This is a genomic window from Aquabacterium sp. OR-4, assembly GCF_025290835.2.
Taxonomy (GTDB): Bacteria; Pseudomonadota; Gammaproteobacteria; order Burkholderiales; family Burkholderiaceae_C; genus Pseudaquabacterium.
In genome coordinates this window covers 394,924-449,920 of record NZ_JAOCQD020000002.1, presented here as the reverse complement: position 1 = coordinate 449,920, position 54,997 = coordinate 394,924, and the positions used below count along the sequence as shown (strand labels likewise).

Genomic DNA, 54,997 nt, shown 5'->3' with positions numbered 1-54,997 from the left:
GCAGGAGCTGGGCGATGCCAGCGTGCTGGGCCGCACCATCGGCCATGCCATCGAGACCCGGCTGCCGGTGCTGGTGGTCACCACCGAACCGTTGGCCGCCGAGGCTGCGTGTTGGGTGGCGCGGCGCGACATCGTGCTGCTGCCCGAGGTGGGCCGGGGCGACGGCCAACCGCTGGGCATGGGCTACTCCATCGCCACCGGCGTGGCCGCCCGGCCCAATGCCGCCGGCTGGCTGGTGCTGCCGGGCGACATGCCGCTGGTGCAGCCGGCCACGCTGCAGGCAGTGGCCGCGGCACTTGAGCACCACCCGGTGGCCTATGCCCAGCACCAAGGGCGGCGTGGGCACCCGGTGGGCTTTGCCGCCGAGCTGTTCTCGGAGCTGGTGGCGCTCACCGGTGACGAAGGCGCCAGGCGGGTGATGGCGCGCTACCCCTCGCTGGGGGTGGAGCTGCCCGACCCCGGCGTGCTGGTGGACGTGGACACCGAGGCCGATCTGGCGGCCGTGCGTGCTGGTGCGCCGGGCGCCACGGTGGCCAAGGGGCGGCGCGCGTCGGCAGGTTGAGCCGCCGCGTGGCAGGCGTGGCGCGCCGCGCTGCCGCGGTTGGCGCTGGATCAGGCCAGACCCTGGCGCCGCACCAGCGCCAGCAGGCGCGCGCTTTCGCGGTCGCACATGCGGTGCTGGTGCAGGGTTTCGGCGGTGTGCACCAGGTAGTCCAGCGTGCTGCCGTAGCGGCCGTGGGCGTGGCGCAGGATGTTCAGCATCTCGCTGTCGGCGATCGGGCCGGTGAAGTTGGGGCTCTTGCGGCTGAGCGTGAAGCCCAGCGCCGCCACCGTTCCGGCCGTGGTGTCACAGCGCAGCCAGCGCGGGTCGTACACGCCGGTGGGCATTTCGCGCAGCCACAGGCGGTCAAGCTCGGCCGAGGCGCGCTCGCGCGGGATGCGGTAGACCATGCCGCGGCACATGCCGCCGGTGACCAGCGCGTACACCAGGCCGGGCCGCTCGGGCGTGCCCCGGTTCACGCGTGAGCGCATGCGAAACGCGCGGTGCCAGCCGCGCACCACGGCCGGGCGGTGCTCGGTCGACTCGAATTCGGGCCGCCAGATCAGCGAGGCATAGCCAAACACCCACAGGTCGCTCTGGCCACCCCATTCGACGCGCGTGCGCTCGAGCAGCGCCGCGCTGTCGCGGCCAGGGCTGGGCAGCGCGCGTGATGGGCTGAGGCTGGGCGGGGCCGGGCGGTCGCCTGCATGCATGGGTGGCAAGCATGCCAGAAGCATGCCCGGCATCCGCATGGCTGGATGTGGCCTGACTGCACCTGGCCTGGCTGCACGTGGCCTTGCGCATCTGGCCTGGTCGCATTCAGCCGGGCCGGTTTTGCCGGCGCAGCCCGCCGGCCACCGCTTTGCCGTCTTGACCATGTAACCCAGTTACTCAATAATTGGAGTGCTTGTTACATGGAGCCGGCATGAAATCCCACCTCGTCGAGGTCACCCAGCGCATCCGCGAACGCAGCGCCGTGCTGCGCGGCGCCTACCTGGCCCGGGTGGACCGGCTCACCGGCCGCGCCCCGGGCGCCCAGCGCATGGGTTGTGCCAATGTGGCCCATGCCTTTGCCGCCATGCCGGGTGACGAGCGCCTGCGCATCGTGGCCGAGCGGGCGCCCAATCTGGCGGTGGTGACGGCCTACAACGACATGCTGTCGGCACACCAGCCCTACGAGGGCTATCCGGCCATCATCCGCGACGAGGCGCAGCGCCGTGGCGCCACGGTGCAGGTGGCCGGCGGCGTGCCGGCCATGTGCGACGGTGTCACCCAGGGCCTGCCGGGCATGGAGCTGAGCCTGTTTTCGCGCGACGCCATTGCCCAGGGCACGGTCATTGCCCTGAGCCACGATGTGTTCGACGGTGCACTGCTGCTGGGCATCTGCGACAAGATCGTGCCCGGCCTGCTGATCGGTGCGCTGCATTTCGGGCACCTGCCGTGCGTGTTCGTGCCGGCCGGGCCGATGGCCTCGGGCCTGTCGAACAACGACAAGGCCAAGGTGCGCGAGCGCGCCGCCCAGGGCCTGGTGGGCCGCGACGAGTTGCTGGCCGCCGAGCAGGCGGCGTACCACGGTGCCGGCACCTGCACCTTCTACGGCACGGCCAACAGCAACCAGATGCTGCTCGAGGCCATGGGCCTGCATGTGCCCGGCGCGGCCTTCGTGCACCCGCATGCGCCCCTGCGCGAGGCGCTCACCCGCGAGGCGGTGGGCGCGCTGCTGGCCATCAGTGAGAAGGGCCCGCGCTTCACGCCCATCGGCCGCCTGGTGGACGAGCGCGTGATCGTCAATGCCATGGTCGCGCTGCTGGCCACCGGCGGCAGCACCAACCACCTGATCCACTGGGTGGCGGTGGCGCGCGCGGCCGGCATCCTGATCGACTGGACCGATTTCTCCGAACTGTCGGCCGCGGTGCCGCTGCTGGCCCGCGTGTACCCCAACGGCAGCGCCGACGTGAACCAGTTCCAGGCCGCCGGCGGCACCGGTTTCGTGCTGCGCGAACTGCTCGACGCCGGCCACCTGCATGGCGACGTGGCCACCGTGGCCCCCGACGCGCTGGGCGGCGGCATGGCGGCCTATGGCCAGGTGCCGCGCCTGGCCGATGCCGGGGGCGTGGCCTGGCACGCCACGCCCGCCACCAGTGGCGACGACGGCGTGGTGCGGCCGGCCGCGGCGCCGTTTTCGCCCAGCGGCGGCCTCAAGCTGCTGGCCGGCAACCTGGGCCGCGCGGTGATCAAGGTCTCGGCCGTGCCCGAAGAGCGCCACATCATCGAGGCCCCGGCGCGGGTGTTCACCAGCCAGGAGGCGATGCAGGCCGCCTTCAAGGCCGGTGAGCTGAACCGCGACGTGGTGGTGGTGGTGCGTTTCCAGGGCCCGCAATCGAACGGCATGCCCGAGTTGCACAAGCTGACGCCGCCGCTGGCCGTGCTGCAGGGGCAGGGCCATCGCGTGGCCCTGGTCACCGACGGCCGCATGAGCGGTGCCAGCGGCAAGGTGCCGGCGGCCATCCATGTGAGCCCCGAGGCGCTGGCCGGCGGCCCGCTGGCCCGGGTGCGCGATGGCGACCTGATCCGCCTGGATGCCGTGGCCGGCACGCTGCAGGCCCTGGTGCCGGCCGACGACTGGGCGGCCCGCGCACTGGCCACCATCAGCCCCGAGCAGGCCGAGGACAACGCCCATGGCCTGGGCCGAGACCTGTTTGGCGGCCTGCGCCGCACCGTGCGCAGCGCCGAAGAAGGCGCGGTCACCTGGCTGTGACGCGCAGCGCCGCCCCATTCCCCCACCGCACCACCCTGACTGGAAGCTGTTCATGAGCACGCCCCTGGATACCCTCAGCCTGGCCAGCCACGGCCCCGTGATCCCCGTCATCGTGCTGCAGCGCGTGCAGGACGCCGTGCCCCTGGCCGAGGCCTTGCTGGCCGGCGGCGTCAAGGTGCTGGAGGTGACGATGCGCACCCCGGTGGCGCTGCAGTGCATCGAGGCCATTGCCAAGGCGCTGCCCGAGGCCATCGTGGGCGCCGGCACCATCCGCTCGGCCGCCGATGCGCAGGCCGCACTGGATGCCGGCAGCCGCTTTGCGGTGAGCCCGGGCTACACCGCCGAGGTGGGCGCCGCCTGTCGCCGCATCGGCCTGCCGCTGCTGCCCGGTGTGGCCACCGCCAGCGAGGTGATGGCGGCCCAGGCCGACGGCCTGAACTTTCTGAAGTTCTTTCCGGCCGTGCAGGCCGGCGGTGTGGCCATGCTCAAGGCCCTGGGCGGGCCCTTTCCCGACGTGGTGTTCTGCCCCACGGGCGGCCTGACGCCCGAGACCGCGCCGCAGTTTCTGGCCTTGCCCAACGTCAAGGTGTGCGGCGGCTCGTGGCTGACCCCGGCCGATGCGGTGGCCGCGGGCGACTGGGGGCGGATCACGGCGCTGGCCCGGGCCACCCACGCCTTGCGCGGCTGACGCGCAGGCCCGGCCGCTGCGGCGCGCCGGGCGCGTGGCTCAGCCGGGTGGCAGCCGGGCCCGCAGCCAGGGCGCCAGCCGGGCCGCCGCGCCCTGCAGTGCAGGGGTGGTGGAGCCGCGCGCCAGCGCCAGGCAGCCGCGGGCATAGGCGCGGTCGTGGCGCAGGCGGTCCAGGTCCACATCGTGACCGTCACCGACCATCAGCCAGCGAAACTCCGACAGCGCCTCGGCCTCGTCGGGCGACAAGGCGGGCAGGGGAGGCGCGTCGAGGGGCATCAGGGCAGGCATGGGATGCACCGGCCATTGCAGGTTCGGTGCCAGGCTGTGGCTGTGCGGGTGGGAGCTCTGGTGGGTGCACTGGTGGGTGCACAGGCGAGTGCTCTGGCGGGTGCGTTGATGAGTGCTTTGGCGCAGGCCGCCGCTAGTGCGTCAGATGAGCGTCCATGCATGGCGGCCATGCGCCTGCTGGGTAGGCCCGCCGGCGCCTGGCAAGGCCGGGTGCCGGGCAGCCGCCGGATGGGGCGCAAGCCGAGACGCCATGCACTGCAATGGGGCGGGTGCCGGCGCGTGCCGGCGCGTGCCGGCGCCTGTTGCCCGCGGTCTGTGCTGTTGGCGTGCCGGTGAGCGGCAGGTGAGCGACCAATGAGCGGCCGGTGAGCCGCGGCCGCCGTGAAGCTGCCGCTATGCTTGCCGCATGCCCGCTCCCCCGCTTGCCATCCAGCCGGCCGATGTCCTGGCCGCCGCCCAACGCCTGCGTGGCGTGGCCCACCGCACACCGGTGCTGCGTTCGCGCACGGCCGACGAACTGAGCGGCGCGCAGCTGTTCTTCAAGGCCGAGAACCTGCAGCGCATGGGCGCGTTCAAGTTTCGCGGCGCCTACAACGCGCTGGTGCAGTTCACGCCCGCGCAGCGCCGCGCCGGCGCGCTGGCCTTCAGCTCGGGCAACCATGCGCAGGCCGTGGCCCTGTCGGGGCGCCTGCTGGGCATGCCCACGGTGATCGCGATGCCGCAGGACGCGCCGGCCGCCAAGCTGGCCGCCACGCGCGAGTACCAGGCCGGCCAGCCCGGCAGCGAGGTGGTGCTGTACGACCGCTACACCGAAGACCGCGACGCCATCGGCGCGCGCCTGGCGGCCGAGCGCGGCATGACCCTGATCCCGCCCTACGATCACCCGCATGTGATGGCCGGCCAGGGCACGGCCGCGCTCGAGCTGATCGACGACGCCGGCCCGCTGGATGCGCTGCTGGTGTGCCTGGGCGGCGGCGGCCTGCTGTCGGGCAGCGCCACCATCGGCCGCGCCATGCTGCCGGGGCTGCGGGTGATCGGCGTCGAGCCCGAGGCCGGCAACGACACCCAGCAAAGCCTGGCGCGCGGCGAGATCGTGCAGATCGCCGTGCCGCAGACCATTGCCGACGGCGCGCAAACCCAGGCCAGCGGCCGGCTCACCTTTCCGGTGATCCAGGCGCTGGTCGAGCGCATCGTCACGGTGAGCGACGCGCAGCTGGTGCAGACGATGCGATTTTTTGCCGAGCGCTTGAAGCAGGTGGTCGAGCCCACCGGCTGCCTGGCCGCGGCTGCCGCGCTGGCGCCCGGCGCGCTGGATGCGCTGGGCCTGCGTGGCGCGCGGGTGGGCGTGATCGTGTCGGGCGGCAATGTCGACCTGGCGCGATATGCCCAGTACCTGGCGCGCTGAGCGCCAAACGCTGCCAGCAAGGCGTTCGAGATGACCGACACCACCCACCCCGACACCACCCACCCCGTGCCCCAGGATGGCGAGGCTGCCCGGCGCCAGCGCGCGCGGGTCGAGGCCCTGCTGGCGCGCCCGGCTGCCACGCGCGACGACCAGTTGACGCTGGCCGACGGCCGCACGCTGGCCTACCAGGTGCACGCCGCGTTCCTGCCGGTGCTGGGCGATGGCCTGGGCCCCGAGGCGGGCGAGCCGCAGGCGGCGGTGCTGGCCACCGCCTACGTGGTGCCGCAGGCCGAGGGCGCGCCGCAGCGGCCGGTGTGCTTTGCGTTCAACGGCGGGCCGGGCTCGTCGTCGATCTGGCTGCAGCTGGGCGCTTTGGGCCCCAAGCGTGTGCCGGTGCAGGACGACGGCAACCTCGGCCCCTCGCCCTGGGCGGTGGAGGACAACCCGCTGAGCTGGCTGGCGCATTTCGACCTGGTGTTTCTGGATCCCCCGCACACCGGCTGGTCGATCAGCGCCAGCGAGACGGCGCGCAAGAAGCTGTTGTCGGTGGACGGCGATGTGGCCGCGCTGGCCGAGGTGATGCGCGGCTGGCTGGCCGCGCACCGGCGCTTTGGCGCGCCGCTGTACCTGGCCGGCGAGAGCTATGGCACCACGCGCGGCGCGGCGCTCACCGACCGCATGCTCGACCTGGGCCTGGCCTTCGATGGCGTGATCCTGGTGTCGTGCGCCATGGATCTGCAAAGCCTGGTGTTCGCCCCCCGCAACGACCTGCCGCATGCACTGTTTCTGCCCGGCTACGCGGTCACCGCGCAGTACCACGGCAGCCTGCGCGGCGCGCCGGGCGCCTCGCCCGAGGCGGCCCGCGCGGCGGCCGAGGCCTTTGTGGCCGACGACTACGTGGCCGCGCTGCACGCCGGCGCGCGGCTCGATGCGCGCCGGCGCAGCCGCATCGCGCGTCGCCTGGCCGAGCTCACCGGCCTGAGCCCGGCGCTGGTGGAAGCCAGCAACCTGCGCATCACCGACAGCCAGTTCTTCGTCGAGGCGCTGCGCGAGCGTGGCCGCGTGGTGGGCCGGCTCGAGTCGCGGGCCACCGCACCGATGGCCGCCAGCCGCGAGCGGCAGATGAGTTTCGACCCCGGCATCGAGGGCATCTCGATCCCGTACACCACGGCGGCCATGGCCTGGTTCGGCCAGCTGGGCCTGCCGCTCGAGCAACGCTACGAGGTGCTCAACGGCGAGGTCAACCGGGCCTGGGAATGGCGTCGCGGCAGCGCTGGCGAGGGCGGTGGCCGCATCGAGGCCAACGGCTTCACCAGCACCGGCGACGACCTGGCGCGCGCGCTGCGGCGCAATCCGCACCTGCGCGTGTTCGTGGCCAGCGGCCGCTACGACCTGGGCACGCCGTACTCGGCCACCGATTGGTCGCTCGCCCAGCTGGACGCGCCCGCCGAGGTGCTGGCGCGTGTCACGCACCGCTACTACGATGCCGGCCACATGATGTACACCCGCCGGGCCGACCTGGCGCTGCTGGCCAGCGATCTGGCGGCCTGGCTGGCCGGCCGAAGCGCGGCTTGATCGGCGGCCCGGCCGGCGCGCCCGGCCACCCGTGCGGGCGGGTGCCGCGCGCCTGACCCCCATCCACTCCAGGGAGACCTCACGTGCATGTCGGCATCCTCACCGGCGGCGGCGACTGCCCGGGCCTGAACGCGGTGATCCGCGCCGTCACGCTGGCGCTGATCAACGAATGCGGCGCCCGCGTCACCGGCATCCGCCGCGGCTTTCTGGGCCTGATCGAACGCGAGGTGCAGCCGCTCGATCGCCCGGCCGTGGCCGGCATCCTGGCCCAGGGCGGCACCATCCTGGCCACGCACAACAAGTGCGATCCGTTCCACTATTTCGGTGCCGGCGGGGCCGATGTGTCGGCCCAGGCCATGGCCTATGTGCGCGAGCTGGGCCTGGATGCGCTGGTGGCCATTGGCGGCGACGGCACCATGACCATCGCGCACCGCTTCCAGGCGCTGGGCCTGCCGGTGGTGGGCGTGCCCAAGACCATCGACAACGACCTGCAGCACACCGACCGCACCTTCGGCTTCGACAGCGCGGTGGCCGTGGTAGCCGAGGCGCTCGACCGGCTGGAAACCACCGCGCGCAGCCACGGCCGCGTGATGGTGCTCGAGACCATGGGCCGCTATGCCGGCTGGATTGCGCTGGAAGGCGGCATGGCCGGCGGCGCCGACGTGATCCTGCTGCCCGAACTGCCCTACCGGCTGCAGGCCGTGGCCGAGGCCTGCCGCGCGCGCGAGGCGCAAGGCCTGTGCACGCTGATCTGCGTTGCCGAGGGCGCCAAGGCCGAGGGTGGCGACCTGGTGGTGGCGCAGACCCTGGCCGACAGCCCCGACCCGCTGCGCCTGGGCGGCGTGGGCGCGGTGCTGGCGCAGCAACTGCAGCCTCTGCTGCACAGCGAGGTGCGCGCCACGTTGCTGGGCCATGTGCAGCGCGGCGGCTCGCCCACGCCTTTTGACCGGGTGCTGGCCACGCGCTTTGGCTATGCCGCGGCGCAGCTGGTGGCACAGCGCCAGTGGGGCCGCATGGTCACGCTGGCGGGCGCCGGCATTGCCAGCGTGCCGCTGGAGGCGGTGGCCGGGCGCAACCGCCCGGTGCCGGTGGATCACCCGCTGCTGGCCGCGGCGCGCGGCCTGGGCGTGTCGCTGGGCACCTGACACGGCCACAGGGCCGGGGCGGTGGCGCCGTGATGCTGGCTGGCCCCCCTAGCTCGAGGGCCCGCCAAACGCGGGTGGGCTGTGGACTCTTGCCGCGCTGGCAAGTTCCCGTGCCGGCCCCCTGCATTTGCCCGGATGCCAGCGGCCCCGCCGCGGCGTAGTCTCTGCTTGTCGTGAGAGCACTGCGCATGCGCGGTTCGGCCGATCCGGACTGTGCCGGCCGTGGGGTCACGGCAGCGATGAGGAGCATTGCCCCCGGGAGCAGGTCAAACCCCCGGGGGCTTTTTTTCGCCCGCCGGGCGCGGTTTTGAGCCAGCGCAAGCGCGGCCCGGGCCGGCCGGCGTCAGATCGGTGCATCTGCCAACCCAGGAGCAAGCGCATGCACGCCCTCAAGGACTTTTTCACCACCGACTACGGCCTGCTCAGTGCCGCGGTGATCGTGATCACGCTGGGCATGGGCGTGTTCTACGCCCGCTTCTTTGCCAGGCACATCAAGGAAGACAGCGAGCGCGCCGAGCGCGAGCGCCTGGCCGGCTGAGCTGCCGCGCGGCAGGCGCCAGCGCGGCGCTGCCGACGCTGCACCGCCTGTGCCGCGCCGCCAGCAGGCAGGCGCGCCGGCCAGCCCGGTCAGCCGCCCCGGTTGCGGGCGCGCACCGCCTCGCGGCGCTGCTCCACGCCATCGGCCGTGACCTGGGCGTTGAACTCGCGGGCGCGGCCTTTTTCAAGCGCCATGCCTTCGCCAAAGGGCAGGCGGTAGCCCTCGTTGATCACCGCCTTGTAGCGCAGCAGCATCTCGGGCAGCGTGCCCAGCATGTCGCGCGCCAGGGCGCGGGCGCTGTCCAGCAGCGCCTCGGGCGCCACCACGCGGTTGACGAAGCCCCATTCGGCGGCCTGCTCGGCGCTGACCCAGTTGCCGGTGAATGAGACCTCGCGCGCGCGGTACGGCCCGATGGCGCGCGACAGGCGTTGCGACAGGCCCCAGCCCGGCGAGACCCCCACCCGCGCATGCGTGTCGGCAAAACGCGCGGCGCTGCTGGCCAGCAGCACGTCGCAGGCCAGTGCCAGCTCGAAGCCGCCGGTGACTGCCGCGCCATTGATGGCGCCGATCACCGGCTTGGGGCAGCGCTCGATAGCCGCCACCGGGTCGGCACTGGCCTGGCCCGAGCCGAGCGAGCCTTCACCGGCACCGATCTCCTTCAGGTCGAGCCCGGCGCTGAAGGCGCGGCCGGCGCCGGTGAGCACGATGACGCGCACGCGCTCGTCGGCGCTGAGGCGGTCGATGGCGCTGGCCAGGTCGCGCATCAGCGCGCGCGACAGCGCGTTCATGGCCTGCGGCCGGTTCAGCGTGAGCACGGCAAAGCCGGCGGGGTCGATCTCGGTGAGGATCAGGTCGGTGTCGGGGGCATCAACGGCCAAGGCGGTCTCCAGCATTTGAAAGCCGGCCGATGCTGCCAGCCGGATCTGCGAGTGGCTGTCGCGGTCGTGGCAGGCGGGCGTCGCAATCCTGCGACCGCCGCGGCACCGCCGCTGCCGGGCCGCTGGCACTGCCCCGCGAGGGCGCGCGCCGAAGCGGCTACAGGCGGCGCCTAGTTCAGGATCTCGACCCGGTTGCGGCCGTTGCGCTTGGCCTGGTAGAGCGCGGCATCGGCGCTGTGTACCAGGGCCGCGGCACCGCCGCCGGCCAGCGGCACGGTGGCGGCCACGCCGATGCTCACGCTGACCGGGTAGCCGCCCTCGATGATCGGCCGGGTGTCGGCTGCGGCCACGGCGCGGCGGATGATCTCGGCGATCTCCAGCGCGCCGGTGGCGGCCGTGCCGGGCAGCACCACGGCGAATTCTTCGCCGCCGTAACGCGTGGCCATGTCGCCGGCGCGGCGCACGTTGTCGCGGATCACCCGGCCCACCAGGGCCAGGAAGGCGTCGCCCATCTGGTGGCCGAACAGGTCGTTGAGCGACTTGAAGCGGTCAACGTCGATCATCATCAGCGCCAGCGGCTGGGCGTCGCGCAGCGCACGGAACCATTCCTTGTTCAGCGTGGCGTCGAACACCCGGCGGTTGGGCAGGCCGGTCAGCGCGTCGGTCGAGGCCAGGGCCGAAAGCTCGGCGTTGACCTGACCCAGTTGCTCTTCGGTGCGGCGGCGCTGCTCGGCGTCGCGCAGGGTCACCAGAAAATCGCCCAGGCCGTTGCCCGGCGGCAGCGGGGCCACGCGCGCCTCCACCCAGCGGGTGCTGCCGTCGCGCCGCAGGGTGCGAAACAGGTCGGGCCCGGCGCCGCGCTGGGCGGCCTTGGTGAAGTGCCGCGCGATGAAGGCCGCGCGCTCCTCGGGCACCAGCAGCTCGGCCAGCGTGTGGCCATGCAGGTCGGTCGGCTCGCAGCCCAGCAGGCTGCGGGTGGCGGGCGAGGCGTAGCGGATCGCCAGGTCGGCATCCACCGCCACGATCAGGTCCATCGAATGCTCGGCCAGCAGGCGAAAGCGCACCTCGGCGCCGTCGTTGCCGGGGCGGCGGTCGCCTTCGCTCAGCAGCAGGCGGCGGCCGTCGGCCAGGGTCAGTGCGGCCGGCCGCGTGCCGGGCCGGCGCTGGGCCTGCAATTGCGCGGCCTGGCGGTTGACCAGCTGCGGCTGGCCATGGGCATCAACCAGGCTGCAGGCCAGGCCGAAGCCGTCCAGAATCTGCGCGAGGGCCTGTAGGTCCGCCTCGTTCAAGCCATCGCTCCTCGGGTGTGCTGCGTGTCTCAGTGCTCGCTTGCGGGGCGCACCAGGCGGTCGCGGCGCGCCAGCGCCGGAAACAGCCGGGTCCATGTGAGCACCACCAGCATGGTGCCCACCCCTCCCAACAGCACCGATCCTACCGGGCCCAGCCACGCTGCCGTGGCGCCCGACTCGAATTCTCCCAACTGGTTGCTGGCGCCGATGAACAGGCCGTTGACCGCCGACACGCGCCCGCGCATGGCGTCGGGCGTCTCCAGCTGCACCAGGGTCTGGCGGATCACCACGCTGACCATGTCGGCGGCGCCCGACACCGCCAGCGCCAGCAGCGACAGCCAGAAGCTGGCCGACAGGCCGAAGACGATCATCGTGACGCCGAACACCGCCACTGAGCCCAGCAGCCAGCGGCCGGTGTGGCGCTCGATCGGGCGGCGCGCCAGCCACAGCGACATCAGCAGCGCGCCGGCGGCCGGCGCCGCGCGCAGCAGGCCCAGGCCCTCGGGCCCGGTGGCCAGGATGTCGCGGGCAAAAATCGGCAGCAGCGCGGTGGCGCCGCCCAGCAGCACGGCAAACAGGTCGAGCGACACCGCGCCCAGCACCACCTTGTGGCGCCACACGAAGCCCAGGCCGGCCGACAGCGAGGCCAGCGTGGGCGGCTCGACCGGGTGCGTCGAGCGGCGCGGCCGCAGGCCCCACACCGCCCACAGCGCCACCGCGAAACCCAGCGCCGACACCGCATACACCGCGGCGGCCCCGGCCGTGGCGGCATGCCCGGCCTGCAGCCAGCCGCCGGTGGCGTAGAGCGCGCCGCCCAGCGCCGGCCCGGCGATGATGGCGCCCTGCAAGGCCACTGACGACAGCGCCAGCGCACGCGGCAGCAGCGCCAGATCCACCAGCAGCGGCAGCAGCGCCTGGCTGGCCGGCATCTGGAAGGCCCGCGCCGCGCCCAGCACCACCGACAGCGCCAACACGCCGCTGCGGCCCAGCGCGCCGTGCGCGGTGGCCAGCGCCAGCAGCGCGGCCACCACCGCCTGGGCCAGCAGCACGGCGGCCAGCACGCGCTGGCGCGGGTAGCGGTCCACCACATGGCCGGCCGGCAGGGCCAGCAGCAGCGCGGGCACAAACTGGGCCAGGCCCACCAGGCCCAGATCCCAGGCGCTGCCGGTCAGGTCGTACATCTGCCAGCCCAGCGCCACCATCAGCATCTGGCCGGCCGCGGTGCTGGACAGGCGCGACAGCCAGAAGCGCCGGAAACCCGGCTGTTGCAGCAGCGGCAGGGCCGCTGCCGCGGGCTCAGGTGCGGTGGCTGGCGGGGGGCTCATCGGGGTGCGGATGGGAGGCTCGGTTCAGGGGGCGGTTCAGGCGCAAGGCCGTCGTTGTCGTCGTCGCTGGCCACCTCCAGCTGCTGCAGCTGCACCAGGCGCTGGTACAGGCCGCCGGGCAGGGCCATCAAGGCCTCGTGCGAGCCGCGCTCGGCGATGCGGCCGTGGTTGAGCACCACGATCTCGTCGGCCTCGCGGATGGTGGACAGCCGGTGCGCGATGGCCACCGTGGTGATGCGCCCGCGCAGCGTGGCCAGCGTGCGCTGCACCAGCTGCTCGGTGGCGCTGTCGATGTGCGAGGTGGCCTCGTCGAGCAGCAGCACGCGCGGCGCGCCGGCCAGCGCGCGGGCAATGGCGATCAGCTGCTTCTCGCCCACCGCCAGGCGCGCGCCGCCTTCGCCCAGCGGCGTGTCATAGCCCTGCGGCAGGCGGGCGATGAAGGCGTGCGCCTGTGCGTCGCGCGCGGCGGTCTCGATCTGCGCGTCGCTCAGCGGCCGGCCCATGGCGATGTTCTCGCGTGCGCTGGCGGCCAGCAGAAACGGGTCTTGCGGCACCAGGGCCACGGCGGCGCGAAAGTCGTCGTCGCCGATCTGGCCCAGCGGCTGGCCGTCGATGCGCAGGCTGCCCGGCGTGGCCTCGTAAAAGCGCAGCAGCAGCGCCAGCAGCGTGCTCTTGCCGCTGCCGGTGGCGCCAACGATGCCGACAAAACGCCCGGCCGGGATCTCGAGGTTCAGGCCGTGCAGCACCGGCCGGCCGGGCTGGTAGCCAAAGCTCAGCTGCTGCACCGAGATGGCGCCCGCCGTCACCCGGCCGGCGGCCTGCGGCACCGGGGCCTCGGCCTCGTCGAGCAGGGTGTTCACGCGCGCGGCGGCCACCACCGCCTGCTGCAGCTGCGAGAACTGCATAGTGATCTGGATCAGCGGCTCGACCACCCGCGCGATGTAGCTGACGAAGGCGTAGAGCACGCCCACCTCCAGCGCGCTGAGCCCCGGGCTGCCGGCGCCGGCGCCGTCGGCACGCAGGCCGAACAGCACGATCACCGCGGCCAGCATGGCCACGTTGAGCAGATCGAGGGCCGGGCGCAGCAGCCAGGCATTGGCCCGCAGCTCGAGCCGGCGCGACTGGAAGTGCCCGGCATTGGTGTGCGCAAAACGCGCCGCGAAGCGCGCGGTGGCGCCGCTGGCCTGCAGCGTGGCCATGCCGGCAATGGCCTCGGCGGCCTGGGCATTGAGATCGCTGCGCAGGGCGCGGCTGGCGGCCACGGCCGGTGCCGACAGGCGCTGGTAGATCCACACGATGCCCACCACCGAGGGCACCAGCAGGGCCACCACCAGCATCAGGCGCCAGTCGAGCAGCGCCATCGTGACCAGCATGCCGGCCAGCGTGATGACGCTGTCGAGCATCACGAACAGCAGCTGCACGTACAGCGTCTTGACCGCCTCGGTGTCGTTGGTGACGCGGCTGACCAGCTGGCCGGTGATGGCGCGGTCAAAAAACGCCATCGGCAGGCGCAGCACATGGCCGTAGACCTGCTCGCGGATGCGCTGCACCGAACGCATGGCCACGCCGGCCAGACGCAGCAGCTGACCGTAGCGCAGCCAGCTGGCCAACCAGCCGGCCAGCAGCGCGCCGCCCAGCAGGCCGGCGATGGCCAGCGGCTGGGCGTCGCGCGGCAGCAGGTGGCGGTCGATGAAGGCCTTGCCCAGCACCGGGCCCAGCGCCTCCAGCGCGGCGGCCAGCACCAGCCACAGCAGCGCGCCGCGCAGCAGCGGCAGTTCGGGTGCGGCGGCGCGCAGCAGCAGGGCCAGCGCGGCCCGGCGCTCCAGGCGGCCGGGCGGCTGGTGCGCCGGGCGCGGCTCAGGCGTGGCCATCGGGGCCTCCAGGGGCGGCGGGGCTGGGCGGGCCGGGTGGGTTGGACGCGTTCAGCGGGTGGTGGTGGGTGTGTGCGGTGCTGGGGGTGACATCGCTGATGCGGGCGGCGTCGCCATCGCCATCGTCGGCCTCGAGCGAGGCTTCGAGCTGCTGCACCCGCCATTGCGTGGCATACCAGCCGCCCAGGGCCAGCAGCTGGGCATGGCTGCCGCGCTCGGTGATGCGGCCGTGGCGCAGCACCAGGATCTCGTCGGCATCCTGCAGCGTCGACAGGCGGTGGCTCACGATCAGCGTGCTGCGGGTTGCGCCCCCTGCGCCCCCTGCGCCTGCGTTGGCTGGGTTGTCTGTGTCGGCTGGGTTGGCCGAACTGGCCGGTGGGCCCAGGCGCGCGGCGCGCAGCGCGGCCAGGATGCGCGACTCGGTCTCGGTGTCCACCGCCGACAGGGCGTCGTCCAGCAGCAGCAGCGGGGCCTCGACCAGCAGCGCGCGGGCGATCGCCAGGCGCTGGCGCTGGCCGCCCGACAGCGTGATGCCACGCTCGCCCACCGGCGTGTCGTAGCCCAGCGGCAGGCGAGCGATGTCGTCGTGCACCGCGGCCAGGCGGGCCACCGCCTCGATCTGCGCGCGCGAGGCCTCGGGCCGGCCCAGCGCGATGTTCTCGGCCACCGTGGCCGAGAACAGGAAGGGCTCCTGCGCCACCCAGGCGATGCCCTCGCGCAGCGCTGCCAGCCGGTAATCGGCCAGCGCCACGCCGCCCCAGGCGATGTGGCCGCGCTGCGGCGTCCACTGCCGCATCAGCAGCTTGAGCAGCGTGCTCTTGCCGGCGCCGGTGGGGCCCACCAGGCCCAGCGTGCCGCCCGCGGGCAGCGTGAAGCTCAGGTCGTCCAGGGCCGGCGCCCCCGCAGGCCCCGCCGTGGTGTGGGCGCCGGTGGTAGTGGCGGTGGTGGTGTTGGCATTGGCGCTGGCGTTGGCGTTGGCGTTGGCCGCCTCGGGGTAGTGAAACCGCAGCCCCCGGGCCTGCAGCGGGCCGGGCCTGACATGGGCCAGCGTGCCCTGGTCGTCCACGGCCGGTGCCTCGGCCAGCACCGGCTGCAGCCGGCCCCAGGCGGCGCGGCCGCGCTCCAGCAGGGCCAGCACCCAGCCGGCGGCAAACATCGGCCAGATCAGCTGGCCCAGGTAGAGGCTGAAGCTGGTGAGCTGGCCCACGCTGATCTGCTGGCGCCACACCAGCAGGCCGCCGTAACCCAGCGCCAGCACCGTGGCGGCGGTGAGGGTCAGGCCCACCGCGGGCTCGTAGGCGGCCTCCCAGCGCTGGGCCTTGAGGCTGGTGTCGGCGGCCTGGCGGCTCAGGGCTGCAAACAAGCTGCTGTTGCGCCCCTCCAGGCCCAGCGCGCGCAGCGTGCGCACGCCCGACAGGCTTTCCTGCACCTGGTCATTGAGCGCGCCAAAGCTGGCCAGCGCCTCGCGCGAGGCCTCGTGCACATGGCGCGAGATCCACCAGAAGCTCCAGGCCATCAGCGGAAACGGCAGCAGCACCACCGCGGCCAGGCGCCAGTCGACGCCCAGGGTCATGGTGGCCACCACCAGCACCAGGGTCAGGGTGCCGTCAAAGCCGGCCAGCAGCGCCTCGCCGGCGGCCATCTCCACCGCGTCGACATCGTTGGTGGCCAGCGCCATCAGGTCGCCGGTGCGGTGGCGCTGGTAGAAGCGCGGGCCCTGCAGCGCGAACTGGCGGTAGAGCTGGTTGCGCAGCTCCATGCCCATGCGGTAGGCCGCGGCGTACAGCACCTGGCGCCAGGCCACGCGCAAGAAGTAGATGCACACGCCGGCGGCCAGCAGCCAGCCGATCTCGCGCCACAGGGCCGGCCCCAGCAGGCGCTGGGCCACCAGGCCATCGACCATCTGGCCGATGTGCCGCGGCAGCCACACGGTGAGCACGGCAATGACCGTGAGCATGGCCGCCGACGCGGCATAGGCGCGCCAATGGCGGCGCACAAAGCCGGTGATCAGGCGGTAGAGGGTCATCCGGCGGGTGGGGCGGGCGGGCAGCAGGCGCCGATGCTGGCGCCTTGTGGGCGCCAGCCGGGCAGGGCGGGAAAGCGGCGGATTCTAGGGGCGCGACCCGCCGGCCGCGCGGGCGCCAGCCGGTGTAGCGGCCCGCGTGGGCTGGGCCCGGCAGATTGACGCGCCGCGCGCGGCCCGGCATCGGGCCGCTCAGCCGCTCAGCCCAGGCTGCGGGTGTCGATCACGCTGACCCGGCCGCCGCGCTCGCGCACGGTGTGCACCATGTGCGCGGTGCCGCCGGGGCCGTCGCCGCCGGCGCCGTTCCACAGCGCGATCAGCTGCAGGCGCTCGGCGCCGTGGGCCAGGCCGCGCTCCAGCAGCCAGAGGTTGCAGCGCTCGTAGGCATCGCCGCCCGCGGGCAGCGGGCCCAGCACCGCCGGCGCGGCCAGGATGGGCTGGCCGCTGCCCAGCTGGGCGCGCATGGCCGCGTAGCGCGCCAGCCAGGGCTCGCCATGCGGCAGCACCGACTCGGCCAGGAACTGCGGCTCGTCAAAAGGCTGCAGCAGCTGCACCGGCATGCCGCGCGCCTGCGCCGCGGCAATGAACAGCAGGTCGCCACCGGCGGCGCCCTGGGTCAGCGCCAGATCGTCGGCCCCGGCCTGCAGCTCGGCCAGCAGCGCCGCAATGCGCGCCGCTGCGGCCGGCACCGCCGTTTCAGGAAACCGCGGCGGCGTGCGCCCGGGCCGGTCGACCACATGGCCGGTGAACAGCAGCACCTGGCGCGGGCGCAGCGGTGCGCCCGCGGGCGGCGCGGTCGGGTGTTCGCCCTGGGCGGGGCCCGGCGCGCTCACTGGATTGCCCTGCGCGCTCATGTTTCGCGAATATCGGCAATCGGCTCGGCGCCGAAATCGGGCCGGCCCAGGTAGCGCAGCAGGCGCTCGGCGCAGCCGGCCGGGCTGCTGAGCTGGCCGCCGGCATGCAGCTGGGCAAAAAACGCCTGTTCCGGAAACTGCGTGGCATCGGCGCCGCGCAGCTCGGCCTGCATGTCGGTGTCGATGACGCCGGGCGCGATCGACACGATGCGTGCACCGTTCGGCCGCCCGGCCTGCTCGAGCGCCACCACCCGGCTGAAATGGTCCATGCCGGCCTTGGCGGCGCAGTAGGCCGCGCTGCCGGCCATTGCCCGGCGGCCCAGGCCCGACGAGATGTTCATGATGCGCCGCGGGCCCGACCAGCGCGCCGTGCCGGCCAGAAAGGCGGCAGTGAGCAGCAGCGCCGATTCGAGCCCGGCGCGCATGGCCAGCGACAGCGTGGCCAGCGGCACCTCGTCCAGCGCGCCGGGCTGGCCCACCACGCCGGCGTTGTTGATCAGGGTGGCGCTGGCCATGTCGGCCGGGTCGAACTCGGCCAGCCAGCGCTCCAGCCGCAGCGCGGCGGCGCCGGCATCGGCCAGGTCCTGCGTCCACTGGGTCAGCGGCACGCCGTTGGCCTGGGCATGCGCCTGCAGCGCCGGGTTGCTGCCGCGGGCCATGCCCAGCACGCGGTGGCCGGGTTGCAGCAGCTGGCGCGCCAGCGCTGCGCCCAGGCCGCGCGACGACCCGGTGACGATGTACAGATGGCTTGTCATGGCGCAGCAGCATACGCTGCGCCCCGGGGCGGCCGGGCGCCGACAATCCGCCGCATGAGTCGATGGATGAAACACCCTGTTGTGATTGCGTGCGGCCTGGGCCTGCTGGTGCTGCTGGTGGCCGCCGCGCTGCCGCTGCTGCACATGCGCGATCACGGCGCGGCGCCGCCGGCCGGCGCGGGTTCGCGCACCGGTTCCGGTGGCGGGGCAGGTGCCGGCCCGGCGCCAGGCGATGCCGGCCTGCCCTGGCAGGTGCGCGTGCTGGCCGACGGCAGCGCGCAGGTGTTTGGCCTGCACCTGGGGCGCGACACGCTGGCCGAGGCCGAGGCGCGTTTTGGCGACCACCTGCAGGTGGCGCTGGTGGCCCGCCTGGGCGAGGTGGGCGCGCTCGAGGCGCTGGTCGATCCGATGCAGGCCGGCTTTGTCAGCGGCCGGCTGGTGCTGGCCTTCGAGGTGCCGGCCGCCACGCTGCAGCGCTGGCGCGCGCAGGTGGGCAGCTCGTCGGCGATGGAGGGCGGCGTGCGCCGCTTCAAGCTCGATGCCGCCGACCGCCAGGCGGCGCGCAGCGCGCCCCTGGTGGGCCTGAGCTTCGTGCCGGCGCTGCGCCTGGGCGAGGCCGATCTGCGCGAGCGTTTCGGCCCGCCGGCCCGGGTGCTGGGCGAAACCGGCGGCGCGCCGATGCTGCTGTACCCCGAGCGTGGCCTGGCCGCCAGCGTGCGCGCCGGTGAGCGCGGCGTTCTGCAGTACGTGGCACCGCGCGACTTTGCCGCCCGGCTGCTGGCGCCGCTGGAGGCGGCCGGGGGCCAGGCCGCGGCCGCGGCGTCGGCCGCCCCGGCACGCTGAGCTTCCGGCAGGCCTGGCCGCCACGGTCACAACCGGCTGCTACCCGCCCGGGGCCGCGACTCGGAAAAATCGGCGCTCGCTGCGGCCTGGCCGCGGCGCCCCTGCCGATCCCTCCCGAGGAGACACCGCGATGCCCTGCAAGATCCTGATGCTGTGCGGCGATTTCGCCGAAGACTACGAGACCATGGTGCCCTTCCAGGCACTGCAGGCCGTGGGCCACACCGTGCACGCGGTGGCGCCCGACAAGAAGGCCGGCGACTGGATCCACACCGCGGTGCACGATTTCGACGGCGCGCAGACCTACAGCGAAAAGCCCGGCCACCGCTTCGTGCTCAATGCCAGCTTTGCCGATGTGCGGCCCGAGGCCTATGACGCGCTGCTGATTCCCGGCGGCCGCGCGCCCGAGTACCTGCGCCTGAACAGCCGCGTGGTCGAGATCACGCGCCACTTCCTGGCGGCCGACAAGCCGGTGGCCGCGGTCTGCCACGGCGCGCAGCTGCTGGCCGCCACCGGCCTGATCAAGGGCCGGCGCGTCTCGGCCTACCCGGCCTGCCAGATCGAGGTCGAGCTGGCCGGCGCCGAGTTCTGCGGCATCGCGGTCGACCAGGCCGTCACCGACGGCAAGCTGGTCACCGCACCCGCCTGGCCGGCGCACCCGGCGTGGATTGCGCAGTTTCTGAAGGTTCTGGGCACGCGCATCGAGGCCTGACAAGGTGTGAATGAACCTGCTGCGCGGGCCCATGGCGGCCCTGCGCGACTCGCCGTACGGGTGTATGGCTGCGTTGCTCGAACCACCCTGAGCCCGCTCGCGACGGTTCCTTCACACCTTGAGAGCGGCTGAGCGTCGTTCACCCATGCCTGCCTTGCACCTCACAGCGCCTCAGCGCGTTGTTGCAAAAGCTCGCCAACGCGCGGGCGATGGCGGCGATCTGCGCCTGGAGCCAGGCCGCTTCGAGGCGCCCATCGGTCACGGCCGAAAAAAGCCTTGGCCGCTGAGCCGGGGCCCCCGGCCAGCGCCGCTGCGCTAGAGTGGTCAGCACGTTACCCGTCACCCGGAGCCGCCATGTGTGAGGTGTTCATCAGCGCCGATCCGCACAGCTACGACAGCCGCACGCGCTCGGTGCGGCTGCATGGCGTGGTCACCAGCATCCGGCTCGAGAACCTGTTCTGGCAGGTGCTCGAGGAGATCGCCGCGCGCGACGGCCTGGGCGTGGTGCAACTGATCGAGAAGCTCTACGACGAACTGGTGGCCGCGCGTGGTGCGGTGGGCAACTTCGCGTCCTTTCTGCGGGTTTCGGCGTTGCGCTACGAGGCGCTGATGGCGCAGGGCCGGATTCCCGCCGATGCCGGTGTGGCCCTGGGCGCGCTCAACGCGGCCCAGGTGCTGCACGCGCTGCCGGCGGGCTGGGCGCAGCCGGCGCCAGGCCACCGGGCCGAGGCGCCGGGCGCGCACTGAGCCGCCGGCCGCTCTCAAGGTGTGAAGAAACCGTCGCGCAGGGCCGCCATGGGCCCGCGCAGCAGGTTCATTCACACCTTGTCAGGCGCGCCGCTCACCCTGGACGCTGGCACCCGGCAGCACGAACTGCCCGCCGCCCAGGTGGTGCAGGCTGCGCAGCTGCGGCGGCGCGTCGTCGAAATGCCAGCGCCCGCCGTGGAACACGCGGGCGTCGGCCTGCGCCGCCACCACCTCGGCCAGATAGAGGTCGTGCGCGGCGCTCAGCTCGGGCCAGGCGATCACGCGGCATTCCAGCCAGGCCAGGCAGCCCTCGACCAGCGGCGCCGCAATGCGCTGCGCCGCGAAGTGCCCAATGCCCTGGGCTGCGAACTTGTCGGTGGGCGGATCGGCCTCGGCCAGCGCCTGGCCGCTGGTGTTGCCCACGGTCACGGTGAGGTCGGCCTGGGCGCCGCTGGGCACCATCAGCGCCAACTCGCCGCTGGCCGCGATCAGCTGGCGGGTGAAGGTGGCCCGGTCGATCACCACGGCCACCTTGGGCGGATCAAAGTCCAGCGGCATGGCCCAGGCGGCGGCCATCAGGTTGCGTTGCGGGCCGTGGGCGGCGCTCACCAGCACCGTGGGGCCATGGTTGAGCAGGCGGCTGGCCTGGGCCAGTGGAACGTCTTGGCGCATCGGGCGATGGGGCGGGGTGGGGGTGATCAAAAAGGCGCAGGGCAGCTGAACTGCCACGGGCCGGCGCTGTTGTCGCCCGGCACCGCCGCCGGCGCGGCCGCTGGCCACTGCACCGGCGGCCACTGCACCGGCGGCAGCTGCAAGGCCACGGCATGCAGCAGCAGGCGCGGCGCGGCGGCAAGCCAGTCGGGCGGGGCGTACAGGTCGTCGCCCAGGATCGGGTGGCCGATGCTGGCCAGGTGCACGCGCAGCTGGTGCGAGCGGCCGGTGATGGGCTCCAGCGCCAGCCGGGTGGTGCCCGTGGCGGGTTCGCGCGCGATCACGCGCCAGCGCGTCTGCGAGGGTTTGCCGATGCCATGGTCGACGATCTGGCGCGGCCGGTTGGGCCAGTCGCAGATCAGCGGCAGATCGATCTCGCCGGCGTCCGCGGCCGGCAGGCCGGCCACCACCGCCTCGTAGCGCTTGGCCACCTGGCGCTCGGCAAAGGCCATCGACAAGGCCCGGTGCACCGCCGCATGGCGGCCAAACACCACCAGGCCCGAGGTGCCCATGTCCAGCCGGTGCACCGGCTTGGCGCCGGGCCAGCGGGCGGCCACGCGGGCGGCCAGGCAATCGGCCTTGTCGGGGCCGCGGCCGGGCACGCACAGCAGGCCGGCGGGCTTGTCGGCCACGGCGATGTGGGCGTCGAGGTGGATCAGCACCAGGCCGGCATCCGCGGCGGCGGCGGTGTCGGCGGCCTCGGCAGGCGGCGCGTGGGTGCAGGGCAGGGCGGCAGTCACGGGGCGCGAGCATACCCAGGCCGGCCGGGCCGGCGCCGGCAGGCGGCCCGCTGGCCGCGCTGAAAAGAAACGAAACACGCCGATACCGCGCTGAAAGGACGCGCCGGGCGCGCCGCGCCACGATGGCGGCCATGTTCCAACCCCTGGGAGACTGATGATGAAGACCTGGCTCAAACGCACCCTGATCGGCGTGGCCGGATTCGGCGTGCTGCTGGGCGGCCTGAGTGCCTGCGGCCACCGCATGCACCACGGCTGGCCGGCCAGCGAGGCCGATGCCACCGAGCTGCGCGAGCGCATCGTGCAGCGCGCCAGCCGCGAGCTGGCGCTCGACGCGGCCCAGCAGGCCAAGCTCAACAGCCTGGCCGAGGCCATGGCGGCGCAGCGCCGCGCGCTGATGGGCCCGGCGGGCGAGGCCGGCGCCAGCCCGCGCGCCGAGTTCCAGGCGCTGATCGCCGGCCCGCAGTTCGACCGCGCCAAGGGCCAGGCCCTGATCGACGGCAAGACCAGCGCGCTGCGCGATGGCGCACCCAAGCTGATGGGCGCCGCCGCCGATTTCTACGACAGCCTGAGGCCCGAGCAGCAGCAAAAGCTGCGCGACTTCATGGCCCGCGGCCGCCACGGCCACTGGCGGGGCTGAGCCATGCCCGGCATCACCTTGTGGCTGGCCTTGCCCAGTGCGGCCCAGGCGCTGGGCGCCGTGGGCTGGGGCCTGATGCTGCTGGGCCTGGGCTGGGTGAGCTGGGCGGCGCACACGCTGCACCGCGCCGGCGTGGCCATCGCGCCCGGCGCGGCGCCGCAGCACCTGGTGGACGACGGGCCCTACGCGCTGGGCCGCCACCCGATGGCGCTGGGCCTGCTGGTGGCGCTGGCCGGCTGGGCGCTGGCGGCGCTGTCGCTCAGCGTGGGCCTCGTCGCGCTGGCGCTGGCGATCTGGCTCGACCGCGTGCACCTGCCGCGCGAGGAGGCGCAGCTGGCCCGGCGCTTTGGCGGTTGGTGGCGCGACTATGCCGAGGACGTGCGGCGGTGGCTGTGATCCCGCCCGCGCCCGCGGCGCATGCGACGATGCGAGGCCCATGCACCGCATCCTGCTGATCGACGACGACGCCGAGCTTGGCCCGCCGCTGGCCGCCTACCTGCAGCGCTTTGACCTGCAGCTCGAGGCCGCGCTGACACCCAGCGCCGGCCAGGCGCGGCTGGCCCAGGGCGGCATCGCCGCGGTGATCCTCGACGTGATGCTGCCCGAGATGGACGGCTTTGTACTGTGCCGGCTGCTGCGCGCCGACAGCGACATCCCGATCCTGATGCTCACCGCGCGCGGCGACCTGACCGACCGCGTGGTGGGCCTCGAGCTGGGCGCCGACGACTACCTGCCCAAACCCTTCGAGCCGCGCGAGCTGGCGGCCCGGCTGCAGACCATCCTGCGCCGTGCCCGGCCGGTGGCGCCACCGGCGCCGGCCACCGCGCCGCCGGCCGATGCTGTGCTGCACTTTGACGGCCTGCTGATCGACACCGCCCGGCGCGAGGTGCGCCGCCTGGGCGCGCCGGTGCCGCTCACCGGCACCGAGTACGAGCTGCTGCTGGTGCTGGCGCGCGAGCCGCAGCGCGTGTTCCACCGTGACGAGATCCTCAACCGCCTGCGCGGCCGCGAGGCCGATCTGGCCACCCGCGCGGTCGACATCCTGGTCAGCCGGCTGCGGCGCAAGCTCGAGCCACTGGCGGTGGTGAAGACGCTGCGCAATGCCGGGTATGCGCTGGCGCTGGCGCCTGGCGACGGGCCGGCAGCGGGCAGCCGAGACCGTGATCCCTTGACGCCTTGATTGCCGTGACCACCTGATGCACTTTCGCCCGCGCCATCCGTCGCACCCGCCGCGCAGCCTGCGTGGCCGGCTGAGCCATTCGCTGCGCTGGCGCCTGGTGGCGCTGTTCGTGCTGCTGGCGCTGGCCACCACCGCGGTGTTCGTGGCCGGCACGCGCCAGGTGTTTTTCACCGGCTGGCGCGGCGTGGCCATGCCGCTGATCGCCGACTATGTGGACCGCCTGGCCGCCGAGATCGGCAACCCGCCTGACCTGGCGCGCGCCCGGGCCATCGTGCAGCGCCTGCCGGTGGCCATCCACATCGACGGGCCGCGGCTGCAATGGGATTCGCATCCCGATCGCCAGCGCTTCCACGAGCGGGTCCGCGACGGCCGCTCGCCACGCGACGAGATGGTGCGCACCCTGCTCACCCGCCACACCGCCGACGGCCACCGCATCGTCTTCGGCGTCGGCAGCCTGCAATGGCCGCAGCGGCCGGTGTGGGCCGGCTGGGCCACGCTGCTCGGGCTGCTGCTGCTCACCGCGCTGGCCTTTGCCTATGTGCGCCACCTGTTGCGACCGCTCGACGACATCCGCGCCGGCGCGCAGCGCTACGGTGCGGGCGACTTCTCGCAGGCCATCCCGCAGCGCCGCCACGACGAGCTGGGCGAGCTGGCCGGCCAGGTCAACGCCATGGCCGAGGGCCTGAACCGCATGCTCGAAGGCCAGCGCGGCCTGCTGCTGGCCATCAGCCACGAGCTGCGCTCGCCGCTGACCCGGGCGCGGCTGAACGCCGAGCTGGTGGCCGACGGCCCTGAGCGCGATGCGCTGCTGCGCGATTTGGCGGCCATGCGCGACCTGATCGCCGACCTGCTGGAAAGCGAGCGCCTGGCGCGTGGCGATGCCTCGCTGCAGCGCGAGCCGACCGACCTGAACGCCCTGGCCGGCAGCCTGGTGGCCAGCGAGTTTGCCGGCCGCGGCGTGACGCTGGACCTGGCGCCCGCGCTGCCCATGCTGGCCCTCGACCGTGTGCGCCTGCAACTGCTGCTGCGCAACCTGCTGGACAACGCGCTGCGCCACGGTGCCGGCACGCCGGTGCGCCTGAGCACGGGGCTGCAGGCCGGTGGCGTGCAACTGGCGGTGCGCGACCACGGCCCGGGCGCCGACCCGGCCACGCTGGCCCGCCTGGCCGAACCCTTCTTTCGGCCCGATGCGGCGCGCAGCCGCGAGCGCGGTGGCGTGGGCCTGGGCCTCTACCTCAGCCGCCTGGTGGCGCAGTCGCACGGCGGCCGGCTGGACATCGCCAGTGCCGATCCGGGCCTGGTGGTGAGTGCCTGGCTGCCGCTGGCGCAGGCCGGGTAGGCGCGCGAGCAAGTGGCGGCGTTGCGGCCGCTGCCCGCGGTGGCGGGGCTGATCGGGGGGCGAGGGTGCCGATCCAGCGGCGGTAGCGCTTGGTCAGGTGATCGAGATGTCGCCGTACCAGGCTTCGTGGTCGATCTTCAGCGCATCGCCGTCGGTGAGCACGCCCACGCCGATGACCTGGCCGGGCGCCTCGCCATACACGCGCCGGAAGTCGGCCGCCACATCGCGCTGGTAGTGCAGCCACTGGCCGGCGCGCGCGCTGCCGCTTTCCACGGTGAGATATTGGATGCGGCTGCTGCGGTGGTTGCGGTGCACGCTTTCCACCGCGTGGCGGCCGCCATCCCACACGTACATCAGCATCGCGTAGGGCAGGCGCTGGCCGGTGAACAGCTCGACCTGGTCAAAAAACAGGCGCTCGCGCAGCGGCAGGCGCTGGTGGTCGCCGTCAAAGGCCACGATCAGCCGCGCCGGACAGTCGTCGAGCTCGGCTTGGGCCACATCGATGCGCTGGTGCACCTGGGCCACCTTCCAGCTGAACTGCAGGCGGCCCTGCTGCGCCGGATCGATGTCCAGCGCGCAGTGCAGGCCGGTGGCCGAGCGGCGGGCGTGGGCGCGCAGCGACACGCGGTCACCCTCGCGCACCAGGCCGTAGCGGGTGCGCGGCAGGTCGCGGCGCAGCACATAAGGAAACCAGCCGGCCGGCAACTGCCCGGGCTCGGCCTGCGAAAACGGCAATACCTGGGTGGCGGGCGGCAACGCGTGCACTGCCTCGCCATGGCCCGTGTGGCCGGGCTCGTCGGCCCGCCATGTGGCACATCCGCCCAGGCTGCCCAGGCTGGCCACGGCACACCAATCCAGGCTGCGGCGCAGCCAGCGGCGGCGCTGGGCCGCATCGACACCGTCCATCGAACCCACCTCTCGCAACGACTTTCGGCTGCTCTGGCGGCAACCGGCGCGAGATGCTAGCGCCCGCAGGGCACCAGGTGTGTTCGTGAAAACCGCAAAAACGCTAACGGCAGGGCACTGCCGTCAACTCTGACCGCCAAATCAGTCGGCCTTGCCCATCGAGCGCAGCGCGGCAGCGCGCAGATCGGCCGAGAAGCCCGGGTCGCTGGACTGGATGCGGCTGGCCCAGGCGAGCACGTCCTCGGCGGTCTGCGGCTCCTGGCGGCTGAACTTCAGCTGCCACTGATCCAGGCGGCGCAGCGCGCCGATCACGGCGCCGGCGGCGGCGGCCAGCCACAGCGAACCGCGCGGCACGGTCAGGCGGGTGGGGCGGCCAAAGGTCATCGAAGCACTGGTCATGGTGTGACTCCTGTGAGCGCCGCGTCCGGGTCGGACACAGCGGGTTGAATTCATGTTGCAGTGCAGTATAGGGTTTCCACCATGTCTTTGCACGCCGAATTGACTTGGGATAGGCCCCCAGTTGGCCCGGGCGTGATGCATTACCGTGCAGCCACGCTCTCCCTGGCCCCGGCCGGCCCCCGGTGGCTGCGGCAGCCTGGCCCGGCCGCGGCGGTGGTGCGGGCAGGCATACTGCGCCGCAGCCGTAACGCCTGCCGCGATGCAACTTCACACCCCCACCTTGCTGGTGACGCTGCTGCTGGGTTTCTTGCTGCTCACGCTCGAACTGGGGGTGGCGCAGCGGGGCCTGCGCGCCCGCCCCGAGTTGCGCCGCTGGACCCTGGGCAACTGGGCCATGCTGGGCGGCTTTGCGATGCTGTTCGCCCGGCTGGTGCTGCCCGAGTGGCTGTCGCTGGTGCTGGGCAATGGCCTGATCGCGCTGGGCCTGCTGGCCTATGTGCAGGCGCTGCACCTGATGCTGCGCCAGGCGCCGCCGCCACGCTGGACCTGGCAGGTGCAGCCCGCCATGTGGCTGGGCCTGCTGCTGTTGCCGCTGTGGTCGCAAGACATGCGCACGGTGGCCGTCTCGCTGCTGTTTGCCGCCTTGCTGCTGCCCGCGGTGCGGCTGATCCTGCGCCACGGCTGGCGCGACGAGCCCTCGCTGCGCACCGTGGCCGTGACCCTGGGCCTGGCGCTGCTGGCCCTGCTGGTGCGCGCCGGGCATGCGCTGAGCATGCCCGAGGAGTACCAGAGCGTGATGCAGCACAGCCTGGGGCAGGGCGCCACCTTCCTGATGGCCTTCATGGCCTTGCTGGGCGCGGGTTTCGGCTTTCAGCTGGCGGTTTTCGAGCGTGTGGCGCGGCAGATGGAGCACCTGGCCAGCCACGATGGCCTGACCGGTTGCCTGAACCGCAGCACCACCGATGCGCTGCTGGCCCACGAGCTGCGGCGCGCCCGGCGCGAGGGCCGCGAGTCACGCCCGGTGAGCTTTGTGCTGATGGATCTGGACCATTTCAAGCAGGTCAACGACCAGCATGGTCACCGCACCGGCGATGCGGTGCTGCGCGCCTTCGCGGCCATCATCCGCCAACGCCTGCGGGGCTCGGATGCGCTGGGCCGCACCGGTGGCGAGGAGTTTGGCCTGGTGCTGCCGGGCGCCGACGCCGAGGGCGCGCGTGTGCTGCTCGAGGCCATCCGCCAGGCCGTGGCGGCGGCGCCGCTGGCCACCGACGAGCTGGGGCGCCCGGTGCGCGTGACGGTGTCGGCCGGCATCGCCGAGGCGCCCGCCGGCACCACGGTCAGCGCCGACCGCCTGTACGGCCGCGCCGACCAGGCGCTGTACGAGGCCAAGCACGGTGGCCGCAACCGCGTGGAGGTGTATGGCGACAGCAACCCGGTGCAGGCCGCGCTGCCGTTGAACACCAGCACCTAGCGGCACGGCGTCGCGGCGTGCCGTCGGGGGCTCGGCGGCCTGCCACCGGCCGAAACGGGCCGACACGGGCCAACACGGCCAGGCCGACCCCCTGGGCCAGCCCGGCCGGCGCGCGTGGGTCAGTAGCGCAGGCCCATCGCCTCGCGCACGTCCTTCATCGTCTGGCGGGCGACGGTGCGGGCGCGCTCGGTGCCCATCTCGACGATCCAGTGCACCTGCTTGGGGTTGGACAGGTAGGCCTCGGCGCGCTCGCGCCAGGGCTGCTGCTCGCGGATCACGGCTTCAGCCACCGGGGCCTTGCAGTCCAGGCAGCCGATGCCGGCGGTGGTGCAGCCCTCGCGCGCCCAGGCCTGGGTGGCCTCGTCCGAATACACCAGGTGGAACTGCCACACCGGGCAGCGCGCGGGGTCGCCCACGTCGGTGCGGCGCTGGCGCTGCGGATCGGTGGGCATGCGCGCGATCTTCTGGCGCACCATCGCGGGCTCTTCGCGCATCGCGATGGTGTTGCCGTAGCTCTTGCTCATCTTGCCGCCGTCCAGGCCGGGCAGCTTGGACACCTCGGTGTGCAGGGCCAGCGGCTCGCTCAGCACGCTGCGGCCGCTGCCCTTCAGGTGGCCCAGCAGCAGCTCGGTCTCGGTCTCGTCCAGCACCATCGCGGCCTTGCGCACGATGGCCTCGCCCTTGGCCAGCGCCTCGGCGGCGCCGGTTTCGCCAAAGGCCTTGCGCTGCTTGTCGAAGTAGCGTGTGTCGTCCTTGCCCAGCTTGGCCAGCGCGGCGGCCACCTTGGCGTCGAAATCCTTGCTGCGGCCGTACAGGTGGTTGAAGCGCCGCGCCACCTCCCGCGTCAGCTCCACATGCGAGGCCTGGTCTTCGCCCACCGGTACATAGGTGGCCTTGTAGATCAGGATGTCGGCGGCCTGCAGCAGCGGGTAGCCCAGGAAGCCATAGGTGGCCAGATCCTTGTCCTTGAGCTTCTCGATCTGGTCCTTGTAGGTCGGCACGCGCTCCAGCCAGCCCAGCGGCGTACCCATGGCCAGCAGCGTGAACAGCTCGGCATGCTCGGGCAGGCGGCTCTGGATGAAGATGGTGGCCTTCTCGGGGTCGAGGCCGGCGGCCAGCCAGTCGACCACCATGTCGTAGACGCTGCGCTCGATGATCGACGGGTCTTCGTAGGCGGTGGTCAGGGCATGCCAGTCGGCCACGAAGTAGAAGCAGTCGTGCAGATCCTGCAGCCGCACCCAATTCTTCAGCGCGCCGTGGTAGTGGCCCAGGTGCAGGGCCCCGGTGGGGCGCATGCCCGACAGCACGCGGGATTTGGGCGGCGGGGTGACGGCAACGCTGGAAGACATGGCGGGAGGCGCTTCACGAGAATCTGCGGGAGGCGCGATTCTGGCAGAGGCCCGCCGCGGCGCTGCCGGGCTGTCGGGGCGGCGGCCGGGCCAGGGCGCGGCGCGGCGTGTGGCCGCGGCTACACTCCCGCCCCTTCACCATGAAGCGCATCGTCATCCTCATCTCCGGCCGCGGCAGCAACATGGAGGCCATCGTGCAGCGCTGCGCCGCCGAGGGCTGGCCGGCCCACGTGGCCGCGGTCATCGCCAACAAGCCCGAGGCCTCGGGCCTGGGCTTTGCTGCGGCGCTGGGCATTGCCACCGCGGTGGTCGACCACCGCGCCCATGCCAGCCGCGACGCGTTTGACGCGGCGCTGGCCCAGGCCATCGACGCCCACGCCCCCGATCTGGTGGTGCTGGCCGGCTTCATGCGCATTCTTGGCGATGCCTTCGTGCAGCGTTATGCGGGCCGGCTGCTGAACGTCCATCCGTCGCTGCTGCCGGCCTTTGCTGGTCTGCACACGCACCGCCGGGCCATCGAGGCCGGCTGCAAGCTGGCCGGTGCCACGGTGCACTTCGTGACCCCCACGCTCGACCACGGTCCGATCGTGGCCCAGGCCGCCGTGCCGGTGCGGCCCGACGACAGCCCCGAGACCCTGGCCGCGCGGGTGCTGGCGGTGGAGCACGTGATCTACCCGCAGGCGGTGCGCTGGTTCGTCAGCGGTGAGCTGAGCATCGCCGAGGACGGCGTGGTGCGGCACCGCGGCGGCGCCGATCAGCTGCTGCTGGGCTGAGCCTCAGCCAATCTTCGCGAAGCGCGGCTGCGTGATGCCGCCGATGGTCACGCTCTCGAAGAACATCGCGTGCGGCCGCACCCACAGCGCGCCTTCGCCATACAGCGGCCGGTACACCACCAGCGGCTCCAGCGTCTCGCTGTGGCGCGCGGCGCCCACCAGCTCGTACTCCATGCCCTTGTAGTGCCGGTAGCGGCCGGTGGGGGTGGCGGGCAGCGGCGGCAGGTCGTCGGGCATGCAGATCCTTCTTGGGCAGGCGGTGCGGCGCCGCACTGTAGCTGCTGCACCCGCGCGCTTGCATTGAACTGTCAACAAGCTAACGCAGCGCGTACGGTGTCCTGCTTTGGCAGGAGGCGCGGTCTGCAACAAGCAGTGACAATCCGCATCAAAGCAAAGATGCGTGTGTCCAGGAGGAGTAGTCAATGCGCACAGCCGATTCAAGGGGCGGCCAGGCCCGCCTGACCGCGCCCGGCATGGCCCTGCTGCTGGCCCTGCTGCTGGCCACCGGGGCGCAGGCCCAGGGCACGCCAAGCACGCGCTTCGACGCCAACGTCACGCTGCAGGGCCAGGCCCTGCTGCTCAATGGTGCGGGCACCCGCTACAAGGCGGTGTTCCGGGTCTACGACATGGGCCTGTACACCACGCGCCGCGTGGCCACGCCGGCCGAGCTGCTGGCCCTGCCGGGTGCCAAGCGCCTGCAGTTCGTGGCCTTGCGCGAGCTGCCCGGCACCGATCTCGGCCGCTTGTTCATCAAGGGCCTGAGCGACAACGCGCGGCCCGACGAGATGAACCGCCACCTGCCCTCGATGACCCGCTTCATCGAGATCTTCTCGGGCCGCAGCAAGCTGATGCCGGGCGACAGCTTTGCGATGGACTTCGTGCCGGGCAAGGGCACCCAGTTCTTCATCGCCGGCCAGCCGCAGGGCACGCCCGTTGGCGACGACGAGTTCTTCAGGCTGGTGCTGCGCATCTGGTTCGGCGAACGGCCGGCCGACCACCTGCTGCGCGATGCGCTGCTGGGCGTGGCGCCGCGGGTCGAGCTGCGCTGATTTTCGGGCCCGCACCGCGCCGGCGGCCGCGGCGGGCCGGGCGGGGATAATCGCGGCGATGCATCCCACCGCCCTGCTGGACCTCACCACCGAGTTGCTGCGCGCCGTGCTCAGGCTCGACTCGCCTGCCGACGGCATCGTTTCGGCCTTTTTTCGCAAACACAAGAACCTGGGCCCGCGCGAACGCCATGCGCTGGCCGAGACGGCCTACGCCGTGCTGCGCCGGCGCCCGCAGCTGCAGCATCTGGCACAAAGCGGCAGCGGCGCGCTCGAGCGCCGCCTGGCCCTGCTGGCCTGGGCAGGCGACTCGAACCAGCTGCGCGGCGCCGTCGGCCCGAACGAGCAGACCTGGCGCACCCAGGTGCGCGAGATCGACACCGCCGGCCTGCCCGAGAAGCTGCGCCACAACCTGCCCGACTGGCTGGCCGGCGCACTGAAGCTGCAGCTCGGCGACGACGACTTCTGGCAGCTGGTGGCCGCCATGGACCAGAGCGCGCCGCTCGACCTGCGCGTGAACACGCTGAAGGCCAAGCGCGAGGACATCTTGAAGGAGCTGCAGGCCCTGGGCGTGCAGGCCGCCGCCACGCCGCACTCGCCCTGGGGCATTCGCGCCGCCGGCAAGCCGGCACTGCAGAAGCTGGCCATGTTCAACCGCGGCGATGTCGAGGTGCAGGACGAAGGCAGCCAGCTGCTGGCCCTGCTGGTGGATGCCAAGCGCGGCGAGATGGTGGTCGACTTCTGCGCCGGCGCCGGCGGCAAGACCCTGGCGCTGGGCGCGGCAATGCGCTCGACCGGTCGGCTGTATGCCTTTGATGTCTCGGGCCACCGGCTCGATGCGCTCAAGCCGCGCATGGCGCGCAGCGGGCTGAGCAATGTGCATCCGGCGCAGATCGTGCACGAGCGTGACGAGCGCATCAAGCGCCTGGCCGGCAAGATCGATCGCGTGCTGGTCGATGCGCCGTGCTCGGGCCTGGGCACCTTGCGTCGCAACCCCGATCTGAAGTGGCGCCAGTCGCCGCAGGCCGTGGCCGAACTGCAGGCCAAGCAGACCGCCATCCTCGACAGCGCCGCGCGCCTGCTCAAGCCGGGCGGCCGCCTGGTCTACGCCACCTGCAGCCTGTTGGCCGACGAGAACGAGAAGGTGGCCGAGGCCTTCGGTGCGGCGCATGCCGACTTCGAGCCGCTGCAGGCTGCCGAGGTGCTGGGCAAGGCCCAGGTGGCCGGTGCCGAGGCGCTGGTGCAGGGCCCGTACCTGCGACTGTGGCCCCACCGCCACGCCACCGACGGCTTCTACGCCGCGGTGTGGCAGCGGCGCTGAAGGACGCTCGGCGCGGCTGAAAGCCGCCTTTGCCAGGGCACAGCCATGACGTGGCGAGGGCCCGTGCTTGCGCTGGGTCAGCGTGGCCCCACATACCTGCGAGACACGGGGTTTTGCCGGGCCTTTTCAACCGATGGCGGTCTGAGTCCGGCCGGTACAATCTGATACCCGCTGCTTTGTGCTGGCGGATCGAGAAGACAAGCGATGAACGAACTGAACACGTTGGGCATGGCCGTGATCGGCTGGCTGGCTGATGGCCTGTGGTCCAGCGCCAGCTGGTGGCAGGTGGTGCTGGTGACCCTGGTGCTGACGCACCTGACGATCTGCGGCGTCACCATCTTTCTGCACCGCGCCCAGGCGCACCGGGCGCTCGAACTGGGGCCCATCCCCTCGCACTTCTTCCGCTTCTGGCTGTGGCTGACCACGGGCATGGTGACCAAGGAATTCGTCGCCGTGCACCGCAAGCACCACGCCAAGTGCGAGACCGAGGAAGACCCGCACAGCCCGCAGACCCGCGGCCTCAAGGCGCTGCTGCTCACCGGTGTGGAGCTGTACCGCGCCGAGGCCACCAACCCCGAGACGATCGACAAGTACGGCAAGGGCACGCCCGACGACTGGATCGAGCGCAACCTCTACACCCGCTACAGCTGGCAGGGCGTGGGCCTGATGCTGATCATCGACGTGGCGCTGTTCGGTGCCATCGGCCTGACGGTGTGGGCCATCCAGATGGCCTGGATCCCGGTGTGGGCCACCGGCGTGATCAACGGCATCGGCCACTACTGGGGCTATCGCAACTTCGAGGCGGCCGATGCCAGCACCAATGTCTCGCCCTGGGGCATCCTGATCGGTGGCGAAGAACTGCACAACAACCACCACACCTACGCCACCTCGGCCAAGTTCTCGGTCAAGCCCTACGAGTTCGACATCGGCTGGATGTACATCCGCGGCATGGAGATGCTGGGCTGGGCCAAGGTGCGCAAGACGCCGCCGCAGCTGCAGCTGGGCAGCATCAAGCCGGTGGCCGACAGCCAGACGCTGGAAGCCATCATCGCCAACCGCTACGAGGTGATGGCCAAGTACGCCGCCGGTGTGCGCGCCGCCTGCAGCGCCGAGTTCGAGCGCGTCAAGCAGCAGGGCCTGTCGGCCAAGCACCTGGGCGAGTTCAAGCTGGCCCAGCGCTGGCTGCACCGCGACGACGAGAAGATCCCGCACTCGGTCAAGCCGCAACTGGCCAGCGTGATGAACGAGAGCCCCAAGCTGGCCAAGCTGGTGGCCATGCGCGAAGAGCTGCGCATGCTGTGGACCCGCACCAATGTCTCGGCCGAGCAGCTGGTGGTCGACCTGCAGGCCTGGTGCAAGAAGGCCGAGGCCAGCGGCATCGAGGCGCTGGCCGAGTTCTCGCAGAAGCTGCGGGCCGCCCACGCCTGAGCGGCTGCGGCAGCTGAACCGGCGGCCTGTGCCGCCCACCGGACAACGGGCCCCGCGGGGCCCGTTTTTCATGGGTGCGCGGCGCGGCTGGTGATCAGCTGCGGTCGAGCCAGATGCCCAGGCCCTGGGCGTTGAGCTCGATGTCCAGCGCCAGGCCTTGCAGGCCGGCGGCCACATCGGCCACGCCATGGCGCTGCAGCTGCTCGCCATACAGCGCGCCCAGGCCGGCCAGCAGCGCGGCATGGCGCGCCGGGGCCTGGCGCAGCGGCGTGGCCAGGGCCACCATGGCGTCGATCTGTGTGTGCAGCAGGCCGGCCAGGCGCGGCAGGTCGGTCACGCGGCTGTAGTGGGTCAGGTACATGGCCTGCGGCTGGCGCGCCATCAGCCGGTCGATCGAGCGTTTCATCGCCTCGGGCTCGAACTGCACCGGCGTCGAGGTGGGCATGATCCAGGCGCCGCGCGGGGTGTCGAACTCGCGGTAGCTCAGGCCGAAGGTGTCGCCGGTGAACCAGCCGCGGCTGGCCTCGTCCCACAGGCAGTGGTGGTGGCGGGCATGGCCGGGCGTGTCGATGAACTCGAGCCGGCGGCCATGCCAGTCGAGCACCTGGCCATCGCCGGTGGCCATCACCCGCTCGGCGGGCACCGGCTGCAGCTGGCCGTAGTGGCGGTCCATCTCGGCCTGGCCGTAGACCGCCAGGGCGCCCTGGTACAGCGCCGCCGGATCGACCATGTGGCGCGTACCGCGCGGGTGCGCCAGCACGGTGGCGCGCGGCAGCTGCTGCATCAGCAGGCCCACGCCGCCGGCGTGGTCGAGGTGCACATGGGTGGGAATCACATGGTCCACCGCCGCACGCGGCAGGCCCAGATCGTCCAGCGCGGCCAGCAGGCGTGGCACCGAGAAGTTGGTGCCGGTGTCGACGAACAGCGCATGACCGTTGTGCACCATCAGGTAGGCCGCGTCGAAGTGGTCGCGGTGAAAGCCGGTGTCGATGGCGTGGATGCCATCGCCCAGGTCGTGCAGATAGGGCAGGGCCATGCGCGGGTTTCTTTCGGGCAATGAAAAAGGGCAGGGGATGAACCCTGCCCTGGCATTGTCGCGGCGGCCCGGCGCCGCCGTCTGTCGCGCAGCGTTCAGCTGCCGTTGTGGCTGGCCTGCAGGGCCCACAGGCGCGCGATGTCGGCCACGCCGTCGGTGCCGCGCACGCCGCGCAGGGTCTGCACGGCCTTGGCCTTGTGCTTGCCACTCAGCAGCAGGGCCTGGCCCAGGCGCAGCTTGGCGTCCTCGGGGCGCTTCAGGCCGCCCTTGGCAATGCCTTGCTCGATCAGGCCGATGCCCTTGTCGGCCTGGCCCATCGTGACGTAGGTGTAGCCCAGGGCCACCAGCTCATTGCCGTCCTTCTGCGCAGCGGCGGCCGTGGCGCGCTGCTCGATCGAGGCTTTGGACTCGGTGTCGCGGCTCTCGGCCAGGGCGCGCAGGCGCTTGTGGCGCTCGGCCTCGGCACCGGTGCCCAGGGCGCCGGCGGCGAAGCCCTTGTCGACCACGGCCTTGCCTTCGGCGGGGTTGCCGGCCTGGATGGCCAGCTGGGCCATTTCCATGAAGTCGGCGGTCGAGCTGAGGTTGCCGGTGGCCAGCTTCAGGCGCATCAGATCGAGCGTGAAGCGGTCGGCAAAACCGGGCTTGCTGCGCACGCGGCCCAGGTAGGCGGCCCAGTAGTCCTTCTTGGGGTAGTGGCTCAGCAGCTTCTCGAGCGTGGCCGTCTGGCCCGCCGGGTTGCCGGTGCGCGACTGGGCATCGGCCAGACGCAGCAGGTCGCCTTCTTCAGGGCGCCTGCCGGCCTGCTCGGCGGCCGCCACGGCCGCCGCCGACTCTTTGGCGATGGCCGCGTAGTCGCCGCTGGCGCCCTGCAGATAGCCCTGCAGCTGCTTCAGCGAGGCGCTGTTGTTGCCGGCCGCCTGGGCCTTCTGGATCCACTGCGAGGCCTTGGCGTTGTCGCGCAGCTGGGCATAGGCCGAGGCGATCTGCTCGGCCACCTGGCCCTGCTCGCCGCCCGAGGTCTTGCCGTACAGCGATTCGAGGGCCTGCACGGCCGCACCGTGGTCGCCCGCGCGTTGCGCGGCGGCGGCCTTCATGCGGTCGATCTGCAGGCTCTCGGCGGCGGTCTTGTTGGGCGCGGCCTCGGCCTCGCGCACCTTGGCCAGCGCTTCCTTGCCCTTGCCGGCCTTGATCAGTTCGTAGGCCTGCTGCAGCGGCTTGCCCACTTCAGGGCGCAGCGACTGGGCGTGGGCCGTGCCGGTGGCCAGCGTGAGGGCCAGCAGGGTGCCGGCAATGGTGGCGTGCATCTTGGTCATCGCAGGGCTCACTGCATGAACTGCTCGTTGCCGACCAGGCCGATCTTGGTGACGCCCAGGCGCTGCGCGCTGGCCATCACCATGGCCACGACCTTGTACTCGACCAGCTTGTTGGGCCGCAGGTGCACCTCGGGCTGGTCGGGCTGGGCGGCCACCTGGGCCAGCTTGGCTTCCAGCTCGGCACGGTCGGCCACCACCACGCCGTCCCAGCCGATGGTGCCGTCGAAGTCGACGTCGATGCGGTGCACCGTGGGCTGCTTGGTCACCGGCGAGCTGGGGCCCACCGGCATGTTCATCTTGACCGCGTGCGTCTGGATCGGGATGGTGATGATCAGCATGATGATCAGCACCAGCATCACGTCGATCAGCGGCGTGGTGTTGATGTCGATCATCACCCCGTCGTCGCTTTGCTCACCCACTTGCATGGCCATGGGTCGACTCCTATCAGTTGTTGGGCGGCGGTTCGGTGATGAACCCCACCTTGGCGATGCCGGCACGCTGGCAGGCCACGACCAGGCGGCCCACCATCTCGTAGCGTGCGGCCTCGTCGCCGCGGATGTGCACTTCGGGCTGCGGGTCGCGCACGGCTTCCTTCTTCAGGTCGGCCACCAGCGAGTCCATGTCCGCGTAGCGCTTGGTTGCCCAGTACAGATCGCCTTCCTTGTTCACGGCCAGCAGGATGTTCTCCGGCTTGGTCTGCGTGGGGACGTTGCGTTCCTTGGGCAGTTCGAGCTTGACGCTCTGGGTGATCACCGGCGTGGTGATCAGGAAGATGATCAGCAGCACCAACATGATGTCCACCAGCGGGGTGGTGTTGATGGCCGAGTTCATTGCGTCTTCTTCGCCGTCCGGCGATCCGACTGCCATGCCCATGGCAATGCTCCTATTGCGGGAAATCAAACGCCATGGGCCGCGCGTGCTGCCGTGGCAACGCGGCGCGGCCCATGGCCTGTCATGGTCGGTGGATCAGCGCTTGCCGGCCAGCAGCACGTTGTGCACGTCGCCCGAGAACGCGCGCACCTGCTCCATCACGCTCTTGTTGCGGCGGATCAGCCAGTTGTAGCCCATCACCGCGGGCACCGCGACGGCCAGGCCGATGGCGGTCATGATCAGTGCTTCACCCACCGGGCCGGCGACCTTGTCGATCGACGCCTGGCCGCTGATGCCGATGGCGGTCAGCGCGTGATAGATGCCCCACACCGTGCCGAACAGGCCCACGAACGGGGCGGTGGAGCCGACAGTGGCCAGCAGGGCCAGGCCGTCCTGCAGGCGGCTCTGGATGTTGCCGACGGCGCGCTCGATGCTCATCGAGATCCAGGTGTGGCGGTCGATCTGCTCGACCAGCGTGCCCTCATGGTGCTCGTCGGCCTTGACGCCGCTCTCGGCGATGTAGCGGAAGGCGCTGCGCTCTTCGAGCGAGTGGGCGGCCTGCTTCATCGAGGGCGACTTCCAGAACGACTCGCCCACGGCGCGACCGGCCTTGAGCAGCTTGGACTGTTCCCACAGCTTGGTGAACATCACGTACCAGGTGCTGATCGACATGATGATCATGATGATCAGGGTGCTGCGCGCGACGATGTCGCCGTGCTTCCACATGGCTTCCAGGCCGTAGGGGTTGAGCACCTCTTCCTTGGTGGTGGTGGCGGCAGGCAGCGCCGCGGCCTCGGGGGCGGCGACGGGGGCCGAGGCCTCGGCCGCGGGGGCCGAAGCCTGCGCCTGCGCGGTCTCGGGCAGGGCGGTGGTGGCGATCGCAGCGATCGCCAGCAGGGCTGCGGCCAGCGGCGCGCGCACGGATTGCATCAAGGACATGGGTGGCTCCAACAGGTAACAAGGGCAGCGGGGGTGGTGCTGCCGGAAGACTGAGAGGAAATCTCGAAGAGTGGCTCGAGGGGGATGAACTGGCGCTGCCGGCCCGCAGAAACCTGCCGGCCGTCAACCGGCCGATGGCACCGGTGCGGCGGCGCGCCGTGGGTCACTGGATACGCCAGACGACGTCGACGTCGATGGTGGCGAGGATCGGCTTGCCGGCGTCATCGGTGGCGGCGGTTCCCTTGCAGGAGCCCGAAGCCATCTGCGTGACCGCGGCGCGGTCCAGCAGGCGATGTTCACGCGTCGGGCCGGCCGAGCCGATGACATCGGCCTTGGTGACGACGCCGGCCGGATCCACCGACAGGCGCAGACGCGTGGTGCCCGAGGCCTCGGCGCGCAGGGCTGCGGCCGGGTAGTCGTCGTAGTTGACGCACTTGGCCACATCGACGCGCGGCTGCGGAACACGCGGCCGGGCCGGCGGTGCCGGCGGCGCGGGCGGTGCCGGCGGCGCAGCCACCGGGGCGGGGGCCGGGGCCAGCGTGACCGGTGCCGGGGGCGGCGCGTCGCGGGTGACGGTGATGGTGGGGGCCTGCTGCGGCGTGGCCACCTGGATTTCCGGCGGCGGCACGAAGGACGGCGGCGGAGCGGCCATCTTGGGCGGGGGCGGCAGGTTCTCGGGCGGCGGCGGCGGAGGCGGCTTGACCTCCTCGATGATCTTGGTCTCGATCGGGGCCTTGATGACCTCGACCACCTTGCGTGCCAGGCCGTTCATCAGGGCCCAACCCAGCACCACGTGCAGGAGCACGACGATGCCAAGCCCGACGGTGTGCTTACCGGGGTTGCGTTGCTGGGAAGCGTAATCCACTCTTGATCCTCCAGACGACCCACCTGATGGCTGCGGGACGCTGTGACTACAGTTCGAAAAGCAGCCTCTTGAGCCGCCTGCAGCCTCATTTGCTGCGAGAAAGGCAATATAGCCTGAAAGAATACTACATCCGCTTGGGGCAACACCCTACAGGTACGGCCCTGGTCTGAGGGGCCCCACCGGCGGGTGAAGCTGCACTGGAAAGCATGCTTTGTGCCAGTGTGGCGGGCTGGTGGGCCGGGCTGGGGTACCGGGTGCCGATTGTCGTCGGGCCGGCCCACCATCGGGCGGTGTCGTGCATCTGCTTGCCTTTGAAAACGCCGTGCGGGCCTGAGCCGCATGGCACCAATTTGGTTCGCTGCGGCTGGTCGGGTTCGGCCTGCGGCCGCCCGGCGCATGGCGGCAATGTGGTGCACGGCGCACCTCGGGTCAACAGCGGCCTGGGCCACTAACCGCCTGGCGAAGCGCCGGGGCAGGGGGCGGCTGCCGGCCGCAGCAGGCCCGGCCTGTCGGTCGGGCCCGGGCACGCCGCCAACTCGTCGAGCTGGGTCATCGACAGGATCTCGATGCGCCGGTAGCCGATGCGGATGGCGCCGGCCTGGGCCATGGCCTTGAGCTCCAGCGCCAGGGTCTGGCGGGTGATGCCGATCATCATGGCCAGCATGTCCTGGGTGATCCGCAGCACGCGCCGGTCTTCGGAGTGCCTGGAGGCGTCGCCGAGCGCCAGGCGCTGCAGGCGGCGGGCGATGCGGCCCCGCGTCGAGCGCAGCGTGGCGTCCTAGAGCATGGCGAACACGGTGCGCAGGTAGTGCGCCTGCAGCAACGCGATGGCGCGGGCGAAACCGCTGCGCAGCATCAGGCGGTTGAAGTCGTCGCGCCCGACCCGCAGCAGCCGGGCATCGCTGCAGGCCACCACATCGTGGCTGCGCGGCAGGCCGTCGAGCGCCGAGGCCTCGCCGAACCAGTGCCCAGGCTCCAGCACCGTGAGCACGGCCTCGCGCCCGGTTTCGGACACCGTGGACACGCACAGCGCGCCATGCACCAGGCCGTAGAAGCCGGTGCTGAGCTCGCCTTGCCGGAACACCACGCCGCCGCGCGGCAGCTGCACCGGCTCGGCCGCTGCGACAAGATCGTTGCGCGTGTCGGCGTCCAGTGCGGCAAACCACGGATTGAGCAGCAGCACGCGTGCGATCGAGGCAGTGGGCAAGGCGATGGACGGCATGGGCAAGGGCCAGAGCAAGGGCAGGGCAGGGCAGCGAGGTCTGCGATGGCCGGCATCGCCGAACGAGATGTCGGGCATACCCGCGGATTGCAAGAATTCTGGCGTTGTCCGGGGGAGGGCCCGAACTACGCTGCGCGCCATCATCCCCGACGAAAGCACACCGATGCAGATTGAATCGAAATGGGCCGCGAGAGCCGCTACGACGTGGACGACCTGTTTCTGACAGCGGTGCCGGTCATCGTGCCGCGCCGGCTGCGCCGCCCGATCGCGGGCCGGATGCTGGCCAGCGGCGTCGAGTTCGAACCCTTGAGCGTGGACGATGTCGTGCGCGAGGTGCGGTGGCTGGTCGAATCCGAGCAGATCGAGGCGCTGGCCATCGCCTTCATGCACGCCTATCGCAACCCGGCGCACGAGCGTCAGGCGCTGGACGCGGTTCGTGCGCTCTATCCCGGGCTGCTGGTCACGCTGTCGTCCGATGTGGCGCCGGAGATCCGCGAGTACGAGCGCACCAACACCGCCTGCGTCAATGCCTACGTGCAGCCCCGCGTGCATGCCTACATGAGCCGGCTCGGCCAGGACCTGGCCGACATCGGCTTCCAGGGCGAGCTCTACATCATGCTGTCCGGCGGCGGCATCACCACCCTCGACGATGCCCGTCGGTTCCCGGTGCGGCTGATCGAGTCCGGCCCCGCGGCCGGCGCCATGGCGGCCGCCTACATGGCGCGCCAGCTTGGCGAAAACCGCCTGATCTCGTTCGACATGGGCGGCACCACCGCCAAGATGTGCCTGATCGAGAACGGCCGGCCCAACCTGAAGCACGAGTTCGAGGCCGGCCGCATCCGCAAGTTCAAGCCGGGCTCGGGCCTGCCGCTGAAGCTCACGGTGATCGACCTGATCGAGATCGGCACCGGTGGCGGCTCGATCGCCGCGGTGGATGCCAACGGGCTGATGAAGGTCGGCCCGCGCAGCGCCGGCTCCGAGCCCGGCCCGGTGGCCTATGGCCTGGGCGGCACCGAGCCCACGGTGACCGACGCCGACCTGATGCTGGGTTACCTCGACCCGAGGTTCTTTCTGGGCGGCGAGCTCGACCTGTCGCTGGAGGCGGTGCGCCAGGCGATGCAGGATCGTCTGGGTGCCCCGCTGGGCATCGACGCGATGGGCGCCGCCCGGGGCATCCAGGCCATCGCCAACGAGACCATGGCCGCCGCCACGCGCATGCACCTCGCCGAGAAGGGCAAGGACCCGCGGGCGCATGCGCTGTTCGCGTTCGGCGGCGCCGGTGCGGTGCACGGCTATGCGCTGGCCCGCCTGCTCAAGGTGCCGCGCCTGATCGTGCCGATTGGCGCCGGCGTCGTCTCGGCGCTGGGCTTCCTCGTCGCGGCGCCTGCCGTGGACGACGTGCGGGGCTACGTGACGCGCCTGGAGCGCGCCGATTGGCAGGTGGTGAACGCGCTGTTCGCGCAGATGGAAGCCGCCAGCCGCGATCTGCTGCAACGGGCGAACCAGGGCGGCCATGCGATCACCGTGCGGTGGATGGCCGACATGCGCTATGTCGGCCAGGGCTTCGAGGTCACCGTGGCGCTGCCCGCCGGGCCGTTGGACGAGTCGCACCTCCCCCAGATCAGGCAGGCATTCCAGGCCGCCTACCTTGAGCGCTTCGGCCGGGTGGTCAAGGACGTGGCCATCGAGGCGGTGAACTGGCGCCTGGCCGCCGCGCTGCCGGAGCAGGACATCACGCTGGCCTACGCCAGCGCCGAAGGCGAAGCCTTGCGCGGCACGCGCGAGGTGTATTTCGACGGCTACGGCGTCACCCAGGCCAGGGTCTACGACCGCTACCGGCTCAGGCCGGGCGTGCAGCTGAGCGGCCCGGCCGTGGTGGAGGAGCGCGAGTCGAGCTGCAGCCTCGGCCCCGACTGCCGCTTCACGGTGGACGGCCACTACAACCTGGTGGTTGACATCGAACACGGCGCGCCGGGCGCCAGGCAGGCAGGCACCGCAACGGCACTGGAGGCATCGGCATGAGCGACAACAAGCCGCGGACCGTGGTGGTCACGCAGAGATTTTTTGACGAGGAGACCATCGCCTACCTGCAGGCCCAGCGGTGCGAGGTTCGCCTGGCCGAACTGCCGCCCGGCAAGGCGGACGGCGAGCTCGCCGAAGACACCCTTGCCCAGGTGCTGGCGCAGGCCGACGGCTGGATCGTCGGCCATGCGCGGGTGACCCGGGCCTTGCTCGAGCGGCTGCCCGGGCTGAAGGTCATCGCGCGCCGCGGCGTGGGCTACGAGCGCGTGGACACCGCCGCGGTGGCCGATCTGGGCAAGGTGGCCACCATCGCGGCGGGCGGCAACGACGCCAGCGTGGCCGACCACGCGCTGGCGCTGATGCTGGCGGTCCAGCATCGCCTGCGCGAATCGCAGATGCAGATGAACGCGGGCTCCTGGGCCATCCTGACCGGGGCCGACCTGTACCGCAAGACCGTGGGCATCGTCGGGCTGGGCCGCATCGGCCGCAGCGTGGTGCAGCGGCTGCAGGGCTTTGAGGCCCGCATCCTGGCGGTGTCGCAGCAGCAGGACGCGACGTGGGCGCGGCAGCACAACGTCACGTATGTCGACATGGCGCAGCTGCTGGCCCACAGCGATGTCGTCACCCTGCATGCCCCGCTGACGCCCGCAACGCGCCTGCTGATCGACGCCCAGGCGCTGGCGCGCATGAAGCCGACCGCGGTGCTGATCAACACCGCCCGCGGCGGCCTGGTGGACGACGCGGCGCTGCTCGCGGCCCTGCAGTCCGGCGCGATTGCCGGCGCCGGGCTCGACGTGTTTCTCAGCGAGTCCGACCCGGCCCATGCCGGCACGACCCAGGCGCTGATCGCCTTGCCCAATGTCGTCGCCACGCCGCACTCGGGCGCGTCGACGCACGAGGGGCTCGGCCGCACCAACCGCATCGCCGCGCAATGCGTCGTGGCGGTGCTCGACGGCGGGCAGGTGCCGGCTGGCTGCGTGATCGCCGACGGCCGCCCACGCGCCTGAAGCGGCAGGCGCTTTTCACCTCGGCGCGGGATGCGCCGGGGCCCGGGCAGGATGTCAGCGCGAGTTAGGGGGTGGTGGGAAATGTGACGCTGTCCACACAATTCCTCCGACCCGTGCATTCCCGGCCAGCCAGCCGCGAAGGCGGAAACCAAGGCGCCTGGCGCCGGAAAGGTCTGCCCGACCATGTTTGGCGACGTGCTCGTCCTGCTGCGCGACCGGCTCGATGCCTACCTGCATGCTGCCGCGGCAGCCGTGGGTGACGACTCCCCCGAAGACCGCGCCCAGCTGATCGACGGCGACAAGGCCGACACGGTGGATTTCCGCCTCAACGCGATCTCCATCCTGCTGATCAACCTCGAGCCCGAGACCAGCGTGCGGGCCCCCGACCCCTGGCTGCGCGTGGGCCCCGACGGCCGCCAGCAGCGGGTGATGCCCGATCTGCGGCTCAACCTGCATGTGCTGTTCGTGGCCCGCTTCAAGGGCTATGCGCTGGGGCTGAACCAGCTGGCCCTGGTGATGCGCTTCTTCCAGGGGCAGCCGGTGTTCGACCGCGAAAACACCCCGGCGCTGCCCGCCGCCATCGACAAGCTGGTGATCGAGCTGGTGAACCAGCCCCAGCACGAGCAGAACAACATCTGGAGCGCACTGCGCGTGCACTACCAGCCCTCGGTGCTGTACCGGGTGCGCATGGTGGTGCTCAGTGATCCGGCGGCGCTGACGCCGCCGCGCATCGAGCAGACCGTGGTGCACGCCCACCGGCGCGACGCCTGATCCACCCCCGAACCCCACCCACCGAACGGAGTGCGAGACATGCCCGTCTACAGGACCCCCGGCGTCTACATCGAAGAGATCTCGACGCTGCCCCCTTCGGTGGCCGAGGTGGCCACCGCGGTGCCGGCCTTCGTTGGCTACACCGAGACCGGGCCGGCCGATACCGCGCCGCCCAAGGTGCTGCGCATCAGCACGCTGCTGGATTACCGCAGCGCCTTTGGCGGTGCGCAGCGCGCGCGGTTCAGCGTCACCGAGCCGGCCTCGGCCGGCCTGCCGCCCGGCGTGGCGGCCGTGCCGCCGGCCAACCCGTTCAGCCTGTACTACGCGCTGGCGCACTATTTCAAGAACGGGGGCGGCCCCTGCTACGTGGTGTCGGTGGGCCACTACGGCAATGCCCCGACGCAGGGGCGCTTCTCGGCCGGCCTGGCCGCGCTGGAGAAAGAAGACGAGCCGACGCTGCTGGTCTTGACCGATGCCGCGATGCTGCTGCCCTCGGCCAGCTACTACGCGGTGTGCGGCGAGGCGCTGGCCCAGTGCCGCAAGCTGGGCGACCGCTTCACCATCCTGGATGTGCAGGGCGGCGCGGTGCAGGCCTTCCGCAACGATGCCAACCTGGCCGCCAACCTGATGTACGGCGCCGCCTATCACCCGTACCTGCAGACCTCGATGGCCGCCGAGTACGACGAGGCGGCGGTCGAGATCACGCGCAGCAACCCGGCGCGGCTGGCCCATGTGAGCGGCAGCCTGGTGCTGGGCACCGCCAACGGCGTGAATGTCAGCTTCAGCGGCACACCGGGCAGCAACCCGGGCGTGGCCGTCAACTTCGGCCGCAAGACCACGGCGGCCAGTTTCACCGTGGCCGGCGGGCTGCTGACCATCGTCGACGCCAACAGCAAGACCGGCAACGACCTGCTCGCCGCCTGGACGGCCTTCAAGGCCACCGGCGGCGCGGGCGGTTTTGACCTGCAGAAGCTGGGCGACGGCAGCGGCCTCATCGCCGCCGCCGATCTGCCGCGCGCGGCCATCACGCTGCCGGCGGCGCCGGGCGAGACCCTGGCCTCGATCCGCAACACCGAGACGGCCTTCTACAACAACGTGCGCGCGCTGCTCGAGATGCAGCGCGTGACGCTGCCGCCCAGCGCCGCCATGGCCGGCATCTATGCCCGCGTGGACCGCGAGCGCGGGGTGTGGAAGGCGCCGGCCAATGTGGGCGTGCTGGCCGTGCTGGGCCCGGTGAGCAAGATCACCGACGAGGAGCAGGAAGGCCTGAACATCGACGCCACGGCCGGCAAGTCGGTCAACGCCATCCGCGCCTTCACCGGCAAGGGCACCCTGGTGTGGGGCGCACGCACGCTGGCCGGCAACGACAACGAATGGCGCTATGTGTCGGTGCGGCGCCTGTTCATCATGATCGAGGAATCGGCGCGCAAGGCCTCGGCCTTTGCGGTGTTCGAGCCCAACGACGCCACCACCTGGCTCAAGGTTAAGGCGATGATCGAGAGCTACCTCTACGGCCTGTGGGAGCGCGGTGCGCTGGCCGGCGCCAAGCCCGAGTCGGCGTACTTCGTGCGCGTGGGCCTGGGCAGCACCATGACCGCCCAGGACGTGCTCAACGGCTACCTGATCGTCGAGATCGGCATCGCCGCGGTGCGGCCGGCCGAGTTTGTGGTGCTGCGCTTTTCGCACAAGCTGCAGACCGAGTGATGCCGGCGGCCGCGGCCGCTGCGCGGCCCGCACCAGCCGGCGCCTGATACGCCTGACCACGCCCAACCCGAACACCGAGGAGGCCCGCCATGGCCATGACCAAGGACCAGATCAAGGCCGCGTACCCGCTGCCGGTCTACAACTTCCGCGTCGAGATCGACGGCCAGACCGTGGGCTTCTCCGAGGTCACCGGGCTGAACATCGCCTACGACACCATCACCCACATCGAGAGCGCCACCGCCGGCCCCGGCCCGCGCATCATGTACATGCCCGGCAAGCCCAAGGTGACCACGCTCACGCTGAAGAAGGGCGTGGTCACCGGGGTCAGCGTGGCCGTGCTGTACGACTGGATCAGCACGGTGGCGCTGAACCGCGTGGTCAAGAAGGACCTGGTGGTGCGCCTGTGCGACGAGACCGGCACGCCGGTGATCAGCTGGAAGGTGATCAACGCCTTTCCCACCCAGCTGGATGCGCCGGCCTTCACCGCCAGCGCCAACGATGTGGCGATCGAGACCATGCAGCTCACCGCCGACGCGCTGATCATCGAACAGGCTTGACCGGCCATGGCCCACAGCATCGCGCAGCAGGCCGCGGCCTATCCGCTGGCGATCTACAACTTCCGCGTCGATGTCGGCGGCCAGTCCCTGGCCTTCACCGAGGTGAGCGGCCTGCTGCGCGAATGGCGCACCCAGACCTACCGGCACGGCCTGTCGCATGTGGAGGGTGAGGACATCGTGGTCTATCGCCACGAGGTCTTTGCGCCGCTGGTGTGCAAGCGCGGCGTGGTGGCCGGCCTCAATGCGCTGTACGAGTGGCTCGAGTCGGCCGAGCGGCGCACGCTCACCGTGTCGATGTGCGACCACACCGGCACGCCGGTGCTGCAGTGGCATGTGCAGCGCGCCTACCTGGTCAAGATCGAGGCCCCCAGCTTCCAGGCGGCGGGCGGCGAGGCCGCGGTCGAGACACTCACGCTGATGGCCTGCGGCATCCGCGTGCAGCCGGTCTAGCCGGCGCCAGTCTGGCAGGGCCCACGGAGCACGGCGATGGCTGAACCGATTCTCGGCATGCGCTTTGCCGTGCTGTTTCTGGCCGGCGGGGCGGTGCCCAATCCGATTGACCTGCGTTTTCGCCGGGTGTCGGGCCTGGCCATCGATGTCGATACCGAAGTGCTGCCCCAGGGTGGCGCCAACACCTACCAGCTGCAGCTGCCCAAGGGCGTGCGCCACGGCAACCTGGTGCTCGAGCGCGGCATGGTCATCGGCTCGCCGCTGAGCCTCGAGTTCAACGCCAGCCTGAGCAGCTTCAAGTTCCTGACCTCCAACGTGCTGATCACGCTGCTGTCGGCCGACAACGCGCCACTGGCCGCCTGGCTGTTCATGAAGGCCTGGCCGGTCAAGTGGGCCACCTCCGACCTGGATGCCAGCGAGCCCGGCCTGGTGATCGACACGCTGGAGCTGGCCTACACCCGCATGCAGCCCATGCGGCTGTAGCCGCCGCCGCAGCCCCCTTGCTCAACGCCCCAGCCGAGTCATTGCCCCATGCCCATCGAGATCAAGGAACTGGTCATCCGCACCCAGGTCGGCCTGCACGACGGCAGCGCGCCGTCCAGCAGCCCGGCCGAGCAGGCGCAGCACCCGGGCGCCGACGGCCCGCCCTTCGACACCCAGGCGCTGGTGCAGGAATGCGTGCGCCAGGTGCTGCAGATCCTGGCCCGGCAGCGCGAGCGCTGAGCAGCATGGGCCTGCCATCGCTCTTCAAGCTGGAGAAGCTGCGCATCGAGGCCTACCGCGATGTTGATCGCGGCAAGCCGGCCGATCCGCCGCGCATGGAGGTGATGTTCAACCCCACCAGCCTCGAGCGCAGCCACGAGGTGGCCTACGACTCGGCCACGCTGCAAGGCTTGAACACGCCGGGGCGACCCGCCCGCTATGCCTACACGCCGCCCGGCAAGCTGGGCCTGAAGCTGGTGTTCGACGGCACCGGGGTCGATCGCATCGGCCTGTCGGCCATGCTCGACCCGCCCAGCGTCAGGAAGGACATCGCCCGCTTCGAGAAGCTGTGCCTGCGCATGAACGGCGACATCCACGAGCCGCATTTCCTGCGGGTGCGCTGGGGCGAATTCAGCTTCGACTGCCGGCTCAAGAAGCTGGACATCCGCTACACGCTGTTCGACGAATCGGGCGATCCGCTGCGCGCCGAGCTCGATGTGCAGCTGGTCGAGGACAAGAGTGCCAAGAAGATCTTTCGCGAGGCCGGCAAGAACTCGCCCGATCTCACCCACGCCCGCGTGGTGAAGGCCGGCGACACGCTGCCGCTGCTGTGCCACGAGATCTACGGCTCGTCGCGCCACTACCTGAAGGTGGCGCGCGACAACGGGCTCGATGACTTTCGGGTGCTGGCGCCAGGCATGACGCTGCTGTTCAAGCCCCTGCTGCCCGCCGCGGGCGCGGGCGGAGCAGGCCGCACGGCATCATGAGCGTTGTCGATGTCCAGATCCTCAGCGAAGGCCAGGCGGTCGATCCGTCGATCTCGCTGCTGTCGGTGGATGTGCGCCGCGAGCTCAACCGGCTGCCCTCGGCGCAACTGCTGTTCATCGACGGTGATCCGCCTGCGGGCACCTTCCCGATCAGCGACAGCGCGGTGTTTGCGGTGGGCAAGCAGGTGGAGATCACCGCGGGCTACACGGACGATCCGTCCACCAAGGTCACGCTGTTTCGCGGGCCGGTGGTGCGCCATGCCGTCGAGGCGAACCCGCAGGGCGGCACGCTGCGCATCGAGCTGCGCGACATGGCCCACCAGCTCACGCAGGGCCGCCACACCGCGCTGTTCGAGAAGCAGGCCGACAGCGCCGTGTTCAGCAAGCTGGTGCGCGCTGCGAGCCTGAAGACCGGGCGTGTGGACGCCACGGCCTACCAGCATCCGGCCCTGGTGCAGTTCGACTGCACCGACTGGGACTTTCTGGTCACCCGGGCCGAGGCCAATGGCTGCGTGGTGCTGGCCCACGACGGTCAGCTGTCCTGGCGCAAGCTCGAGGCTCCGGCGCGGGCCGACTTCGCGCTGCGCCTGGGCCTCGATCTGGTGGTCGACTTCTCGCTCGAAATCGACGGTCTGGCGGCGAGCTCCCGGGTCTCGGCCACCGGCTGGGATCTGCCTGGCGGCAAGCTGGCCAGTGCCCAGGGCAGGTCACCGCCCACGCTGGCGCCCGGTGATTCGCGCAGCGCCAGCCTGGCCCGGGCACTGAGCGGCCCGCCGCAAACCCTGGCCGCGCTGGCGCCCGCGCACAGCGACGAACTGGCCGCCTGGGCCGACGCCGTGCTGACGCGCGCCGAGCTGGCCGCCGTGCGCGGCCGTGTCACCGTGCAAGGCCTGCCCAAGGCGGCGCTGCTGGCCGGCATGTCGCTCGAGGGCATGGGCCAGCGCTTTGCCGGCACCGTGCCGATCACCGGCCTGGCCCACCGCATCGCCAACGGCCTGTGGCTCACCGATCTGCAGCTGGGCCTGCCCGCCAAGCCGCACCACCGCGCCGAAGGCCTGGCCTCGCCCGCGGCGGCCGGCCTGAACCCGCCCGACACCGGGCTGAGCCTGGGCGTGGTGACCCAGGTGCATGGCGACCCCGATGGCCAGTTTCGCGTGCAGGTCAAGCTGCTGGGCACCGACGATCCGCCGGTCACGCTGTGGGCGCGGGTGGCCGCGCCGGTGGCCGGCAAGGAGCGCGGCTGGCAGCTGCGCCCGGCCGTCAACGACCAGGTGGTGCTGGCCTGCCTGCACGGCGACCCGCGCCAGCCGGTGGTGCTGGGCAGCCTGCACGGGCCCGGCCACGAGCCACCCAAGGCCGTGCTCGATGACAGCGCCGACGACAGTCTGTCGGGCTTTGCCACGCGCAGCGGCCTGCAGCTGGTGCTCGACGACAAGAAGAAGAGCCTGCTGCTCAAGACCCCCGCCGGCCACCAGGTGCTGCTCGACGACGACGCCAAGGCCATCACGCTCGAGGACAGCCACGGCAACCAGATCGTGCTGGACCAGGACGGCGTGCGCATCAAGTCGGTGAAGGACCTCAGCCTCGAGGCCAGCGGCAACGTCACCGTCAAGGGCGCCAAGATCGACCTGAAGTAAGGAACCCGCCACCATGAACGCACCTCTTCCTGCATCGGCCACGCAAGCGGCCACACAAACGGCCACCCACACGCCGGCCCAGGCGGCCGCCCACCCGGGTACTGCGGCGCCGGTGCTTCAGCTGCAGCTGTCGCTCGACGACGTGAACCTGCTGCTCGAAGCCGTGGGCGCCTTGCCCTTTGCGCGGGTGTACGCGCTGGTCGGGCGCATCCAGGCCCAGGCCGCGGCGCAGTTGCCGGGCCTGCAGGGCGGGCAGGGCTGAGCCGCATGGCCGGCGCCGACGCCTTTCTCGGCCGCGGCTGGGCTTTTCCGCCGCGCTTTGCCGCGGCTGGCGAGGGCGTGGCCATGGCCAGCGGCACCGACGATGTGGCCGAGAGCCTGGCCATCCTGCTGGCCACGCGCCGCGGCGAGCGGGTGCTGCTCGAGCGTTATGGCTGCGATCTGGCCGAGTTTCTGTTTGCCGAGATCACGCCCTCGCTGGTGGGCCAGGTGCGCGATCTGGTCAGCGACGCCATCCTCGAATACGAGCCGCGGGTGCAGCTCAACAGCGTGGAGGTGGGCACCGAGCGGGCCGACGAGGGCGTGCTGGTGGTGGCGGTCGACTACACCGTGCGCGCCACCAACTCGCGCTTCAACATGGTGTGGCCCTTCCATGTCGACGAGGCGGTGCGCCCGCTCGACGGCGGGTGAGGGCAGGGGCCGCAGATGCTCGACACGGTGCTGATCGATGGTGACCAGGCGGTGTTCGTGCCGATGTTCGGCGCGGCCCTGGTGGTGGTGCAGCCCGGGCGCTTGCGGGCCAGCGGCCCGGCCACCGCGGGTGGCAAGAAGATCTGCGTGGACGGCGACGAAAGCAGCGTGTCGGTGCCCGGCTGCAGCTACATGACGCCGCAGTACTGCATCCCCGGCAGCGGCACGCTCAAGATCGCCAGCCTGGCCGCCAACCAGAAGGCCCAGCACTGCCACACCGGCGGCAAGCCCATGCTGCTGAAGGGCGCCATGTTCAACGCCCGGTTCGAGGTGCAGGTGCCGGCCATGCAGCCACCACCCGGGCCCGGCGCACCGGTGCCCGACGGCAGCCCCAGCTACAGCGGCCAGGGGCAGTTTGTCAGCACCAACCTCAAGGTCAAGGCCACCTGAGCCGCCGCGTCAACCGCCCAGCGCCGATCTCCGCCCCGATCACCCCACCCCTTTTTTCACCGACGCACCGCGCCACACGCCCACCATGCCCGCACTTGCGTCCGACGGCACCAGCCAGGCGGCCCGCCACTGGCCCGAGCTCGACCCGGCCCATGCCGTGCTCGACCCCCGCGGCGCGCACGACTGGCTGGCCTTTGTGCGGGCCTATGCCCGTGAACTGGTGTTCACCGACGAGGCCGACGGCAGCGACAGCGCCGACTGGCGCGGCCTGCTGGGCGACGATGACGCCGCGCTGGCCGCCGCCGCGGCGCTGCTGCAGCAGGCGCCGCCCGGGCCGCGGCTGCCGGGCCCGCTGCCCGAGCGCCTGAGCCGTCCGCACGTGGCGCTGCTGCTGGCCTTTGTGGCCTTGCTGGGGCGCACGCGCGCGGCCATCAACGGCATCAGCGCGCGCCATCTGGCGCTGCTCTACCGCGACACCCTGCGCCTGCAGCGCCGGCCGGCGCTGCCCGACCGGCTGCATGTGCTGGCACAGGCCGAGGCCACGGCGCAGCGCCTGCTGTTGCCGGCCGGCACCGCGCTCGATGCCGGCCAGGACGCGGCCGGTCGCCAGCGCATTTACACCACGCAGGCCGATCTGGTGGTCAGCGGCCTGCAGGTGGCCCAGCTGCGCAGCCTGCACGCCGACATCCGCCGCACCGGCCTGCGCGAGGCGGCCTTTGCGCACCGGGTCAGCGGCACGCGGCAGCAGGCCTTTGTGTCCATGTGGCGCATCGCGCTGGGCCAGCCGGCACCGGGTGATGCGCTGCCGGCGCCCATCGTGCCCGGCATTCCGGCGGTGCCCAGCGGCCAGCGGCCCGAGATCGACTTCAACGCGCTGCAGGCCGCTGCCGCCGTGGTGCAGCGCGTGATCGACGCCTTTGCCATGCCGCTGCTCGATGACTACCGCGAGCTGATGCGCCTGCGCCGCCAGCGCCAGGAGCGCGAGGCCGGCGAGGCCGCCACGGTGGCGGCCGTGCTGGCGCAGGTGGCGGCCGCGGTGCGGCCCGGCCAGGCCTATGCCGCCGGCGAGGTGCAGGATTTCGAGGCCAACCTGGCGCGCGCGCTGGGACTCGATGCCGCGGGCTACGCCCATTTCTACGATGGCCTGCCCGAGGTCAAGAGCGCCGAGCAGGCGCTGGCGGCGCTGCCCACCCGCCCCGACGTGCAGGCCTTTGTGCAGCAGCGCCTGCGGCTGTCGCTTGACGACTTTCGCCGCATGATGCTGGCGCGCCTGCAGATCGAAGGCGCCTGGGCCGAGATCGCCCGGCTGATCGAGGCCGCTGCCCGCCGCAAGCGCGCCAGCCCCGACTGGCAGCTGCCCGCCGAGCAGCGGCGCCGGCGCGATGTGGCGCAGTGGCTGGCCGTGGCGCTCGATCTGCGCAGCCACCCGGTGGGCGCGGTGGCCGATGCCGGGCTCGACGGCTTTCATGCCGCATTCGAAGGCATCGAGCGCTGGGCCGCCATGTCGGCCGAGCGCCTGCACTTCGTCATGGGGGTCGGCCAGCGCCTGCCGCCGCTGGAATCGGCCGACTGGGTGCGGGTGTTCGAGCTGATGGCCGAGGCCCACGAGAGCCGGGTCTACGAACGCCGGCGCGCGCTGCTGGCCCAGGCCGCCGCGGCCGGGCGCCAGGCCGGCCAGCCGGCGGTGGCCATGGCCGCGCTGCTGGCCGTGGTGCTGGGCGATGCGCTGCCCGCGGCCGAGGCGCTGGCCCGGCTGGGCGCCTTTGGCGTGCGCGCCGACGACGGCGAGGCCGTGGCCCGCGCCCAGGCCGGCCAGCCGCTCGACGACGCCACCTGGCTGCGCCTGCTGGGGGTGCTGGAGGTGGCGCAGCGCAACCGCGAGAACTTCGTGCCCGAGCCACCGCAGCAGGTGCAGTGGCGCTGGCTGCATGCGCTGGCCGATGCCCGGCAGGCCGCGCCTGCCGCAGCGGCGGCCACGCCGGGCGCGTCGCGCTGGCCACCCTTTGGCCAGGTGGCGGCGGCGCGTGCCGCACAGCCGCCGGCCGAGCTGCTGGGTTGCGCCTTTGCCTCGCCGCTGCTGTGGCTGGCCGAAGGCCAGCGCACGGTGCAGCTGCTGCTGGGCTTTGACGGTGCCGCCGCGGCCTTTGACGCCGCAGCCCTGCGCCGCCTGATGGCGCCACCCGAGGGCCAGGGCCACAGCGCCACCCAACTGCCCTGGCTGGTGCAGATCAGCACTGAAAAAGGCTGGGAGACGCCGCAGCAGGTCACGCTTGACTGGCTGCCGGCGGCGGCCAACCCCGCGGGCGCCTCGCCGGGCCCGGCTGGCGGCATGGGCGGCTACCCGGCCGTGCCCGGCGTTGACACCACGGGCCTGCGCCTGCTGCGCCTGGGCCTCGAGCTGGGCCCGCGCCAGCCGGCCAGCGCCGCACCGCGCCTGGCCGTGCACGGCCTGAACCAGGCCACGCCGGTGCTGCGGCTGATGCTGCGCCCGGTGTGGGACGATGTGCTGGAGGCCTGGACCAGCCCCTACACCCTGCTGCGCCGCCTGCGCCTGCAGCGCGTGAAGCTCAGCGTCGGCGTGTCGGGCCTGGCCTCGCTGCTGCTGCGCAACGACGACGCGGTGCTCGACGCCCGCAAGCCCTTCGAGCCCTTCGGCTTCCAGCCCGCGGCGGGCGCGCGCCTGCAGATCGGCCATGCCGAGCTGGCCTGCAAGCCGCTGGACAGCGTGGGCTTTCGTTTCGAGTGGATGGGCGCGCCGGCCGCGCTGGACGCGCACTACGCCAATTACGAGGGCGCCCTCAAGGCGGCCTCGTTCACGGCCCGTGTGGGCCTGCGCGACGGGCGCCTGTTCAGCCCGGCCGATCGCCTGATGCGCCTGTTTGGCGACGGCAGCACGGCCGATGCGGTGCAGCAGCAGGTCACGCCGCTGCCCGACCCCGGCACGCCCGCCTGGCCCCAGGTGCCCGAGGCGCTGGCCAGCGATGTGGGCGAGTGGCCGCGCTGCCTGGTGTGGGAGCTGGCGGGCGATTTCCAGCACGCGGTCTACCCGGGTCAGGCGCTGAAAAAATCGCTGCAGCTGGCCGCTGCCATCGCGGCGCGGCGCGAGGGGCTGGACGCGGCCAGCTTCCAGGTCAACGCCCCCTACACGCCCAAGCTCAAGCGCCTGCTGGTCGACTACAGCGCCAGCATCGAGCGGGCGGTGCCGGCCCTGGGCCGCAGCGCCGCCGGTCAGCCGCGTGAAGCGCTGCTGCAGCTGCTGCACCTGCACCCCTTCGGCAGCACCGCGCCGGGCACGGCCGAGCTGGCCGCGGGGGCCGCGCTGCTGCCGGCCTATGACGACGAAGGCGAGCTCTACATCGGCCTGTCCGGCGCGCGGCCGCCGCAGCGCCTGAGCCTGCTGCTGCAACTGGCCGAAGGCAGTGCCGACCCCGATGTCGCGCCGCCAGCCCTGCAGTGGAGCGTGCTCAGCGCCAACCGCTGGCAGTCGCTGCAGGGCCAGGGTGGCGCGGCGGGTCAGGGCACCGAGGCTGCCGGGCAGGCTGGCGCCAACAGCAGTGGCCTGCTGGTTGACGGCACGCACGGCCTGATCCATGCCGGCATCGTGGAGCTGGCGCTGCCGGCGGTGCAGCCCAGCACGCTGCTGCCGGGCGCCGATGGTGCGGCGCCGCTGCTGTGGCTGCGCGTGGCCGCCGCGCAAGGCAGCCGCGGCGTGTGCCAGGTGCTGGGCGTGCACCCCGATGCCGTGCTGGCCGAGCGCCAGCTGCCGGCCGGGCCGCACGGCGGTGATGTCGACAGCGGTGCCGACCCCGATGCCGACACGGATGCCGATGCCGATGCCGACACCGATGCCACGCTGCGCGACGGGCCGCTGCCGGCCCACAGCATTGCCGCCCCGCTGGCGCCGCTGGCCGGCCTGGCGGCGCTGCAACAGCCCTACAGCGCCTTTGGCGGCCGCCCGGCCGAAGACGATGCGGCCTTTCGCGTGCGCGCCAGCGAGCGCCTGCGCCACCGCGGCCGTGCGCTCACCCCCTGGGACGTGGAGCGCCTGGTGCTCGAGCACTTTGCGCAGCTGCACAAGGTGCGCTGTCTGCGTGCCGACGAGTTCGAGCCGGCGCTGGCGCCGCCACCGGGCACGGTCACCGTGGTGGTGGTGCCCGACATGGTGCAGCGCCAGCCCTTCGACCCCTCGTCGCCCAAGGTGCCGGCCGACCAGATCCGCGACATCGCCGCCTTTCTCACCGAGCGCCTGCCCACCGGCGCGCGGCTGCGCGTGATCAACCCGCATGTGGTGCTGCTGAAGCTGCGCTGCGGCATCCGCCTGCGGCCGGGGGTGGACGAAGGCCCGGCGCTGCAGCGCATCAACGACGCCCTGAACCGCCACCTCGCGCCCTGGGCCTGGGCCGAGGGCAGCGATCTGGTGATCGGCGGGCGCATCCACGCCAACAGCATCCTGCACTTCATCG

56 protein-coding genes (2 of these 56 running past the window's edge) are annotated in these 54,997 nt (G+C 72.0%); 33 read left to right on the top strand and 23 right to left on the bottom strand.

Translation table 11 applies throughout. The features are described from left to right. Positions 1–562: the 3' portion of a nucleotidyltransferase family protein gene (locus N4G63_RS14205; RefSeq protein WP_260786129.1), read on the top strand. It extends 77 nt beyond the left edge of the window; the window shows 562 of its 639 coding nt (coding positions 78–639); the start codon falls outside the window, past its left edge; it ends in the stop codon at positions 560–562. A gap of 50 nt (positions 563–612) precedes the next feature. On the opposite strand, the gene N4G63_RS14200 is transcribed toward N4G63_RS14205, so the two are convergent. After that, complete coding sequence (locus N4G63_RS14200) at positions 613–1,254, bottom strand: gamma-glutamylcyclotransferase (protein ID WP_260786128.1); 642 nt, start codon at positions 1,252–1,254, stop codon at positions 613–615. Between the two features lie 212 nt (positions 1,255–1,466). On the opposite strand from N4G63_RS14200, the gene edd reads away from it, so the two are divergent. Together edd and eda are read left to right on the top strand one after the other, a co-directional pair. Further along, entirely contained in the window at positions 1,467–3,299 is a 1,833-nt protein-coding gene (edd, locus tag N4G63_RS14195) for a phosphogluconate dehydratase (protein WP_260786127.1), read from the top strand. Between the two features lie 52 nt (positions 3,300–3,351). Continuing rightward, positions 3,352–3,987: a bifunctional 4-hydroxy-2-oxoglutarate aldolase/2-dehydro-3-deoxy-phosphogluconate aldolase gene (eda, locus tag N4G63_RS14190; RefSeq protein WP_260786126.1), complete on the top strand. Its 636-nt coding sequence runs from the start codon at positions 3,352–3,354 to the stop codon at positions 3,985–3,987. Between the two features lie 39 nt (positions 3,988–4,026). Here eda and N4G63_RS14185 read toward each other — a convergent pair whose 3' ends face one another. Continuing rightward, a complete protein-coding gene (locus tag N4G63_RS14185; RefSeq protein WP_314599841.1) occupies positions 4,027–4,263 on the bottom strand; it encodes a hypothetical protein in 237 nt (78 codons plus the stop codon). Between the two features lie 418 nt (positions 4,264–4,681). Here N4G63_RS14185 and N4G63_RS14180 point away from each other — a divergent pair, with 418 nt between their 5' ends. From N4G63_RS14180 to N4G63_RS14165, 4 genes are all read left to right on the top strand, one after another. After that, on the top strand, positions 4,682–5,680 hold the full coding sequence (locus N4G63_RS14180; protein WP_260786124.1) for a threo-3-hydroxy-L-aspartate ammonia-lyase: 999 nt from the start codon (positions 4,682–4,684) through the stop codon (positions 5,678–5,680). Positions 5,681–5,710: 30 nt separating this feature from the next. Next, positions 5,711–7,255, top strand: coding sequence for a S10 family peptidase (locus tag N4G63_RS14175; protein ID WP_260786123.1), 1,545 nt, complete (start codon positions 5,711–5,713; stop codon positions 7,253–7,255). 83 nt (positions 7,256–7,338) lie between these two features. Continuing rightward, complete coding sequence (locus tag N4G63_RS14170; RefSeq protein WP_260786122.1) at positions 7,339–8,400, top strand: 6-phosphofructokinase; 1,062 nt, start codon at positions 7,339–7,341, stop codon at positions 8,398–8,400. 379 nt (positions 8,401–8,779) lie between these two features. Beyond that, complete coding sequence (locus tag N4G63_RS14165) at positions 8,780–8,938, top strand: DUF3149 domain-containing protein (protein ID WP_260786121.1); 159 nt, start codon at positions 8,780–8,782, stop codon at positions 8,936–8,938. Between the two features lie 89 nt (positions 8,939–9,027). Here the strand turns inward: N4G63_RS14165 and N4G63_RS14160 are convergent, their stop codons facing one another. The 7 genes from N4G63_RS14160 to N4G63_RS14130 all read right to left on the bottom strand — a co-directional run bounded on the left by N4G63_RS14160 (position 9,028) and on the right by N4G63_RS14130 (position 17,933). Beyond that, positions 9,028–9,816: an enoyl-CoA hydratase gene (locus N4G63_RS14160; RefSeq protein WP_260786120.1), complete on the bottom strand. Its 789-nt coding sequence runs from the start codon at positions 9,814–9,816 to the stop codon at positions 9,028–9,030. 170 nt (positions 9,817–9,986) lie between these two features. Beyond that, a complete protein-coding gene (locus N4G63_RS14155; RefSeq protein ID WP_314599840.1) occupies positions 9,987–11,105 on the bottom strand; it encodes a GGDEF domain-containing protein in 1,119 nt (372 codons plus the stop codon). Positions 11,106–11,134: 29 nt separating this feature from the next. After that, positions 11,135–12,430: an MFS transporter gene (locus N4G63_RS14150; protein WP_314599839.1), complete on the bottom strand. Its 1,296-nt coding sequence runs from the start codon at positions 12,428–12,430 to the stop codon at positions 11,135–11,137. Further along, positions 12,427–14,301, bottom strand: coding sequence for an ABC transporter ATP-binding protein (locus tag N4G63_RS14145; protein WP_260786117.1), 1,875 nt, complete (start codon positions 14,299–14,301; stop codon positions 12,427–12,429). Before N4G63_RS14145 ends, N4G63_RS14150 begins: the two co-directional genes overlap by 4 nt. Further along, positions 14,288–16,327 carry an ABC transporter ATP-binding protein gene (locus tag N4G63_RS14140; protein WP_260786116.1) on the bottom strand — a complete coding sequence of 680 codons (2,040 nt, stop codon included), beginning with the start codon at positions 16,325–16,327 and terminating at the stop codon, positions 14,288–14,290. The genes N4G63_RS14145 and N4G63_RS14140 overlap by 14 nt, the downstream gene beginning before the upstream one ends. A 197-nt stretch (positions 16,328–16,524) precedes the next feature. After that, positions 16,525–17,178: a hypothetical protein gene (locus N4G63_RS14135; protein WP_260786115.1), complete on the bottom strand. Its 654-nt coding sequence runs from the start codon at positions 17,176–17,178 to the stop codon at positions 16,525–16,527. After that, on the bottom strand, positions 17,175–17,933 hold the full coding sequence (locus tag N4G63_RS14130; protein WP_314599838.1) for an SDR family NAD(P)-dependent oxidoreductase: 759 nt from the start codon (positions 17,931–17,933) through the stop codon (positions 17,175–17,177). The genes N4G63_RS14135 and N4G63_RS14130 overlap by 4 nt, the downstream gene beginning before the upstream one ends. A 66-nt stretch (positions 17,934–17,999) precedes the next feature. On the opposite strand from N4G63_RS14130, the gene N4G63_RS14125 reads away from it, so the two are divergent. From N4G63_RS14125 to N4G63_RS14115, 3 genes are all read left to right on the top strand, one after another. Next, on the top strand, positions 18,000–18,776 hold the full coding sequence (locus N4G63_RS14125; RefSeq protein WP_260786113.1) for a hypothetical protein: 777 nt from the start codon (positions 18,000–18,002) through the stop codon (positions 18,774–18,776). Between the two features lie 130 nt (positions 18,777–18,906). Further along, the gene (locus tag N4G63_RS14120; RefSeq protein WP_260786112.1) at positions 18,907–19,485 is read left to right on the top strand and encodes a DJ-1/PfpI family protein; all 579 of its coding nucleotides are present in this window, start codon (positions 18,907–18,909) and stop codon (positions 19,483–19,485) included. A gap of 354 nt (positions 19,486–19,839) precedes the next feature. After that, on the top strand, positions 19,840–20,232 hold the full coding sequence (locus N4G63_RS14115; RefSeq protein ID WP_260786111.1) for a ribbon-helix-helix domain-containing protein: 393 nt from the start codon (positions 19,840–19,842) through the stop codon (positions 20,230–20,232). 81 nt (positions 20,233–20,313) lie between these two features. Here the strand turns inward: N4G63_RS14115 and N4G63_RS14110 are convergent, their stop codons facing one another. Then, entirely contained in the window at positions 20,314–20,904 is a 591-nt protein-coding gene (locus tag N4G63_RS14110) for a flavin reductase family protein (RefSeq protein WP_260786110.1), read from the bottom strand. A 26-nt stretch (positions 20,905–20,930) separates the two neighbouring features. Next, entirely contained in the window at positions 20,931–21,605 is a 675-nt protein-coding gene (locus tag N4G63_RS14105; RefSeq protein WP_260786702.1) for an RluA family pseudouridine synthase, read from the bottom strand. 235 nt (positions 21,606–21,840) lie between these two features. Here N4G63_RS14105 and N4G63_RS14100 point away from each other — a divergent pair, with 235 nt between their 5' ends. Genes N4G63_RS14100 through N4G63_RS14085 form a run of 4 tightly spaced genes read left to right on the top strand, consistent with a single transcriptional unit; the run spans position 21,841 to position 24,839 of the window. Further along, positions 21,841–22,320 carry a Spy/CpxP family protein refolding chaperone gene (locus N4G63_RS14100; RefSeq protein WP_260786109.1) on the top strand — a complete coding sequence of 160 codons (480 nt, stop codon included), beginning with the start codon at positions 21,841–21,843 and terminating at the stop codon, positions 22,318–22,320. Positions 22,321–22,323: 3 nt separating this feature from the next. Then, positions 22,324–22,716, top strand: coding sequence for a methyltransferase family protein (locus N4G63_RS14095; protein ID WP_260786108.1), 393 nt, complete (start codon positions 22,324–22,326; stop codon positions 22,714–22,716). A 40-nt stretch (positions 22,717–22,756) separates the two neighbouring features. Continuing rightward, positions 22,757–23,500: a response regulator transcription factor gene (locus N4G63_RS14090; RefSeq protein ID WP_260786107.1), complete on the top strand. Its 744-nt coding sequence runs from the start codon at positions 22,757–22,759 to the stop codon at positions 23,498–23,500. A gap of 16 nt (positions 23,501–23,516) precedes the next feature. Further along, positions 23,517–24,839, top strand: coding sequence for a HAMP domain-containing sensor histidine kinase (locus N4G63_RS14085; RefSeq protein WP_314599837.1), 1,323 nt, complete (start codon positions 23,517–23,519; stop codon positions 24,837–24,839). 93 nt (positions 24,840–24,932) lie between these two features. On the opposite strand, the gene N4G63_RS14080 is transcribed toward N4G63_RS14085, so the two are convergent. Further along, the gene (locus N4G63_RS14080; RefSeq protein ID WP_260786104.1) at positions 24,933–25,745 is read right to left on the bottom strand and encodes a DUF3047 domain-containing protein; all 813 of its coding nucleotides are present in this window, start codon (positions 25,743–25,745) and stop codon (positions 24,933–24,935) included. A 141-nt stretch (positions 25,746–25,886) separates the two neighbouring features. After that, a complete protein-coding gene (locus N4G63_RS14075) occupies positions 25,887–26,144 on the bottom strand; it encodes a hypothetical protein (protein WP_260786103.1) in 258 nt (85 codons plus the stop codon). 259 nt (positions 26,145–26,403) lie between these two features. On the opposite strand from N4G63_RS14075, the gene N4G63_RS14070 reads away from it, so the two are divergent. Continuing rightward, positions 26,404–27,615: a GGDEF domain-containing protein gene (locus N4G63_RS14070; protein ID WP_260786102.1), complete on the top strand. Its 1,212-nt coding sequence runs from the start codon at positions 26,404–26,406 to the stop codon at positions 27,613–27,615. A gap of 119 nt (positions 27,616–27,734) precedes the next feature. On the opposite strand, the gene N4G63_RS14065 is transcribed toward N4G63_RS14070, so the two are convergent. Beyond that, a complete protein-coding gene (locus N4G63_RS14065; RefSeq protein WP_260786101.1) occupies positions 27,735–28,964 on the bottom strand; it encodes a tryptophan--tRNA ligase in 1,230 nt (409 codons plus the stop codon). Between the two features lie 140 nt (positions 28,965–29,104). On the opposite strand from N4G63_RS14065, the gene purN reads away from it, so the two are divergent. Beyond that, the gene (purN, locus tag N4G63_RS14060) at positions 29,105–29,737 is read left to right on the top strand and encodes a phosphoribosylglycinamide formyltransferase (protein WP_314599836.1); all 633 of its coding nucleotides are present in this window, start codon (positions 29,105–29,107) and stop codon (positions 29,735–29,737) included. A 3-nt stretch (positions 29,738–29,740) separates the two neighbouring features. On the opposite strand, the gene N4G63_RS14055 is transcribed toward purN, so the two are convergent. Beyond that, the gene (locus N4G63_RS14055; protein WP_260786099.1) at positions 29,741–29,974 is read right to left on the bottom strand and encodes a DUF1653 domain-containing protein; all 234 of its coding nucleotides are present in this window, start codon (positions 29,972–29,974) and stop codon (positions 29,741–29,743) included. A 185-nt stretch (positions 29,975–30,159) separates the two neighbouring features. Here N4G63_RS14055 and N4G63_RS14050 point away from each other — a divergent pair, with 185 nt between their 5' ends. The 3 genes from N4G63_RS14050 (at position 30,160) to N4G63_RS14040 (ending at position 33,532) form a co-directional block, all read left to right on the top strand. Then, positions 30,160–30,786: a chalcone isomerase family protein gene (locus tag N4G63_RS14050; protein WP_260786098.1), complete on the top strand. Its 627-nt coding sequence runs from the start codon at positions 30,160–30,162 to the stop codon at positions 30,784–30,786. 58 nt (positions 30,787–30,844) lie between these two features. Continuing rightward, positions 30,845–32,104: an RsmB/NOP family class I SAM-dependent RNA methyltransferase gene (locus tag N4G63_RS14045; protein ID WP_260786097.1), complete on the top strand. Its 1,260-nt coding sequence runs from the start codon at positions 30,845–30,847 to the stop codon at positions 32,102–32,104. A 204-nt stretch (positions 32,105–32,308) separates the two neighbouring features. Continuing rightward, positions 32,309–33,532 (top strand): DesA family fatty acid desaturase, encoded by a 1,224-nt coding sequence (locus tag N4G63_RS14040; protein WP_314599835.1) that lies wholly within the window; start codon positions 32,309–32,311, stop codon positions 33,530–33,532. A gap of 94 nt (positions 33,533–33,626) precedes the next feature. On the opposite strand, the gene N4G63_RS14035 is transcribed toward N4G63_RS14040, so the two are convergent. The 8 genes from N4G63_RS14035 to N4G63_RS14000 form a co-directional block, all read right to left on the bottom strand. Next, positions 33,627–34,568, bottom strand: a complete 942-nt coding sequence (locus N4G63_RS14035) for an MBL fold metallo-hydrolase (RefSeq protein ID WP_314599834.1) — start codon at positions 34,566–34,568, stop codon at positions 33,627–33,629. Between the two features lie 95 nt (positions 34,569–34,663). Beyond that, the gene (locus N4G63_RS14030; protein WP_260786093.1) at positions 34,664–35,881 is read right to left on the bottom strand and encodes a tetratricopeptide repeat protein; all 1,218 of its coding nucleotides are present in this window, start codon (positions 35,879–35,881) and stop codon (positions 34,664–34,666) included. Between the two features lie 8 nt (positions 35,882–35,889). Beyond that, positions 35,890–36,312, bottom strand: a complete 423-nt coding sequence (locus tag N4G63_RS14025) for an ExbD/TolR family protein (protein WP_260786092.1) — start codon at positions 36,310–36,312, stop codon at positions 35,890–35,892. Between the two features lie 13 nt (positions 36,313–36,325). Further along, positions 36,326–36,754: an ExbD/TolR family protein gene (locus N4G63_RS14020; protein WP_260786091.1), complete on the bottom strand. Its 429-nt coding sequence runs from the start codon at positions 36,752–36,754 to the stop codon at positions 36,326–36,328. A gap of 93 nt (positions 36,755–36,847) precedes the next feature. After that, positions 36,848–37,690 (bottom strand): MotA/TolQ/ExbB proton channel family protein, encoded by an 843-nt coding sequence (locus N4G63_RS14015; protein WP_260786090.1) that lies wholly within the window; start codon positions 37,688–37,690, stop codon positions 36,848–36,850. Positions 37,691–37,853: 163 nt separating this feature from the next. Next, a complete protein-coding gene (locus N4G63_RS14010; protein ID WP_260786089.1) occupies positions 37,854–38,555 on the bottom strand; it encodes a TonB family protein in 702 nt (233 codons plus the stop codon). Positions 38,556–39,003: 448 nt separating this feature from the next. Next, positions 39,004–39,303, bottom strand: a complete 300-nt coding sequence (locus tag N4G63_RS14005; protein WP_260786700.1) for a helix-turn-helix domain-containing protein — start codon at positions 39,301–39,303, stop codon at positions 39,004–39,006. Between the two features lie 30 nt (positions 39,304–39,333). Then, a complete protein-coding gene (locus N4G63_RS14000; RefSeq protein ID WP_260786088.1) occupies positions 39,334–39,777 on the bottom strand; it encodes a Crp/Fnr family transcriptional regulator in 444 nt (147 codons plus the stop codon). Between the two features lie 180 nt (positions 39,778–39,957). On the opposite strand from N4G63_RS14000, the gene N4G63_RS13995 reads away from it, so the two are divergent. The 14 genes from N4G63_RS13995 to N4G63_RS13930 form a co-directional block, all read left to right on the top strand. Continuing rightward, complete coding sequence (locus N4G63_RS13995; protein ID WP_314599833.1) at positions 39,958–41,799, top strand: hydantoinase/oxoprolinase family protein; 1,842 nt, start codon at positions 39,958–39,960, stop codon at positions 41,797–41,799. Continuing rightward, positions 41,796–42,806, top strand: coding sequence for a phosphoglycerate dehydrogenase (locus tag N4G63_RS13990; protein ID WP_314599832.1), 1,011 nt, complete (start codon positions 41,796–41,798; stop codon positions 42,804–42,806). The genes N4G63_RS13995 and N4G63_RS13990 overlap by 4 nt, the downstream gene beginning before the upstream one ends. A 195-nt stretch (positions 42,807–43,001) precedes the next feature. Beyond that, a complete protein-coding gene (locus N4G63_RS13985) occupies positions 43,002–43,577 on the top strand; it encodes a contractile injection system cap protein (protein WP_314599831.1) in 576 nt (191 codons plus the stop codon). Positions 43,578–43,616: 39 nt separating this feature from the next. Continuing rightward, entirely contained in the window at positions 43,617–45,281 is a 1,665-nt protein-coding gene (locus tag N4G63_RS13980) for a phage tail sheath family protein (protein WP_314599830.1), read from the top strand. A gap of 89 nt (positions 45,282–45,370) precedes the next feature. Further along, positions 45,371–45,838: a phage tail protein gene (locus N4G63_RS13975; RefSeq protein WP_260786083.1), complete on the top strand. Its 468-nt coding sequence runs from the start codon at positions 45,371–45,373 to the stop codon at positions 45,836–45,838. Between the two features lie 6 nt (positions 45,839–45,844). Further along, positions 45,845–46,288, top strand: a complete 444-nt coding sequence (locus N4G63_RS13970; protein WP_260786082.1) for a phage tail protein — start codon at positions 45,845–45,847, stop codon at positions 46,286–46,288. 36 nt (positions 46,289–46,324) lie between these two features. Then, positions 46,325–46,771, top strand: a complete 447-nt coding sequence (locus N4G63_RS13965; protein WP_260786081.1) for a phage tail protein — start codon at positions 46,325–46,327, stop codon at positions 46,769–46,771. A 48-nt stretch (positions 46,772–46,819) separates the two neighbouring features. After that, positions 46,820–47,011, top strand: a complete 192-nt coding sequence (locus tag N4G63_RS13960) for a DUF5908 family protein (RefSeq protein ID WP_260786080.1) — start codon at positions 46,820–46,822, stop codon at positions 47,009–47,011. Between the two features lie 5 nt (positions 47,012–47,016). Then, positions 47,017–47,757, top strand: coding sequence for a CIS tube protein (locus N4G63_RS13955; RefSeq protein WP_260786079.1), 741 nt, complete (start codon positions 47,017–47,019; stop codon positions 47,755–47,757). Then, on the top strand, positions 47,754–49,394 hold the full coding sequence (locus N4G63_RS13950) for a phage baseplate assembly protein V (RefSeq protein ID WP_260786078.1): 1,641 nt from the start codon (positions 47,754–47,756) through the stop codon (positions 49,392–49,394). The genes N4G63_RS13955 and N4G63_RS13950 overlap by 4 nt, the downstream gene beginning before the upstream one ends. Before the next feature lie 13 nt (positions 49,395–49,407). After that, positions 49,408–49,656 carry a hypothetical protein gene (locus N4G63_RS13945; protein ID WP_260786077.1) on the top strand — a complete coding sequence of 83 codons (249 nt, stop codon included), beginning with the start codon at positions 49,408–49,410 and terminating at the stop codon, positions 49,654–49,656. A gap of 5 nt (positions 49,657–49,661) precedes the next feature. Further along, positions 49,662–50,084, top strand: coding sequence for a gp25 family contractile injection system sheath assembly initiator (locus N4G63_RS13940; RefSeq protein ID WP_260786076.1), 423 nt, complete (start codon positions 49,662–49,664; stop codon positions 50,082–50,084). Positions 50,085–50,099: 15 nt separating this feature from the next. Beyond that, positions 50,100–50,534, top strand: a complete 435-nt coding sequence (locus tag N4G63_RS13935; protein ID WP_260786075.1) for a contractile injection system spike tip protein — start codon at positions 50,100–50,102, stop codon at positions 50,532–50,534. An 85-nt stretch (positions 50,535–50,619) separates the two neighbouring features. After that, a protein-coding gene (locus N4G63_RS13930) for a baseplate J/gp47 family protein (protein WP_260786074.1) crosses the window boundary here: on the top strand, positions 50,620–54,997 show its 5' portion. 251 nt of this gene lie beyond the right edge of the window; only the first 4,378 of its 4,629 coding nucleotides appear in the window; its start codon is at positions 50,620–50,622; its stop codon lies beyond the right edge, outside the window.

Coding starts and splice junctions, on each gene's coding strand:
- N4G63_RS14020 (WP_260786091.1), bottom strand. CDS start 36,754: ATGGGCATGGCAGTCGGATCGCCGGACGGCGAAGAAGACGCAATGAAC.
- N4G63_RS14045 (WP_260786097.1), top strand. CDS start 30,845: ATGCATCCCACCGCCCTGCTGGACCTCACCACCGAGTTGCTGCGCGCC.
- N4G63_RS14145 (WP_260786117.1), bottom strand. CDS start 14,301: ATGGCCACGCCTGAGCCGCGCCCGGCGCACCAGCCGCCCGGCCGCCTG.
- N4G63_RS14125 (WP_260786113.1), top strand. CDS start 18,000: ATGAAACACCCTGTTGTGATTGCGTGCGGCCTGGGCCTGCTGGTGCTG.
- edd (WP_260786127.1), top strand. CDS start 1,467: ATGAAATCCCACCTCGTCGAGGTCACCCAGCGCATCCGCGAACGCAGC.
- N4G63_RS14090 (WP_260786107.1), top strand. CDS start 22,757: ATGCACCGCATCCTGCTGATCGACGACGACGCCGAGCTTGGCCCGCCG.
- purN (WP_314599836.1), top strand. CDS start 29,105: ATGAAGCGCATCGTCATCCTCATCTCCGGCCGCGGCAGCAACATGGAG.
- eda (WP_260786126.1), top strand. CDS start 3,352: ATGAGCACGCCCCTGGATACCCTCAGCCTGGCCAGCCACGGCCCCGTG.
- N4G63_RS13950 (WP_260786078.1), top strand. CDS start 47,754: ATGAGCGTTGTCGATGTCCAGATCCTCAGCGAAGGCCAGGCGGTCGAT.
- N4G63_RS14000 (WP_260786088.1), bottom strand. CDS start 39,777: ATGCCGTCCATCGCCTTGCCCACTGCCTCGATCGCACGCGTGCTGCTG.
- N4G63_RS14015 (WP_260786090.1), bottom strand. CDS start 37,690: ATGTCCTTGATGCAATCCGTGCGCGCGCCGCTGGCCGCAGCCCTGCTG.
- N4G63_RS14130 (WP_314599838.1), bottom strand. CDS start 17,933: ATGACAAGCCATCTGTACATCGTCACCGGGTCGTCGCGCGGCCTGGGC.
- N4G63_RS14140 (WP_260786116.1), bottom strand. CDS start 16,327: ATGACCCTCTACCGCCTGATCACCGGCTTTGTGCGCCGCCATTGGCGC.
- N4G63_RS13945 (WP_260786077.1), top strand. CDS start 49,408: ATGAACGCACCTCTTCCTGCATCGGCCACGCAAGCGGCCACACAAACG.
- N4G63_RS14175 (WP_260786123.1), top strand. CDS start 5,711: ATGACCGACACCACCCACCCCGACACCACCCACCCCGTGCCCCAGGAT.
- N4G63_RS13995 (WP_314599833.1), top strand. CDS start 39,958: ATGGGCCGCGAGAGCCGCTACGACGTGGACGACCTGTTTCTGACAGCG.
- N4G63_RS14150 (WP_314599839.1), bottom strand. CDS start 12,430: ATGAGCCCCCCGCCAGCCACCGCACCTGAGCCCGCGGCAGCGGCCCTG.
- N4G63_RS14095 (WP_260786108.1), top strand. CDS start 22,324: ATGCCCGGCATCACCTTGTGGCTGGCCTTGCCCAGTGCGGCCCAGGCG.
- N4G63_RS14110 (WP_260786110.1), bottom strand. CDS start 20,904: ATGCGCCAAGACGTTCCACTGGCCCAGGCCAGCCGCCTGCTCAACCAT.
- N4G63_RS14100 (WP_260786109.1), top strand. CDS start 21,841: ATGAAGACCTGGCTCAAACGCACCCTGATCGGCGTGGCCGGATTCGGC.
- N4G63_RS13990 (WP_314599832.1), top strand. CDS start 41,796: ATGAGCGACAACAAGCCGCGGACCGTGGTGGTCACGCAGAGATTTTTT.
- N4G63_RS14065 (WP_260786101.1), bottom strand. CDS start 28,964: ATGTCTTCCAGCGTTGCCGTCACCCCGCCGCCCAAATCCCGCGTGCTG.
- N4G63_RS14070 (WP_260786102.1), top strand. CDS start 26,404: ATGCAACTTCACACCCCCACCTTGCTGGTGACGCTGCTGCTGGGTTTC.
- N4G63_RS14180 (WP_260786124.1), top strand. CDS start 4,682: ATGCCCGCTCCCCCGCTTGCCATCCAGCCGGCCGATGTCCTGGCCGCC.
- N4G63_RS13975 (WP_260786083.1), top strand. CDS start 45,371: ATGGCCATGACCAAGGACCAGATCAAGGCCGCGTACCCGCTGCCGGTC.
- N4G63_RS14075 (WP_260786103.1), bottom strand. CDS start 26,144: ATGACCAGTGCTTCGATGACCTTTGGCCGCCCCACCCGCCTGACCGTG.
- N4G63_RS14165 (WP_260786121.1), top strand. CDS start 8,780: ATGCACGCCCTCAAGGACTTTTTCACCACCGACTACGGCCTGCTCAGT.
- N4G63_RS14200 (WP_260786128.1), bottom strand. CDS start 1,254: ATGCATGCAGGCGACCGCCCGGCCCCGCCCAGCCTCAGCCCATCACGC.
- N4G63_RS13940 (WP_260786076.1), top strand. CDS start 49,662: ATGGCCGGCGCCGACGCCTTTCTCGGCCGCGGCTGGGCTTTTCCGCCG.
- N4G63_RS14080 (WP_260786104.1), bottom strand. CDS start 25,745: ATGGACGGTGTCGATGCGGCCCAGCGCCGCCGCTGGCTGCGCCGCAGC.
- N4G63_RS13980 (WP_314599830.1), top strand. CDS start 43,617: ATGCCCGTCTACAGGACCCCCGGCGTCTACATCGAAGAGATCTCGACG.
- N4G63_RS14120 (WP_260786112.1), top strand. CDS start 18,907: ATGCCCTGCAAGATCCTGATGCTGTGCGGCGATTTCGCCGAAGACTAC.
- N4G63_RS14085 (WP_314599837.1), top strand. CDS start 23,517: ATGCACTTTCGCCCGCGCCATCCGTCGCACCCGCCGCGCAGCCTGCGT.
- N4G63_RS14050 (WP_260786098.1), top strand. CDS start 30,160: ATGCGCACAGCCGATTCAAGGGGCGGCCAGGCCCGCCTGACCGCGCCC.
- N4G63_RS13965 (WP_260786081.1), top strand. CDS start 46,325: ATGGCTGAACCGATTCTCGGCATGCGCTTTGCCGTGCTGTTTCTGGCC.
- N4G63_RS14025 (WP_260786092.1), bottom strand. CDS start 36,312: ATGGCCATGCAAGTGGGTGAGCAAAGCGACGACGGGGTGATGATCGAC.
- N4G63_RS13955 (WP_260786079.1), top strand. CDS start 47,017: ATGGGCCTGCCATCGCTCTTCAAGCTGGAGAAGCTGCGCATCGAGGCC.
- N4G63_RS13960 (WP_260786080.1), top strand. CDS start 46,820: ATGCCCATCGAGATCAAGGAACTGGTCATCCGCACCCAGGTCGGCCTG.
- N4G63_RS14035 (WP_314599834.1), bottom strand. CDS start 34,568: ATGGCCCTGCCCTATCTGCACGACCTGGGCGATGGCATCCACGCCATC.
- N4G63_RS14185 (WP_314599841.1), bottom strand. CDS start 4,263: ATGCCCCTCGACGCGCCTCCCCTGCCCGCCTTGTCGCCCGACGAGGCC.
- N4G63_RS13970 (WP_260786082.1), top strand. CDS start 45,845: ATGGCCCACAGCATCGCGCAGCAGGCCGCGGCCTATCCGCTGGCGATC.
- N4G63_RS14055 (WP_260786099.1), bottom strand. CDS start 29,974: ATGCCCGACGACCTGCCGCCGCTGCCCGCCACCCCCACCGGCCGCTAC.
- N4G63_RS14030 (WP_260786093.1), bottom strand. CDS start 35,881: ATGACCAAGATGCACGCCACCATTGCCGGCACCCTGCTGGCCCTCACG.
- N4G63_RS14135 (WP_260786115.1), bottom strand. CDS start 17,178: ATGAGCGCGCAGGGCAATCCAGTGAGCGCGCCGGGCCCCGCCCAGGGC.
- N4G63_RS14040 (WP_314599835.1), top strand. CDS start 32,309: ATGAACGAACTGAACACGTTGGGCATGGCCGTGATCGGCTGGCTGGCT.
- N4G63_RS14115 (WP_260786111.1), top strand. CDS start 19,840: ATGTGTGAGGTGTTCATCAGCGCCGATCCGCACAGCTACGACAGCCGC.
- N4G63_RS13935 (WP_260786075.1), top strand. CDS start 50,100: ATGCTCGACACGGTGCTGATCGATGGTGACCAGGCGGTGTTCGTGCCG.